Genomic DNA, 57671 nt, shown 5'->3' with positions numbered 1-57671 from the left:
TACCGATACGTGCCAGGAAGTTAGAGGGTTTGGACAAAGATTTACCGGTAACGGTAATAACGCGTTCAAACAGCGGCTTATTCTTCTGCACAGCCTGATATACGGCAAATGCGGTACCTACATTCTGCACCACAGCACCCGTAGAGATAGGCAATGCGCCGGCAGCAACCTGACGGCTGATAACAGCGTCAATCAACTGTTTTTCACCGCCTTGCGGATATTGCACTTTCAAAGGCACAACCTCGATACCGGCATAACCGGCGGCTACTTTCGTCATCAGCTGGATAGCATCGGGTTTATTGTTCTCGATACCGATAAATGCCTTGTTTACTTTAACGGCTTTCATCAAAATAGAAACACCTACCATTATCTCTTCGGCATGCTCCAGCATTAACTGATGGTCGGCGGTCAGATACGGTTCGCACTCTACGGCATTGATAATGACACATTCCGCCTTAAATGCAGGCGGCGGACACAATTTTACTTGTGTCGGGAAACAAGCGCCGCCCAAACCTACGATACCGGCGTCCGCAATCTTCTTCACGATTTCCTCGGCTGTGAGGTTACACTCTTTTACCAACGTATCGGTACGGTCGATGGATTCTTCCCACTCATCTCCCTCTACATCAATGAAGATAGCCGGTTTAGCGTATCCGCTGGCATCGACAACTGTGTCAATTTTAGCGACCTTTCCGCTGACAGACGAATGGATGGCTGCCGATACGAAGCCGCCGGGTTCGGCAATCTTTGTACCTACTTTCACAACATCACCTTTAGCTACGATAGGCTTTGCAGGAGCACCGATATGCTGGCTCAATAAGATAACGGCTTTTGCCGGAATCTCTGCCTTCACGATAGGCTGATGTGCTGAAAGTTTATTTTCGTGTGGATGAACTCCACCAATTGAAAATGTCTTCAACATACAATTCTGTATTTTTAGTCGTTTAATTTCTTTTAATATTATGCCTCTGCTTTCGGCGCTTCTGTTGCCTTAGGAGCCGCAACCGGAGTTTCCCCCTCTGCCTTTGGCTTACGCGGCGGGAAGTTCAGTGCTATAATTGTGCCCTGCGGACAAACTTCTTCGCACTTACGGCAAGATTTACACTTATTCGGGTCGATATAGGCCAGATTATTTTCCAATGTAATTGCTTCGAACGGACATACTTTCACACACTTGCCGCAACCGATACAAGCTACGGTACAAGCCTTACGTGCCACAGCACCCTTATCCTTGTTTACACATTGTACATACACCCGGCGGGATTTCTTACCTTGCGGGCGGATTTCAATAATGTTTCTCGGACAAGCCTTAGCGCATGCGCCACAAGCAGTACATTTCGCTTCATCCACCTCCGGAAGTCCGGTTTCGGGATTCATGTGAATAGCATCGAACTGACAGGAAACCACACAGTCGCCACAGCCCAAGCAGCCAAAGCTGCAACCGGTTTCACCACCGTAAAGAGAAGATGCGATAGCACAACTCTTTGCGCCGTCATATTGATTGACGCGAGGACGGTTAGCGCATGTTCCGTTACATCTAACCACTGCAACCATCGGTTCGGCGGCGGCAGCATCCAATCCCAGGATTTCAGCAACCTTAGTCATAACGGGTTGTCCACCCACCGGACAAAGTTTACCTTCAAGCGAACCGGCCTTCACGCAAGCATCGGCAAATCCGCTACAACCCGGGTAACCACATCCACCGCAATTTGCTTGGGGAAGCACTTCTGCCACCTGTGCAATTCGCGGATCTTCATACACGGCAAATTTCTTGGAAGCTACATAAAGAATAGCCGCTGACACCAGCGCTATCGCTCCCAATGAAATTACTGCAATCAGAATTACATTCATAAATTAGTTGTTTATTAATTATTTGTTTTATGTATTAGTTAGTTCATGGGGCTTATTGAGAAAGAGAACTTCTTTCCCAACCGCGACTTGTTCAGCCACAATATATAGTAATAAGGTATAAGGAGAGCCAACGAGCAAAGCGCCGAACCCAACTCGTCATTCCATATAGCCATAAAGATAAAAAGGGAAAAGATTAAAACAAAAAAAGGTAGTATAAAGGCTAACAGAACCGCCATCACTCCCATCGATAATTCGCCGATAACCCATACACGGTCACCCGGCTGATAGGAAGATACGTTATCGTCTGTAACATCGATGAGCTTCTCTTTCGTATCGGCGGAACTGCAATGTCCTTTGATACTGCATGAAGCGCATGCCGAAGTTTGAATAATTCTCACTTGAAGATGAGAACCGTTTATGTTTTCCACAATACCCTGATGTTTTATAGTATTCGCCATTTTGCAAAGTGTGCATTACAAATCGCGGCAAATTTACGCATTATTTGCGAACTGCAAGGGATTAGATAACTTTTTCTGTGTGCGTAAACGTTCTTTTTCCTGATTTTAGTGATTTTTCTTGATTTTTTCTACCGGAAAAAGAAAAAGAGCGCTCCGTTGTCATCCAACGGAGCGCTCTTTTCAGCCGTTAACAATATATATGGTTACCATTTGTAATTGATACCAAAACTCAACAATTCCTTTACTTGGAAATAGCTGTCTCCTTCGGTCGGCTTGGCGCTATCATCAAAACGGGCATGAACATAGAGCTTGGTGGAAAGATAACGGTTCAACACAAAATTAACCGTATTTTCCCACTCGATACGCGTCCATTCATAACTGGTCTGGAAATCCAGCCGTGAGTCCAAAACAATGGAAGGAATGATAGTCCATGACAAAGTCGGCTGTATTTGAGAACCGAAATTGTGCTTGACGCATGTGCCCTCATCCAAACCAAACTTCACTTCATCCACATCTTTATTGCCTACATAGCGCAGCATATAAGTCAACGGAGCTATGAAAACAGATAAGTTGAACTTTTTCTTTTTCAATTTATAATCCATACCGATACTGGATGACCAATCCGCCGGAGCGAAGAATGCAGAAACCAGTTCCTCACTGTTTGCTTTATAACCATGGCAGAACTGCGTTTTAAATTCCGTAGAAACGGTATAGTACCATTTGGATGCAGCCTGAATACCCAATTTACTATAAATACGAAGTTGGTCGGTACTTACCAAATAATCGTGAAATTCATCGGAAGGCGCGGAGCTGAAACCTAATTTAGCGTCCAGCATATTCTCCCATTGAACCTTCTCTTTATCATTGTAATTGGCAAACAACTGCAAGTTGGCAAGCAAAGCGTTGGTACTTTCACCACCTTTGTACCAGTTATCGGAAATATAGTTTTGCGTAATCTGCAACGAACCGTTTCCGCCGGTCACCCACCAGTTAGGCTTCTGTATCACAACTTCAGCTTCTTCCTTCACTCCCACCATTTTCTCTTGGGCAAAAAGCTTTGCTACGGAAGGTTTGGAAGAAACTTCCTTTTCTATATTATCTTTGAACAATTTCTTCTTTTTAATCTCCTTTTCAGTCATTACCACTAAATCCGGGCGATTGATATACGTACTCATCATCACACGATCCACAACCTTATTGGCATTCTCTTTCGACAAGAAGCTCAATGTATCGAAAGGCAAAAGCTCTTTTGTCAGGGCAGGTACCGTATCAGGTTTCTGAAAAGTCCAGTTGACCTGCGACATACGTTCCATCGGAGCATAATAATAAGTAGTGGGAACGAACATGCGGTAGTAATTCGGATTGTACGCGATGTAGCGTTCGGGAGTAGCCGGATCATTCAAATAATTCAGTACCCCGAAATACTTCTCATACAACACAGAGACCGTATCCAACCGATATCCATCATTGTAAGGTTTCAGCTTCAATATCCAGTTTTGACTCCAAATACCCGACAATGTATCCGCATTCTCCGTTACAGCCTGTTTCTTTATATTCTTTGCAGAATTCTGAGCTATCACCGGAAATGAAAGTAGTGCGGCAACCAATCCTATTAAAACGCGTCTATTCCTCATACTTTTTTCTTAAAATCTATATTTGAACGCAAAATTAAATCAAAATGTTCAGATAACAAAAGGTAGGAAGTGAAAGTTTATCAGAACCTTATTATGCGCACATATTCCACTTTTTATAATTGTTTTCACTAAACTGTTATGTACTTCCTCTTTTTTTTCATAATTTTGCGCTTTAATTTTTAGAGAAAACATTTAAAAACAGTATAGCTGTGGGAGAAACAAAGTATATTTTCGTCACCGGTGGCGTTGCCTCTTCATTAGGTAAAGGTATTATTTCGTCATCCATCGGTAAATTATTGCAAGCAAGAGGTTATAAAGTAACGATTCAAAAGTTCGACCCGTATATCAATATCGACCCGGGCACACTGAACCCTTATGAACACGGAGAATGCTACGTAACGGTAGACGGTCACGAAGCTGACCTTGACTTGGGACACTATGAACGCTTCCTGGGCATCCAGACTACCAAAGCTAACAACATTACAACCGGACGTATCTATAAGAGCGTTATCGACAAAGAGCGTCGCGGCGATTATCTGGGAAAGACCATTCAGGTGATTCCTCATATCACAGATGAAATCAAGCGTAACGTAAAGCTGTTGGGCAACAAATACAAGTTCGATTTTGTTATTACTGAAATCGGCGGTACGGTAGGTGACATCGAGTCTCTTCCGTATTTGGAGAGTATCCGCCAGCTGAAATGGGAACTGGGTAAAGACGCGTTATGCGTACACCTTACTTATGTGCCCTACCTCGCCGCTGCCGGTGAATTGAAAACAAAACCCACCCAGCATTCCGTAAAAGAATTGCAAAGCGCCGGAATTCAGCCCGACGTGCTTGTGCTCCGTACGGAACACGAATTGAGCACCAATTTACGCAAGAAGGTAGCCCTTTTCTGTAACGTGGATGAAAATGCCGTTGTACAGAGCATTGATGCGCCGACTATCTATGAAGTGCCTATCTTGATGCAAGCTCAGGGATTGGATGAAACCATTTTGAAAAAAATGGGACTTCCTGTGGGCGACACTCCGGGACTGGGCCCCTGGCGCGCTTTCCTCGAACGTCGTCATAAGGCAGAAACAACAGAACCGGTACACATTGCGCTGGTGGGTAAATACGACTTGCAGGATGCTTACAAATCCATCCGCGAAGCCCTTTCACAAGCCGGAACATATAATGACCGCAAGGTATCCGTAGATTTTGTAAACAGCGAAAAGCTGACAGACGAAAATGTAGCGGAAGCATTAAAAGGTATGTCGGGTGTTCTCATCGGACCGGGCTTCGGCGAACGCGGCATCGCAGGTAAATTTGTAGCTATCAAATATGCGCGTACGCACGATATTCCGACATTCGGTATTTGCTTGGGCATGCAGTGCATCGCCATCGAATTCGCCCGCAATGTCTTGGGATACGCAGACGCCAATTCACGCGAAATGGATGAAAAGACTCCTCACAACGTTATCGACATCATGGAGGAACAAAAATCCATTACCAATATGGGTGGTACCATGCGCTTGGGCGCCTATGAGTGCGTATTGCAAGAAGGCAGCAAAGCATACGAAGCCTACGGAACAGAGCACATACAGGAGCGTCATCGCCACCGTTACGAGTTTAATTCCGCCTATAAAACGGAATATGAGGCAGCAGGCATGAAATGCGTAGGTATCAATCCGGAATCCGATTTAGTGGAAATCGTGGAAATTCCTGCATTGAAATGGTTTGTAGGAACCCAGTTCCACCCGGAATACAGCAGTACAGTATTACACCCGCACCCGTTGTTCGTAGCCTTTGTGAAAGCTGCGATTGAAAATGAAAAGAAGTAATCATTACTAATTAATAATAGATAATTCATATTTGACTAAATGGATAAAAATACCATCACAGGCCTTGTCCTAATAGCCGTTTTGTTAGTCGGATTCAGTTTCCTAAGCCGTCCGAGCAAGGAGCAGCTGGCCGCACAGCAACGTTATTATGACTCCATAGCCCAAGTACAACAACGCGAAGCTGACCTGAAAGCAAAGGCGGAAGCCGCCCTGGCTAATGACAAAGAAGCTCAAACGGCAGATTCCACCGCCCTATTCTTTAATGCGCTTCAAGGAACCGACTCACAGGTTACAATACAAAACAACCTGGCGGAACTGACGGTAGCCACTAAAGGCGGACGTATTTCATCAGCTACGTTGAAAGAGTATATGGGACAGGACAAGAAGACTCCTGTTACTTTATTCAGCGGCGACGACGCTTCCATGAACTTCCTTTTCTACAACAAAAAGGAAACGATACAGACGGAAGATTACTACTTTACAGTGGTAAACCGTACGGACAGTACCGTAACCATGCGTTTGTCGGCAGATAGCGCCAGCTATATCGACTTTAATTATGCCATGCATAATGACACCTATCTGGTAGACTTTACGATTGACGCAACAGGCATGGCAAACAAACTGGCAAGTACCGACTATGTGGATATCGAGTGGTCGCAACGTGCACGCCAGATAGAAAAGGGATATACGTACGAAAACCGTTTGTCGGAACTGACTTATAAAATTACCGGAGACGGAACCGACTATCTATCCGCCGGTAAGAATGATGAAAAAGAAGTCGCAGAACGTTTGGACTGGATTGCTTTCAAGAATCAGTTCTTCTCTTCTGTATTCCTGGCCGATGCAGACTTTGAAAAGACCAAGTTAAACTCAAAAATGGAAGCGCAGGGCAGCGGATATATCAAGGATTATTCCGCTGAAATGAGTACGGCTTTCGATCCGACGGGTAAAACTCCTACTCAACTGTTCTTCTACTTCGGTCCGAACCACTACAAAACACTGACTGCGCTCGATAAGGGACGTGAGGATAAGTGGGAACTCAACCGCTTGGTATACTTGGGCTGGCCGTTAATCCGCTGGATAAACAAATGGTTCACCATCAACATCTTCGACTGGTTATCCAGCTGGGGATTGAGCATGGGTATCGTTTTGTTGCTGATGACACTGATTGTAAAAGCAGTGGTATTCCCCGCAACCTGGAAAACGTATATTTCTTCTGCTAAAATGCGCGTCCTGAAACCTAAAATCGACGAAATCGGCAAGAAATATCCCAAGCAGGAAGATGCCATGAAGAAACAGCAGGAAGTAATGGGATTGTATAGCCAGTACGGTGTCAGCCCGATGGGCGGATGTTTGCCTATGCTGATTCAGTTCCCCATCTTAATGGCCTTGTTTATGTTCGTACCGAGTGCTATCGAGCTTCGCCAGCAAAGTTTCTTGTGGGCCGATGACTTGTCTACATACGACGCATTCATCAACTTCCCGTTCCATATTCCGTTCCTGGGCAGTCACCTCAGTTTATTCTGTTTGTTGATGACCGTAACAAATATTCTGAACACCAGGTTTATGATGCAGCAGCAGGATACCGGCGCCAATCCGCAAATGGCGGCTATGAAATGGATGTCATACCTGATGCCTGTTATGTTCCTGTTCATATTGAACGATTATCCTTCGGGACTGAACTATTACTACTTCATTTCCACGCTTATCAGCGTAGTGACTACGCTCATCATGCGTAAGATGACTAATGAGGAAGCTCTTCTTGCACAACTGGAAGCGAAGAAGAAAGACCCGAAGAAAATGAAGAAAACCGGCTTTGCCGCCCGTCTTGAAGCCATGCAAAAGCAGCAAGAACAGATTATGAAAGAAAAACAGAACAGGAAATAAAACTTCCGTTCAAGATATTTTTTCAGAAGGGAGCCGGACAATTCGCATTGCCCGGCTTTCTTTTCCTTTTTCAAGTACATCAAAAAGGGTTATCAAGTATATCAAATGATTTTTTCAAGTATATCAAAAAAACTATCTATCGAATATGCAAACTAAGTACACCTACAAAGAAATTTGGCTTATAGCCTACCCTATCCTAATCAGTTTGCTCATGGAGCAGATGATCGGTATGACAGACACCGCCTTTCTGGGACGTGTAGGCGAAATAGAATTAGGAGCATCTGCCATTGCGGGTATCTTCTATATAGTAATGTTCATGGTGGCCTTCGGTTTCAGTATCGGAGCGCAAATTCTGATTGCACGGCGTAACGGTGAGCAGCAATATAAAGAAATAGGCAACTTGTTCTATCAAGGCATCTATTTTCAATTAGGAATGGCAGCGGTTATGTTTGTCGTCTGTTATAGCTTTGCTCCGGTGATATTGAAGCGGCTTGTCTCTTCCGAGCATATTTACGATGCGGCAATGAGTTATCTCAACTGGCGTGTCTTCGGTTTCTTCTTCTCCTTTACGGCGGTAATGTTCCGTGCGTTTTTCCTGGGAACGACACAAACCAAAACACTGACATTGAACTCAATCGTCATGGTATTGAGCAACGTCGTCTTCAACTATATCCTGATATTCGGCAAGTTCGGCTTCCCTGTCCTCGGCATTGCCGGAGCGGCCATCGGCTCGTCATTGGCGGAATTGGTTTCATTGATATTCTTCATCATCTATACCCGCAACCGCATTGATATCCGCAAATATGGGCTGGACAAGATACCGGGCATCCGTTGGAACATACTCAAGCGTATGCTCAACGTTTCTTTTTGGACAATGGTACAGAATTTCCTGTCACTCTCTACTTGGTTCCTGCTGTTCCTCTACGTAGAACATTTGGGAGAACGTTCGCTGGCCATCACAAATATCATCCGTAACGTATCGGGAATCATGTTTATGGTGATGATGGCATTCGCGTCGACCTGTGGCTCATTGGTCAGCAACCTTATCGGAGCGGGAAACATCAGCTGCGTACCCGGAACAATACGGCAACATATACGTATCGCGTACGCTTTCGTATTGCCGTTTGCCGTATTCTTCGCCCTGTTCCCCAAATTGATATTGGGCGTGTATACGGATATGCCGGAATTGCAAGAGGCGGCTATCCCCTCGCTGTGGGTGCTTTGCTCCGCTTACTTGTTTCTCGTACCGGCCAATGTATATTTTCAGTCCGTATCGGGAACGGGTAACACACGTACCGCCTTGGCCTTGGAGCTGATAACGCTGGTAATTTACACCTGCTATATCACATACATTGTGGCCTATCTGAAGTTAGACGTGGCATTTGCATGGACATCGGAAATAGTTTATTCCGTAGGTATTTTAGTGCTTTGTTACTTCTATATGAAGAAAGGAAAATGGAGTCTGAAGAAAATTTAAATTAATTCCCTATCTTCGCTACCAAAATAAATCTTCAAACATATATGAAACAATCAAACCTATTATTTATGTCGGCAGCAATGATGTTGGCATCCTGCGGCGGAACCAAAGAAGCAGGACAAAACGGAGCGCTTATCGAGAGATCGGATATAAAAATCGAAGGTCAGCGTATGACGCCTGAAGCGCTTTGGGCAATGGGACGTATCGGCAGCGTAGCCGTATCGCCCGACGAGAAACAGATTGCTTATTCGGTAGCTTATTACAGCGTGCCCGAGAATAAGAGCAATAATGAACTGTTTGTTATGAATGCCGACGGCAGCAATAACAAGCAAATTACTCGTGACAATTGGCAGGAAAGCCAGCCTGCCTGGATTAAGGACGGCAAGAAAATCGCTTTCCTGTGCAATGAAAGCGGTAGTAGCCAAGTATGGGAAATGAATCCGGACGGTACGGAACGCAAACAACTCACTCAGTATGACGGAGATATCGAAGGATTTGCTTTCTCGCCCGATGGTAAGAAATTACTTTTCATCGCTCAAGTAAAGACCGTGCAGAGCACCGCCGACAAGCATCCCGATTTGCCCAAGGCAACCGGCATCATCGTTACCGATTTGATGTACAAACATTGGGATGAATGGGTAACGACCGCTCCGCATCCTTTCGTTGCCGAATTCGACGGCAATGGCATCAGTAATGTGAAAGACATCCTTGAAGGACTTCCCTATGAAAGTCCGATGAAGCCTTTCGGCGGCATCGAGCAACTGGCGTGGAGCCCCGCATCGGATAAAGTGGCTTTCACCTGCCGTATGAAAACGGGACTGGCATATGCTATTTCTACCGACTCGGATATCTATGAATACGATGTACAGAAAGGCGGCTTCGTCAACCTTTGCAAACAGGATGCGAAAGCTTCCGACGGTCAAACCGAAATGGCGGGCTACGACACCAATCCGCAATATTCTCCGGACGGCAAATACATCGCATGGCAGAGTATGGAGCGCGACGGCTATGAGGCAGACCTCAACCGCCTGTGTGTAATGGACCGTGCTACCGGAGAGAAACGTTTCGTCAGCCAAGGATTCCAATCCAATGTAGACGCTTTCTTGTGGAATAAAGACTCGCGAAGCATCTTCTTCCTGGGTGTATGGCAGGGCAGAACCCAAATCTACAACACCGGTTTGGAAGATGACAAACATATATACCAACTGACCAACGGCATGTACGACTATGCTTCGATGGCCTTATGCGGTAACAGTATGATTGCCAAACGCCACTCCATGTCCATGGGCGACGAAATTTTCTCCATCGGTCAGTTGGACAGCAAACCTTTCCCTGTCTGCATGTTCGGTACCGATACGTACAACAATGCCGATAGCAATACTCCGGTAGAGGAGATTTATCCCGTAACGCAACTCACCTTCGAGAACAAACAAATCTACGACCAACTGAAAATGGGTAAGGTAGAGGGACGCTGGATGAAAACCACTGACGGCAAGCAGATGTTGACCTGGGTTATCTATCCGCCGCACTTCGACCCGAACAAGAAGTATCCTACCCTGCTCTTCTGCGAAGGCGGTCCTCAAAGTCCTGTCAGCCAGTTCTGGAGTTATCGTTGGAATTTCCAGATTATGGCGGCCAACGATTATATCATCGTAGCTCCCAACCGTCGCGGTCTTCCGGGATTCGGCGTAGAATGGAATGAGGCTATCAGCGGCGATTACGGCGGTCAGTGCATGAAGGATTATTTCACCGCCATTGATGAAATAGCGAAAGAGCCGTTTGTCGATAAAGACCGTTTGGGTTGTGTAGGCGCCAGCTTCGGCGGTTTCTCCGTTTACTGGCTTGCAGGACATCACGACAAACGTTTCAAAGCATTTATCGCCCATGACGGCATCTTCAATATGGAAATGCAATACCTGGAAACCGAAGAAAAATGGTTTGCCAACTGGGATATGGGCGGCGCATACTGGGAAAAGAACAATGCCACAGCCCAACGTACGTTTGCCAACTCCCCTCACCTCTTTGTAGACAAATGGGACACTCCTATTCTCTGTATCCACGGTGAAAAGGATTTCCGTATTCTCGCCAACCAAGCTATGGCCGCTTTTGATGCAGCCGTCATGCGCGGCGTGCCTGCCGAATTGCTCATCTATCCCGATGAAAACCATTGGGTACTGAAACCGCAAAACGGTATTCTGTGGCAGCGTACATTCTTTGAATGGCTGGATAAATGGCTGAAACCGGCTAAACAATAAAGAAAGCAGATAAAAAAGGATATGAAAAAAGGAAGTTAACATCGTTGGTACGATGATGTTAACTTCCTTTCTTTATGATATTAACTTGCTATAAATATTCTATTAACTTCTTATTTACCAATGCATCAATAGGATATTATTCTATTAATCACACCAGAATGCCCAATATCGGGAAGGTTGCTCCCTGCATAGCGAAGCAGATACCAAAGACGGCTGCACTCACAATCCAAAGAATAACCAAAGTCCATTTCAAGCCGGAAGCCATCGGCTGCCACTTAAATATCTGGCTGAATATTGCCCAAACAAGACTTACCAATGGAATGCCCACCAACAAAATACCCGCAATGTACATTACAATAGCCGATAACGGAGAAGTAGGCAATATCACATCAAAAGTGGGGAACATCGAGATAAGCGCAGCTCCGCCACCAATAGCCACCATTACGGCCGCAAAAAGCAACGCGACAAATACTACTCCGAACACAAACAATAGCGGGCTGCAAATAATGGCAAATATCACCAGACAGATTTTGAAAAACCAACCGGCCACCATCACCAAAGCATCACCCAGCTTCTGCAAGAAAGTACGGGGTTTATCGGATTTCATGTAATCATTCACACCGTTGGCAACCTTTTCAAAACCATCGGTCACGGTCTTCCCTATATTTTCTACCGTAACGGCTTCACCGCGCATACTCAGTTTCTCGGCGGCTGTACGCGCTTCGGGAATAACCAACCAACAAACGATATAAACCGGAATCAATGTTCCTACTCCACAAATCAATACAACCAGCAACAACAGACGGAGCAGAGTCACATCCCATCCCAAATACGCAGCCATACCGCTGATAACACCTCCCAGTAACTTATCATCCGGATTACGGTAAAGACGGCGGTGTATCGTAGTACGGGTTGCATTGCCAACCGACGGCTCACTATCGTTTTCCGCTTCCATATCTTCCGGTTTTCCCATACGGGCAATAACCTCTTCCACATCAGTAATGGTAATCACTTGCGAACCCGCAGTAAGTTTCTCCGCAAAGAGCTCGGAAATACGGCGCTCAATATCATCAATAATCTCGTCTGCACCGGCTTCCTTACGGAAATGTATCTTCAGATTACTTAAATAATTATCCAAAAGACGGTAGGCGTCTTCATCAATATGAAAAACAGTTCCGCCTAAGTTTACCGTTAATGTCTTTTTCATTGTTATATGTTTTTTATTTATTATTTTATTATCTAATATGTATAATTGCCAACCGCTAATTATTCGCTATATGATTGACCGTATCACTTAATTCCCGCCAAGATACTTCCAGCTCACCTAAAAACAGCTCCCCTTTCTCTGTCAGCTTATAGTATTTGCGTGGCGGCCCTTGCGTGGACTCTATCCATTCGTAACTCAATAAATCATCATTCTTCAAACGGGTAAGTAACGGATACAGCGTTCCTTCCACCACAATCAACCGGGCTTCTTTCAGTTTTTGTATAATATCCGAAGCGTAAGCCGGTTCTTTATGGAGCAATAGCATGATGCAATATTCAAGCATGCCTTTACGCATTTGCGACTTTACATTATTAACATCCATAATCTATTCATTATTAATTTGCTTTATTAATTACAACAAAGATGCCCTACCGGCATTCTTTGTATGGCACAAATATATGTATTATATTAGTACTATGTATTGCAAAGTACTTTATATTTATATTAATTAACAATAATCCCGGATTTTACACCGCCAATACCTAAAGTTTATGCCTTTTATTCCTAAGGTTTGCAACACATATACCTTGACGCTAAGCTCTGATGCACCGGATTATAATTTCGGCCGATTAAGATACACCGTTTCATAAAGCATGCTATATTTGTATCCGATTAACAATATAAACGCCACAAATATGTTTACTATCAGAAAAGCGACAAGCGCCGATTGTGAATTGATTCACAAACTTGCCTGGCAGATATTTCCCGAAACCTACAAGGAAATACTTTCAAAGGAACAAACCGAATATATGATGGAGTGGATGTACTCTTTGGAGAATATCCGTAAGCAAATGGAAGAAGAAGGACATGTGTACCTCATAGCCTACGAAGAGTGTGAAGCAGCAGGATATGTATCCGTACAACCGGAAGGCGACAACCTGTTTCATCTGCAAAAGATTTATGTACTCCCCTATTATCAAGGGGCGCACTGTGGAAGTTTCCTGTTTCGTGAAGCCATAAAATACATCAAGGAAGTGCATCCGGAACCATGTATGCTGGAATTAAACGTAAACCGTAATAATAAGGCAATACACTTTTATGAGCGTATGGGAATGAAGAAATTAAGAGAAGGAGATTTCCCGATAGGAAACGGGTATTATATGAATGATTATATAATGGGAAAGGAAATTTAAATTTAAATGAAGAATGAAGAATGAAGAATAAAAAATGAGAAATTCTTCATTCTTCATTCTTCATTCTTCATTTAACTGGGTTTTCATTTATTTTGCCACTCTCTCCAGCCACTTAACCATTGAGAGCATTACAATCATAGAAGCGCCCGTCGCACCTACAAAGACTAACCAACAAGCCCAGATTGGAACGGTAGTATAAAGAATACCGCCAATGAAAAGCAACGAGTTACCTACTGCGGTCGCAGCCAACCAACAGCCCTGCATCAAACCTTGCAAATGAGGAGGAGCCACCTTCGAGACGAAAGACAATCCCAGCGGCGAGATAAACAATTCGGCAACCGTAAGGATGAAGTACAAACCGATCATAATCCACGGAGTTACACGGATGGCATTAATTTCAGCCGCACTCATTGTACTCAGCGCATCTTTGGCGGGCAGCGTGAACGAGAATACCATAAGGAAAATATAAGCCAATGCCGCGATACCCATACCGATGGCAATCTTCATCGGTGTGGAAGGTTCTTTCTCCTTCTTCTTCAGCGCGCCGAAGAACCACATGATAAACGGAGTAAGGAATACCACAAAGAACGGATTTACACACTGGAATATTTCAGCACCCTTGATACGGGTAAAGCCGAGGTCGATATCGATTACGCTCAAGTCTACATAGTCGCGCGCAAAGTAAGTCAGCGAATAACCATTTTGGTGGAACGACAACCAAAAGAAAATCACTACACCGAATACAGCGAACAAAGCGTAAATACGCTGTTTGATTTCGGCCGCACTCATCTTGATTTCTTCCTTGCTTACAGTAGCGTTCTGCTCTTTGGCAGCTACCACTTTCTTTGCAGGATCGGGGAAACGGTTCTTATTGGCCAAATAGATTACCAATGAAATCAACATGGCAACAATGGCAGCCATGAAAGCATATTGGAAACCACGGTTAAACACATCCAGGTAGTTATTGACAAATGTACCCATATCAGCCACGTGGCTGCCGTCGAGCGTAACCTTATCGGCCAACGATGCAAGATTCTCCATTGCCTGAGGAGCCATTTTATCACCTTCTTTAAGGAATTGGTGACAAAGCTCGGGTAAAGTGGCATCATAATCGAAGTTATTGACCTTCAACCACCAGTTACGTACACCGATAGCAATCCACGGAGCAAAGAAACCGCCGATATTGATAAACATATAAAAAATCTGGAAACCGGAGTCACGCAGACTCGAGTATTTGGGATCATCGTACATCTGACCTACCAATGCCTGAAGATTACCTTTGAACAAACCGTTACCGAAAGCGATAACCAAAAGTCCGAGACAAGTCAATCCCAGGTAAAGTCCCATGCTGGGAACCGGCGTAGGAGTAGGAATGGCAATAATCAAATAGCCGACAGCCATCATCACCAAACCGGCAAGAATAGTACCTTTAAAGTTTTTAGTCTTGTCAGCTATGATACCGCCCGCCAATGCCAGAATATAGATGGATGCATAGAATGCGGAATAGATATATCCGGTAGTCGTTTCAGACAGCCCGAACTTGGCCGAGATAAACAGTGTAAGGATTGCCATCATGATATAGAAGCCGAAACGTTCTCCCATATTAGCCAAAGCGGCAGCAATCAAACCATTAGGGTGTTTGCTAAACATAAAAATAAGTTTTTGTAAATTAGTAATTAGTATTAGTTTATTTATATTTTTTGCAAATATATACTTTTCATCGAGATTTTCGGTAAGAAAACAGAATATCTCTTGTCCGAACCAAGCTTTTACGGTTCAAAAAGAGTGCAAACCTCGGCGCGTACTTCCTTTATCAAATCTTTCGGAGCCAGTTTAAGCTGTAGTCCGCGTTGCCCGGCACTGATATAAATATAGGAGAATTGCAGGCATGTCTCGTGAATATAAGTGGGAAAAGGCTTTTTCATACCGATAGGCGAGCAGCCGCCGCGAATATACCCTGTCAGCGGAAGCAGTTCCTTCATGGGGATAAGGTCGCACTTCTTGTTTCCGGAAACCTTGGCCGCCAATTTCAGGTCGACTTCATGCTCTCCGGGAATGACGCACACGAAATAACCGGTCTTGTCACCATGCAATATCAATGTTTTAAAGACTTGTTCTATATCCTCTCCCAGGCTGGCGGCAACGTGTATGGCACTCAAATCTTTTTCATCCACTTCGTACGGGATGAGTTCATAGGCAATCTTCGCCTTATCGAGCAGCCGTGCTGCATTCGTTTTATTAATTTTGGGTTCTTTCATCACAAGATAATCATTTTTCATCACAGGATAATTGTCTTTCGCCGTAGGATATTCAAAGATGAAGTTCTTCTTTCAGAAACTTCGGAGTATATCCTTTCGTACTCTTCGCCACTTCTTCGGGTGTGCCGCAAGAGAGAAGCTCTCCCCCGCCCTTACCGCCTTCGGGGCCCATATCGATAATATAGTCCGCCATTTTGATAACGTCGAGATTATGCTCGATAACAATAACCGTATTACCCTTATCGACTAATTTATTCAGTACATTCATCAAAACGCGAATATCTTCAAAATGCAGTCCGGTAGTGGGTTCGTCAAGAATATAGAGCGTCTTGCCCGTATCCCGCTTGGAAAGTTCGGTAGCCAATTTCACACGCTGGCTCTCACCACCGGAAAGCGTGGTGGAAGATTGCCCCAACTTGATATACCCCAAGCCGACCTCTTGAATTACTTTAATCTTATTCAATATCTGAGGCACGTTCTCGAAGAATTCCACCGCGCGGTTTATCGTCATATCCAGCACATCGGCAATGGACTTCCCTTTAAAGCGCACTTCCAACGTTTCGCGGTTGTAACGCTTGCCATGGCAAACCTCACAAGGGACGTAGACATCGGGCAGGAAGTTCATTTCAATGGTTTTGTAACCATTACCCTGACAGGCTTCACAACGTCCGCCACTGACATTGAACGAAAAACGTCCCGCTTTGTAACCGCGGATTTTAGCCTCAGGCAAGCCTACAAACAAGTTACGGATATCGGAGAAGACTCCCGTATAGGTGGCAGGATTGGAACGAGGGGTTCGTCCCAACGGCGACTGGTCTACATTCACCACCTTATCTATATACTCCAGTCCTTCGATACTGCCGTATTCCAAAGGGTCTTGAAGGGAACGGTAAAACTTCTGTGAAAGAATAGGCTGAAGCGTTTCATTAATCAACGTAGACTTTCCGCTACCCGACACACCTGTAACGCAAATCAGCTTGCCAAGCGGAAACTCCACATCCACATTCTTCAGATTATTACCCTTTGCGCCACGCAGCCAAAGACTATGACCGTTGCCCTTCCGCCGTTCGGCAGGAATTTCGATGGCACGCTCACCGTTCAAATATTGGGAAGTCAGCGTATGCGTCTGCAACATCTTCTGCGGAGTACCGGCAAATACGACTTCACCACCCAATCTGCCCGCTTTTGGACCCATATCGATGACATAATCGGCTGCGAGCATCATGTCTTTATCATGTTCCACCACGATAACGGAATTACCCATGTCGCGCAGTTCTTTCAGCGAATGGATAAGCCGCTGGTTATCCCGCTGGTGCAATCCGATGCTCGGCTCGTCCAGGATGTAGAGCACATTTACCAACTGCGAACCTATCTGCGTAGCCAGTCGAATGCGCTGGCTTTCACCACCGGAAAGGCTGACAGCGCTGCGGTCTAACGACAAATAGTCCAATCCCACATCCAGCAAGAACTTCAGACGGGTGCGGATTTCTTTCAGAATTTCCACGGCAATCTGTTGCTGCTTATTGCTAAGATACCGGTCTACATTCATCAGCCAGTCATACAACTCGTTGATATCCATTGTAGAGAGTTCGTAAATATTTTTATCATGAATGCGGAATGACAAGGCTTCCTTGTTCAACTTCGCCCCATGGCACTCGGGACAGACGGCCGTCTTGGCAAATTGCTCCGCCCACTTCTGTGCCGTGGCAGACGCATCCTTTTCCTGTAACATCTGGATGTATTTCACTACTCCCTCAAAAGTTACAAAGTAGTCGGAAGATGTACCGATAAGCGAGCTCTTTATCTTTATACGCTCGTCCGAACCGTACAATATCTCCTCGATGGCATCGTCCGGAAGCTCCTTAACAGGGGTTTTCAGCGTGGCTTCGTATTTCTCCAACAATGCGGTAATCTGCCAGAATATCATGCTGTTCTTGGATTTTCCCAAAGGTATGATGGCTCCCTCTCCGATAGACAGTTCGCGGTCGGGGATAATCTTGTCTATATCAATCTGGCTCACCACACCCAGCCCTTTACACTTCGGGCAAGCCCCTTGCGGAGAGTTGAAAGAGAAATTGTGGGGAGCAGGTTCGCGATAGGACAATCCGGTCACAGGACACATCAAACGTTTGCTATAATGACGTACGCTCTCACTTTGGGCATCAAGAATCATCAGCAACCCGTCACCCTGGCGCATGGCGGTGGCAACGCTGTTCTTCAAGCGGGTATCATCCTTATCCGCTACCACCAGTTTGTCAACGACCACCTCGACATCATGGTTCTTGTAGCGGTCCAGTTTCATGCCGGGCAACGCTTCGCGCACTTCACCGTCCACGCGGACGTAAAGATAGCCTTTTTTGCGAATTTGCTCGAACAACTCCTTATAATGTCCCTTACGGCTACGTACCAGCGGAGCAAGAATGTAAATGCGTTTCCCTTTGTAATCATTCAGAATAACCTCAAGAATCTGCTCTTCGGTATATTTCACCATTTTTTCACCGGAAAGATAAGAATAAGCTTCACCGGCGCGGGCATACAACAGACGAAGATAATCGTATATCTCCGTTGTCGTACCTACGGTAGAACGTGGGTTTTTATTGGTTGTCTTTTGCTCAATGGAAATCACCGGGCTCAATCCTGTAATCTTATCTACATCGGGACGTTCCAGATTGCCCAAGAAGTTACGGGCATAAGCGGAAAATGTTTCAATATAACGGCGCTGGCCTTCGGCGAATATCGTATCGAACGCGAGAGATGACTTGCCGCTTCCGCTCAATCCTGTAATCACCGTCAGACTGTTACGGGGGATTTCCGCATCGATATCTTTCAAATTATGTACACGCGCTCCGTATACATTGATATATTCTGTTTCTTCTTGCATACTTTAATTAATGAATTTGTGCAAAAATAACGGTTTCCGACCGAATATCAGCCGAAAAGAAGTATTTTTCAGTTTTGAAATGCACAATATTATTTCTTAACTCAATCCTTTGGTTAAAATAGGACAATATTGTTAACTTTGCGGCTACTTTGGGAAATTGTAAACATAAACCAACGATTACTGAATGAAAACAATCAACCGTATTTTTTGCTCCCTACTGCTTGCCGGCGCATGTGGCCTCGGAGTAAATGCACAAGAAAATCAGTCATATTTTCTGCATACAATAGAAAAAGGCCAAAGCTTATACTCCATTGCCAGTATGTACAATATCAGTCAGGCGGATATAGTAAAACTGAATCCCGGCAGCGATGACAAGATATATGTGGGACGCGTTCTACGCATTCCACGCACGGACGCCAATACGCAAAAAGAAACCTTTCACACCATAGCGCCCGGTGAGACCCTTTACCGCCTGACCGTGAAATATAACGTATCCGCCAAAGCAATATGCGACGCCAACCCCGGACTGAGCGCCGAGAACTTCCGCATCGGACAGGTAATCCAAATTCCCTCTGCTACGGACGAGACAACCGTCACCGCAACCACACCGGAACTATCCGGTATATCTACGGGCAATTCGTCCGTTCAAGCTCCGGTACAGTCGCGTTGCCGCGATATGCATAAGGTAAAACGCAAAGAAACGGTATTCAGCATCAGCCGCGAATACGGCATTACAGAAGCCGAACTCATTGCCGCCAATCCGGAGTTACGGGGGGAGAATAAAATAAAGAAAGGCTCATTCCTTTGCATTCCCTACCCCTCTGCCCAAACTCAGCAAAGCACACATCCCCAAACCGTGCCGAGCGACAGCGAACTATTCAGTGAAAACAAAAAGAGTAACGAGCGCATCAATGTCATCAAGGCAGCCGTTATCCTTCCCTTCCTATCCGACGGAGCAAGCAAAAGCGAATCTGCAAAAATGGTGGAATACTACGAAGGTTTCCTCATGGCGGTAGACAGTTTGAAACGTACAGGAACTTCCATAGACCTTTATACTTACACTACCGGTTCCGCCACATCATCTCTGAACTCCATACTGGGCAAAAGCGAAATGAAGGATATGGATATTATTTTCGGTCCGTTGCACCAGCAACACATCAAGCCGCTGGCCGATTTTGCCGACAAGCATGACATACGTCTGGTCATACCGTTTACATCGAAAGATAACACCGTATTCCGCAATCCGTCGGTGTACCAAATCAACACTCCCCAATCCTATCTCTATTCGGAAGTGTACGACCACTTTGTCCGCCAATTCCCCAACGCCAATGTAATCTTCATCGAAGCCAGCCAAGACACAAGAGACAAGGCGGACTTCATTAAAGGATTGAAAGAGGAACTGCGTAACCGTTCCATACCAACGAAATCATTGAAAGAAGATGCCACCGTAGAGTCATTGAAAGCCGTACTGCGTAACGACCGCGAAAATATCTTCATCCCGACTTCCGGAAGCAACATCACCCTGATTAAGATACTTCCGCAATTGACGTTATTGGTACGCGAAAAGCCAGACAGCCGTATACACTTGTTCGGTTATCCGGAATGGCAGACTTATACAAAAGACCATCTTGAGGCCTTCTTTGAACTCGATACATATTTCTATTCATCTTTCTATACGAACAACTTGCTTCCGGCGGCCATTAACTTCACCAAGAGTTACCGTAAGTGGTATGGAAAAGACATGGATGAACGTTATCCCAAATTCGGAATGTTAGGTTTCGATACAGGCTATTTCTTCCTCAAAGGACTGTCCCGATACGGTTCAGGTTTTGAAAAGAACCTGAACGAAATGAACCTCGTTCCTATTCAGACAGGATTCAAGTTCCAGCGTGTCAATAACTGGGGCGGATTTATCAACCGGAAAGTATTCTTTGTGCATTTCACCAAAAATTTTGAGCTGATAAAGCTTGATTTTGATTAAAGACGACTGACAGCCATTTGGCGTTATAGCAATTCGCAATTGAAGAAAATGAAACTAAAAACAATCATAGGAACAGCTCTTTTAGCAGGTACATGCGCTTTGCCGGCAAGCGCGCAGATAGGCGAACAACGCCATAACCTTTCTGTGGGTATCAACGGCGGTATCAACCTGAACAGCGTAAGCTTCTCTCCCAGAGTTCGCCAAAGCAATCTGATGGGTATCAACGGCGGACTGACAGCCCGTTATATTTCCGAAAAGTATTTCAGTATGATATGCGGTGCACAAATTGAACTTAACTTCTCCCAACATGGTTGGGATGAATTTTATCAGGACTATCCCGAATTACAATATACGCGAAAGATGAACTATATAGAGATTCCTTTCCTTGCGCACCTGGCGTTCGGAAAAGAAAGAGGCCTGCAATTCTTTGTACATGCCGGTCCGCAGATAGGTTTCTTTCTCGGAGACAGTTATACAATAAGCGGTGACTGGGACAATTATACGGGAATAACCGTTGAGCAGCATGATAAAGCTGTCGACAATAAGTTCGACTATGGTATTACGGGCGGAGCCGGTGTAGAGCTACGTACTAAAGCAGGCAACTTTCTGGTAGAAGGCAGGTATTATTATGCCTTGTCCGACTTTTACAGCAGTACTAAGAAAGATTATTTCTCCCGCTCGGCGCATGGAGTTATCACGGCTAAAATCACCTATTTATTCGATTTAAGAAAATAACGATACAAGTCCGATAAATAAAAAAGCGGGGCACATGTTGAAGTAACATATGCCCCGCTTTTTATTATTTAAATATCCTTTTCTTATCGAAACCGGTTTATTATCTCAATCTATCCGCAGCTTTCACCATCAGTTCGTCACGATAGATGGCACGAAAAGCCAAATAATTCAGTATGATACATACAGCAGGCAGACATAAAGCCCAACCTAACTGAAAACTCATCGCATTCAAATCACCTTTCAAAATAAACATGAATACAAAGAAAGCAATGTAATAGCCTATCAGTAAAAGACTGCCGAATATCGTCATACGAACTTGCAGCATACGGTTACGGAACAGGAATATAGTACATAGCGCAATAATTGCACTCAGTAAAAGAATACCGAACAAACCCCATGTAGACTGAAAACTTCCGTCAGCCAAAGTTACGCCCAACGGCTTGAAAACATGAGTCGCTATTCCATCCGAACCTATGAACTGTCCTACCGGCAAGCAGATAGCCACAACCAGCAGAATAGTCACTAATAATAAATAAACGGATTGAATACGCTGTATCATTACTGCAATTTTTCTTTTTCCTTAGAAGGATTACGATAATATACCTTGCCTTCAAGATATTCCTGAGTGGCAATCAATGTCGGTTTCGGCAATTTCTCATAGTAACGGGAAATCTCAATCTGTTCGCGATTCTCGAATACTTCTTCAAGATTATCATTGTAAGAAGCGAACTCTGCCAACTTCTTAGAAAGATCATTCTTGATTTCAACACTGATCTGATTGGCACGCTTACCAATGATCGCTACTGTTTCGTATACATTACCGGTATCCTCACACAACTCCATCATATCACGGGTCACCGTAGTAACAGGAGCATTTGTCTTTCTGTAATCCATAAATTTCTATCTAAATTAATTTTATTCTATAACAATAATAACCTCTCTTTTATCAATCTTTCAAAATCTTCTGCGCCTCCTTAAAAATGCGATCGGCATCTTTCATGTATTTGCTTTCCGGAAATTCATTCTTAAAAGCGTAATATTCATCTACCGTCTCACGATAACGTTCGGCTCTCTTATCCTCCACACTATACACCGCCATTTCATATTTGGCACGCAAGATAAGGATAGACAAATCTTCACGCATATTGGTATAAGGATAATCCTTCAATGCGTTCTGTGCAGTAATAACGCAAGACTCGTAGTTATTTCCCAAATAATTTCCCAAATTATAATAGAGCTTGGCAGAAAGATATTCTTTCATAACCAACTTATCCTGCAAAGTAAATATCATACTTTGAGCTTCATCTTTCTTCGCGCTGTTAGGGAAATATTCAAGAAACATTTGTAACTGCTGAATCGCGCTATATGTACCGGATTGGTCCAAACGGGGTTCCGGAGTATCCAAATATAACGCCTTTCCCGCATGGAAACGTGCCAGTTCAGTAAACGTACCACGCGGGTACACATTATAATATTGGGTAAATGTCTGCGCGGCGGTCTGATAATCTTTCTGGTTATAATAGCTCATACCCAGCATATAAAGTGATTCTTCCGCTTTATCAGTACCTTTAAGAATAGCAATCAACTCATTCAGCAAAGTCGCAGCACGATTATACTGACCTTTCGCGAAGTAATTCTTTGCCGCTTCATACTTGTATTCGTAGTCTGTGCTTTTCAGCAACTTGTTGTATTCTCCGCATGAGGAGAGCAGCAGTGCTGCAAGCAAAGTTATAAGGATGTTCTTCTTCATTACTCTTATTCAAATAATGTGCAAAGATAGAGGTTCGCATCGAATTAAACAACGATACGCACCTTAATTTTTCAAAAACAAAGACTAAGGGCGCAAGATAATCGATGGATAGGGAAGAAAAAAGATAATAGAGTGGCAGAAGGGTAAAGTGGTACAAGATAATAAGATGACAGAGCAACAGAGTGATGAGGTACTGAGACTATACCCTATCACTCTGTTGTTTTTCATCCTTTTTACAGTTTATATAAGTCGCTTGCAGCGAGTAAATCCACCTTTTTCTCCGTCAATACCCGGATACAGTTTTCCATATCATTGGGACGGATAATAACGTTGGCGGTCTGTCCGTTGGCAAAGGAGTACATATATTCAATAAATACGCCTTCATCAGACAGGCAACGGAGCACTTTTGCCAATGAACCCGGAATATTGGGACAACTGATACCCACCACATCAGTTACGTTCACGGCAAAATGATTATCCTTTAAGGCCTTATATGCTTTATCAGGTTCGGAGACAATACCGCGAAGAATACCAAAATCGGCATTCTCGGCTATGCAGAGAGCAGAAAGATTAACACCTTCTTTGGCAAGAACTTCCGTCACCTCCGTAAGACGACCGGACTTATTTTCCAAAAAAATAGAAAGTTGTTTTGCTACCATAAGTTTTACTATTTGACGATTTACAATTTACGATTATCAATTACGCGTTTCGCTTTACCTACACTGCGCTCAATGCTGCGAGGCTCTACCAGACGGACATCTACGCCCAAGCCCAATACGCTTTGCAAACGCGCGGTAAGCTTCTTCTTCAAAGCCAGCATCTTATTAATCTCATCGGAGTAATATTCCGGACGGACTTCTACTTGTAGTTCCATGGTATCCGTATTATTCTTACGGTCGACAAGCAGCAGATAATGCGGCTCGAATTCAGGCATTTCAAGAATAACGGATTCAATCTGTGTGGGGAATACATTCACGCCGCGTATAATGAGCATATCGTCACTACGTCCGAGAATGCGGTCCATACGCACCAATGTACGTCCGCAAGAACATTTGTCATAGTGCAAAGCCGTAAGGTCTTTAGTGCGATAACGCAGCAACGGCATGCCTTCTTTAGTAAGGTGGGTAAATACCAGCTCTCCCGTTTCACCCGGCGCAACAGGTTCAAGTGTTTTCGGGTCTACTATCTCCGGAAAATAATGATCTTCGTTAAGATGCGTACCATTCTGGCATTCACATTCATACCCTACACCCGGACCCGCTATTTCACTCAATCCATAAATGTCATAAGCCTTTATTCCCAATTTCGTTTCAATATCGCGACGCATATTCTCCGTCCACGGCTCTGCACCGAATGCACCGACTTTCAGTTTGAACTCCTCACGCGGAAAACCCGAATCCTTAATGGCGTCCGCCAGATACAACGCATAAGAAGGCGTACAACAGAGTACTGTCGAACCGAAATCATGCATCAATGTAATTTGCTTTTCCGTATTACCGCTGGACATCGGAATAACAGAAGCACCGATATTCTCGGCGCCTGCGTGCGCCCCCAATCCGCCGGTAAACAATCCGTATCCGTAAGATACTTGAAAAATATCCGAACTGCCTGCGCCATACGCCGTAAAAGCACGTGACAGGCATTCCGACCAAGCCGAAAGGTCCTTGCGCGTATATCCCACTACGGTAGGTTTTCCGGTTGTACCGGAAGACGCGTGGATACGAACAATCTGGCTCATAGGAACAGCACAAAGTCCGAAAGGGTAATTGTCCCGCAAATCATATTTTGTAGTAAAAGGAAGCTTTACAATGTCGTCGATGCTGTTGATGTCATCGGGAGTAATTCCCAGTTCCTGCATTTTCTTGCGATAGAAAGGAGTGTCATGATATACGCGCTCCACCGTTTTTTTAAGACGAATGCTCTGAATTTTACGAAGGCTTTCGCGATCCATGCATTCGATACTTTCGTTCCAAATCATGTTTTTGTTGTATTACATTAATGGTTATTATTAATTTGATATCGCAAAGATATGTTTTACTTACGAATTCACAAATTTTCGATGTAACTTTCCTATCTTTGCCCGATAATTCTGATGAAATGAATAAATTTGAGTTAACATCCGCCTATCGTCCCACCGGAGACCAGCCGGAAGCAATTGCACAACTCACCGAAGGTGTACGTGAAGGAATTCCCGCACAAACTTTGCTGGGTGTGACAGGTTCCGGAAAAACATTTACCATTGCCAATGTCATAGCCAACATTAACAAGCCTACGCTCATATTGAGCCATAACAAGACACTGGCTGCACAGCTATACAGCGAGTTCAAGGGATTCTTCCCGAACAACGCGGTAGAATACTATGTATCCTATTATGATTACTATCAGCCCGAAGCCTATCTTCCTTCTTCGGACACATATATAGAGAAAGACCTCGCCATCAACGACGAAATCGACAAGCTCAGGCTTGCCGCCACTTCCGCCCTGCTTTCCGGACGCAAGGATGTGGTAGTGGTATCTTCCGTATCGTGCATCTACGGCATGGGAAATCCGGCCGATTTCTATAATAATGTCATCGACGTGCAACAAGGAAAAAATTACAGTCGCAATGTGTTCCTGCGCCGGCTTGTAGACAGTCTTTACGTCCGTAACGACATTGATTTGAACCGGGGTAATTTTCGCGTGAAAGGCGACACCGTAGACATTTACCTTGCTTATGCCGACAATCTGCTGCGCATAGTTTTTTGGGGAGATGAGGTAGACAGCATCGAAGAAGTAGACCCTATAAGCGGAGTTACCATTGCCCGGTTCGATGCTTACAAAATATATCCCGCCAACCTCTTTATGACGACCAAGGAAGCCACTCTGCGGGCTATCCATGAGATAGAGGACGACTTGCGCAAACAAGTGCAATGGTTTGAAAACGAAGGACGTCCTTTTGAAGCCAAACGCTTGCAGGAACGGGTCACCTACGATATGGAGATGCTGCGCGAATTGGGGCACTGTTCGGGAATCGAGAACTATTCGCGCTATTTTGACGGACGTGAGGCGGGTACACGCCCTTACTGTTTACTGGATTTCTTCCCCGATGATTTCCTTATCGTCATTGACGAGAGCCACGTCAGTGTTCCGCAGATACGAGCCATGTATGGCGGCGACCGTGCCCGAAAAACCAATCTTGTAGAATATGGTTTCCGGCTTCCCGCTGCCATGGATAATCGCCCATTGAAGTTTGAGGAATTTGAATCTATGGCCAAACAGGTAATATACGTCAGCGCCACCCCCGCCGACTATGAGTTGATGCAATCCGAAGGTATTGTCGTAGAACAGGTGATTCGTCCCACAGGTTTGCTGGACCCTATCATCGAAGTACGCCCCAGCCATAACCAGATAGACGACCTGATGGAAGAAATTCAATTGCGCATAGAGCGCAATGAGCGTACACTCGTCACCACTCTGACCAAACGTATGGCGGAAGAGCTGACGGAGTACCTTCTCAATAACAGCGTAAAATGCAACTATATCCATAGTGACGTAGACACGCTGGAACGTGTAAAGATTATGAGCGATTTACGTGAAGGCGAATATGATGTGCTTGTAGGTGTCAACCTTCTGCGTGAAGGACTGGACTTACCGGAAGTCTCTCTTGTGGCCATTCTGGATGCGGACAAGGAAGGATTTCTCCGCTCTCACCGTTCATTGACGCAGACAGCGGGACGTGCCGCCCGTAATGTCAACGGTATGGTTATCATGTATGCTGATAGAATTACGGAAAGTATGCAGCTTACCATTGACGAAACCAACCGCCGTCGCGAAAAGCAATTGAAGTATAACGAAGAACATGGCATTACTCCCCGGCAAATCAAGAAAGCAAAGAACCTCAACGTATTTGCCGGTACGGAAGGGTTTGCCGAAAGCGGAGCCGGCAAAGAAAAATCTTCCGCAACCACTCCACGTCCCTATGTGGAACAAGACAGTACCGCTACGCTTGCCGCAGACCCGATTGTTCAGTACATGAACCGCGCCCAGCTTGAAAAGAGCATCGAGCGTACCAAGAAACTGATGCAGGAAGCCGCCAAGAAACTCGACTTCATCGAAGCCGCTCAATACCGTGATGAAGTACTGAAAATGGAAGACCTTCTAAAAGAAAAAACAGAATAGAACCTAAAAAGTCTGTTTGTATCAAACTGTTTGATGCTGCATTTGTTACTCTTTGTATATAAATCACTTAACTCATAAGATTATGAATACAAAAAGAGGAACGGTAGCATTAACAGCCTTAGCTGCCCTGTTTTCATTAGGCATACAACAAGCGGACGCATGTACGCGCGCCACTTACATCGGACCGGATAATATGGTTATCACAGGCCGGACAATGGACTGGAAAGAGGATATCATGAGTAATATCTACGTATTCCCGCGGGGAATGGAAAGAGCCGGATACAATAAAGGCGAAACAGTGAAATGGACATCAAAGTACGGCAGTGTCATTGCAACAGGTTATGACATAGGTACATGTGACGGTATGAATGAGAAAGGTCTGGTGGCCGGCCTGCTATTCCTGCCGGAGTCCGTATATGACCGTCCCGGAGATACCCGCCCCGTAATGGGCATCAGTATTTGGACGCAATACGTACTTGACAACTTCGCTACCGTACGCGAAGCCGTAGACGAGCTGAAAAAAGAGACCTTCCGCATTGATGCCCCCCAAATGCCGAACGGCTCGGCTTCCACTCTTCATTTGGCTATTACAGACGAAACGGGAAATACCGCTATCCTGGAATATCTAGACGGAAAGCTGAGCATCCACGAAGGCAAAGAATATCAGGTAATGACCAACTCGCCCAAATATGAGGACCAATTAGCCATAAACGACTACTGGAAAGAAGTCGGCGGATTGCAAATGCTGCCCGGAACCAATCGTTCCAGCGACCGTTTTGTACGTGCATCATTCTACATCCATGCCATTCCTCAGACGGCAGACGCAAAGATTGCAGTGCCCAGTGTGTTGAGCGTGATGCGTACCGTATCCGTCCCGTTTGGAATCACTACACCGGATAAGCCCCATATCTCTTCCACCCGTTGGCGTTCGGTCTCCAACCAAAAGGATAAAGTCTATTATTTTGAATCAACCCTCACTCCTAACCTGTTCTGGCTTGATTTGAAGAAAATAGATTTCAGCCCTAAAGCCGCAGTAAAGAAACTTGCGCTGACCAACGGAGAAATCTACGCGGGAGATGCCGTAAAAGATTTGAAAGACAGTTCCTCTTTCACATTCCTGTTCCAGACACCCGTTCTTTGATAAGAGCGTATAAATCTTTATTAAAGATACATATAAAGGACTGTACCATACGGACAAAAGGGTACAGTCCTTTTTTGCATACCTGTTTTTCACGTTAGCCTTAAGCCTTTCTCATGATTTTTATGTATGTTTGTAGTCAAACTTCAAAGCCGCATATCTACATGGAACTATTAGTATATAAAGCCTCGGCCGGTTCGGGAAAGACCTTCACACTGGCTGTGGAATACATCAAGCTTCTGATTCTCAATCCCCGCGCCTATCGGCAGATTCTTGCCGTAACTTTTACCAACAAGGCTACGGCGGAGATGAAAGAGCGTATTTTAACGCAACTTTACGGCATTTGGAAGGCAGACCCTGCATCAGACGCTTACCTGAAACGTATCAAAGAGGATTTGAATTCCTCTTCCCTTTCCGACAAAGAACTGCGCCAACGTGCAGGGATGGCCTTGCAATATATGCTGCACGATTACAGTCGCTTCCGCGTGGAGACAATCGACTCGTTTTTCCAGTCCGTCATGCGCAACCTTGCCCGTGAGCTGGAACTCAGCCCCAATCTGAACATCGAACTGAATAACGCCGATGTGCTGAGCGACGCCGTCGACAGTATGATTGAAAAACTGACTCCCTCTTCACCCGTATTGGCTTGGCTATTGGATTACATCAACGAACGCATTGCCGATGACAAACGCTGGAATGTCTCCAATGAAGTCAAGAGTTTCGGACGGAACATCTTCGATGAAAGTTATATAGAACGCGGCGAAGGACTGCGTCTCAAACTTCGTTCGCCCGAAACAATCAAACTTTATCGTGACGTGCTGCGCGAAATGGAGACTGATGCGCTGGAACAGATGAAAGGTTTCTACGACCAGTTCGAAGGAGAGCTGGACGGTCATGCCCTCGTACCCGAGGACTTGAAAGGCGGTGCACGCGGCATAGGCAGCTATTTCCGCAAATTGCGTGACGGGCGGCTGACAGACAAAGACGTACTGAATGCCACCTTACAAAACAGTCTGGCAGATGCCAAAAACTGGACTACAAAAACATCTTCCCGTAAGGATGAGATTATCCGTCTTGCGGAAACCAGTCTGATACCTCTGCTTCAGGATGCAGAGAGGCTGCGCCCGCAGAAAAGCCGTACGATAAACAGTTGCCGCCTCTCGTTGCAACATCTCAACAAATTACAGTTGCTCAACCATATCGATGAAGAAGTACGCACACTGAACCGAGAGCATAACCGGTTTCTGTTGTCAGACACCAACGCCCTGTTACATAAATTAGTGCACGAGGGCGATTCTTCCTTCGTATTCGAGAAAATAGGCGCCAACATCCGCAATGTAATGATAGACGAGTTTCAGGATACAAGCCGCATGCAATGGGATAATTTTCGGTTACTGTTGCTCGAAGGGCTTTCACAAGGAGCTGACAGTCTGATTGTGGGTGATGTGAAACAGTCCATCTATCGTTGGCGCAACGGTGATTGGGGAATATTGAACAGCCTGGGAAGCAGTCAATCCCAACCTCAACTCTACAACAACAGTTCCCAACTCTCTTTTCCTTTCCCGGTACGTGTGGAAACATTGAAGGTAAACCGCCGGAGTGAAACGAATGTCATCAATTTCAATAACCGCTTGTTTACCGCTGCGGTAGATTATCTGAATTCCTTGCATTTGGAAGAACTGAAAGAAGAATGCTTTCCGCTGAAACGAGCCTATGCCGATGTGGCCCAGGAATCTCCTAAAACAGACAGTAAGGGCTATGTCAAAGTTTCTTTCATAGAGCCTGACGAAGAACGGAACTATACCGAAAAAACTTTATCCGCTTTGGGAGAAGAAGTACAAAGACTGCTCTCGGAAGGTGTGAAATTGAATGACATCACCATTCTTGTACGCAAGAATAAGAACATACCGCCTATCGCGGATTATTTCGACAAAGAACTGCATCTTCCCGTCGTATCGGATGAAGCGTTCCGTTTGGATGCGTCTCTTGCCATCTGCATGTTGATAGATGCTCTGCGCTATCTGTCGAATCCGGAAGAAAAGATAGCGAAAGCTTCGCTAATCATGAATTACAAATTACAGATTACGGATGAAAAACAAGCGAAAGCCGATAAGGCAGGAGCAAATGAGAATAAGCTCCGAGAAAACGGAAATATTGCAGGAGCAAACGAAGACAAGCGGGAGGCGAGCTCTGCAGAACCGGCAGATTGGCACAATATCTTAACGGCTGATGCAAGAACGGCGCTTCCCGCAGAGTTCGTTTCCCGTATGAACGAACTACGCCTGATGCCGCTATACGAACTATTGGAAGAGCTTTTTACACTGTTCAATATGGGCAGCATCGAAAAGCAGGACGCTTACCTGTTCTCTTTCTTCGATGCGGTGACGGAGTATCTGCAAAGTAATTCTTCCGACCTCGACGGCTTTATCCGTTACTGGGACGAAACACTTTGCGCCAAGACAATCCCCAGCGGAGAAATGGACGGCATACGTATCTTCTCCATTCATAAATCCAAAGGACTGGAGTTCCATACCGTCCTCATTCCCTTCTGCGACTGGAAACTGGAGAACGAAACATACAACCAGCTCGTATGGTGCACCGCTCCCGAGTCACCTTATAATGCAATAGACCTTGTTCCCGTCAACTACTCTTCCACAATGGCGGAGTCTGTTTACCGTCAAGACTATCTTGACGAGCGCTTGCAACTGTGGGTGGACAATCTGAACCTGCTTTATGTAGCGTTTACCCGCGCCGGGAAGAACCTGATATTATGGAGCAAGAAAGACCAGAAGGGAACGATGGCGGAACTTCTTTCCGCCGCCCTGCCTCAAGTTGCCCAAACGGGTGAAGGCAGTTGGGATGAAGAGGAAAGTGTCTATGAAAGCGGAGAGATATATCCGTCGGGAGAAGAGATTCTTCACTGCGTTCAGAATGAAAAAAACAAAGATACGGATAAGCCGAATGACAAAAGCAAAGTCCTGAACAAGCTTGCACAGAAACCCGTCAAGCTTCCGGTGCACATGGAGAGCATGCGCCACGACATCGAATTCCGCCAGTCCAACCGTTCCGCCGACTTCATAGCCGGAGTGGACGAAGCCGAATCCAGCCGGCGTTTCATCAATCGGGGACGTTTGTTGCACACATTATTCTCTGCCATCGAAACCGAAGCGGATATTGACGATGCCATCAGCCGCCTGGTATTCGAGGGTATTATAGGACGTACCGAAACAGAAGAGGAAATACGGGAACTGACCCGCAAGGCGTTCTCTCAACCGCAAATCAAGGATTGGTATTCGGGCGCATGGCAGTTATTCAACGAATGCGACATCATTTGGCAGGAGAACGGCGCACTCCGCAACCGCCGCCCCGACCGCGTGATGATGCGTGACGGTGTAATCGTGGTTGTAGACTTCAAGTTCGGCAAACCTAACAAGAAATATAACAAGCAGGTGCAAGGATACATCGAATTACTTGTCCGCATGGGGTATGATGTAAATACTATCAACGGGTATCTGTGGTATGTAGAAGAAGAAATAATAGAGAAAGTATAAACGCCAATTAAATTATGAACATACAAGTTCCCGTTATAGGCATCTGCCGCCATCGTCTATATACTGACGGCGAAGGCGTAAGCACATTGGTGGCATTTCATGGTTGCCCGCTACGATGCCGTTACTGCCTTAATTCGCAAGTGTTGGAGCACGAGGAAGATAGTCAGTACTATGATTGCACCTCGCTCTACGACCAGGTAAAGATGGACGAGCTTTACTTCCTCGCCACCGGTGGCGGCATCACTTTCGGCGGCGGAGAACCTTGCCTGCAAAGCCAGTTCATCGCCGGATTCCGGGAAGCCTGCGGAGACAAATGGCTGCTCACGGTAGAGACATCATTGAATGTTCCGCAACTGCACATCAAACGCCTGCTTCCGATAGTAGACCGCTATATCGTGGATATCAAGGATATGAATCCGGACATCTATCGCCACTATACGGGAAAAGGGAATGGAGCGGTAATCCGTAACCTGCGTCTGCTTGCCGACAACGGAAGAGCACAAGATGTTATCGTACGCATTCCCCTCATTCCCCGCTACAACACTAAAGAGGACCAAGCAAATAGTATCGAAGAATTGAAAGCAATGGGGTTCGCCCACTTCGATGTTTTCACATACAAAACCTTTAGCACACAACTGTCATGAAACGAGGAAAGCAAACTTGCCGTATCCTGAAAGAGATACGCCGACAAATAGCTGAAGCAAATGACATCGAATTCATCACATCCGAATGTCAATACAAAGAAGACTGTCTCGGTACCTGCCCTAAGTGCGAGGCGGAAGTGCGTTATTTGGAACAAGAGTTGGAACACAGACGGATGACAGGAAAACTCGTCACGCTTGCGGGCATATCAGCGGGGATGCTGACTATGAATACCTATGCCCAATCCGGCGGAAGCGGAAACACAATTACCTCATCGTCGAAAATAGAACTTCAAGACTCACTGAAACCAAGTAAAGAGGCTATAATAATAGGATATATTCCGGTTCAGCAATATGACGAGACAGACAGGTGTACCGTTCCTGTGAAGCAAACCAAAATAAGCAAAATCGAAATAGCGGGAAGCGTAAAGGATGAGTGCGGCAACGTCCTTTTAGGAGCCTCAATCCGCGAGAAAGGAACTAACAACGGTACCCGTAGCCAAACGGACGGAACATTCTCCTTGCAGGTATCAGGTAAGTATCCGGTTATCGTCTCTTGTATAGGGTACTCACCTATAAAGATACCCGTAAAGTTGTTAAGTGATTCTTTGCAGATAATTCTTGAAGAACTGTGGGAAGGAGAAGTAATGCCTATGACAGAATATAACGGTAATTCAAAGAGGAAAAACATTATCAAACAAGACAGCCTGTCCCACCGGACGGAAGCAGAATTTCCCGGAGGAATGCAAGCATTATTGGAGTACCTGAAAATAAATATAGAATATCCCCTATTACCTGAAGAGCATGGGATAAACGGAGGTGTCGTCGTAAAATTCATAATCGATAAAGATGGAAAAATAAAATATCCCCGAATAAGCCGTAGTGTAGACCCGGTATTAGACAGAATGGCATTAGAACGCATCTGGCAAATGCCCCAATGGAAACCTGCTACAGAAAACGGAAGTTCCATTCCTTATGAGTATGTCGTATCAGTACGCTTCATCACACACTACATACCCTACGAGGAATTTAAAGTTAAAGAAGAGTACAATCTTAAAGCCCAACAAAGTACTCCGGTCTATGGACGAACAAAAAATAATCAGCCTGATACTTTCCCCAGATATCCGGGTGGCCTCGAAAAACTAATAGCAGATTTTAGAATATACGTTGAAAAGATGCGGGAACAAACGAATGATTCGAAATGGAATGATATGCCCAGCCGGACAACTGTAGGATTTATCATCGAAAAAGACGGAAGCGTTTCCAACATCAAAGTCTCGAAAATGCTGAATTCGGTACTGAATAAAAAAGTGATACACTTCATCAAGCAGATGCCTCGTTGGACACCCGGTACCAAAGACGGGAAAATAGTCCGTTCCTTTTATACAGTTCCACTATTTTTCTAAAATCTTTAAATATAAGCAGCCCAACTTCAATCATACATATATGAAAACATTCCTTCAATTAGTAGCCCAAGACCTATATTCCAAAATAGGAAACGACCTGTCACGCACAGCCATCGTATTTCCCAATAAACGCGCCGGCCTGTTCTTTAATGAACATCTGGCAGCCCAAAGCGACCGCCCGTTATGGTCGCCCGCATACGTCAACATCAGCGAACTGTTTCGCCAACTTTCACCCCTGAAACCGGGTGACCCTATCCGGTTGGTGTGCGAGTTGTATAAAGTATTCCGGGAAGAAACGCATAGCGAAGAACCGTTGGATGACTTCTATTTTTGGGGAGAACTGCTTATCAGCGACTTCGATGACGTAGATAAGAACCTTGTAGATGCCGGCAAACTGTTCAGCAACTTACAGGACTTGAAGAACATCATGGACAGCTACGATTTTCTTGATAAAGAACAGGAAGAAGCCATACAACAGTTTTTTCAAAACTTCTCCATTGACAAGCGCACGCAGCTCAAAGAGAAGTTTATCTCCCTTTGGGACAGGCTGGGAGACATTTATAGAAACTACCGGAAGAATCTCTCCGAACTGGGCATCGCTTATGAAGGCATGATGTACCGCCACGTCATAGAACAGCTCGATACAGACCGCCTGCGCTATGACCGCTACGTATTCGTCGGCTTCAACGTGCTGAATAAGGTGGAAACCCGCTTCTTCCAACTTCTGCAGGATGCGGGAAAAGCCATGTTCTACTGGGATTACGATGTGTTCTACACCCGTCTGCCCCACGAACAACAACCACCGTACATCCACGAGGCTGGTGAATTTATCCTGCGCAACTTAAAGCTGTTTCCCAATCAACTGCCCGAAACAGCCTTTGACGTCCTGCGGCATCCCAAGAAAGTCCGTTTCATATCCGCTCCGACAGAAAATGCGCAAGCCCGCTACCTGCCCGAATGGGTGCGTACGGTTATGAAAAATGATACCGAAACAAGCAAGGAGAAAGAAAACGCCATCGTATTATGCAATGAATCGCTGTTACTGCCCGTACTGCACTCCATTCCCCCGGAAGTGGAGAACGTCAACATAACTATGGGATTTCCATTGGCGCAGACACCCGTATACAGTTACATCAACGCCCTTATGGAATTGCAGACTACGGGGTACCGCAGAGATACGGGACGCTATACGTACGAAACGGTACTTGCCGTATTGAAACACCCCTATACCCGGCAGCTGTCTGCCGCCTCCGAAGACTTGGAGAAGCAACTCACCAAAGACAACCGTTTCTACCCTCTTCCGTCGGAGCTTAAAAAAGACGCTTTTCTTGAACGGATATTCACTCCGCAGAACGGAATCTCTTCCATCTGCCGTTATCTCACCGAACTGCTGCGCGAAGTAGCCGTTGTTTACCGTCAGGAAAAGGACGAAGAAGATATTTTCAACCAGCTTTACCGGGAATCACTATTCAAGAGTTATACGCTTGTCAACCGTTTACTCAGCTTGATAGAGAGCGACGGACTGAGCCTGCAGACAGACACCCTGAAACGTTTGATGAATCGTCTGCTCACCTCAACCAACATCCCGTTTCATGGCGAACCGGCTATCGGCATGCAAGTAATGGGAGTGCTGGAAACGCGTAATCTTGACTTCCGTAATCTTATTATGCTGTCCCTCAATGAAGGCCAGCTCCCAAAAGCCGGCGGTGACTCGTCCTTCATTCCTTATAACCTGCGCAAAGCATTCGGCATGACCACCATCGAGCACAAGAACTCGGTATATGCCTATTACTTCTACCGCCTTATACAGCGTGCGGAAAATATCACCTTATTATACAATACGGCATCCGACGGTTTGAACCGAGGTGAAATGTCACGTTTCATGCTCCAATTCCTCGTAGAGTCTCCACACGATATCTCACGCGAATATCTGGAAGCGGGACAATCTCCCCAACACAGCCGTGAGATAGAAATACATAAGACGGATGAGGTACTATCACGAATGTACAACACATACGACATCCGGCGACATCCGAATGCGCTCTTTTCGCCTTCGGCACTCAATACCTACCTCGATTGCCGGCTAAAGTTCTACTACCGCTACGTTGCCGGACTGAAAGCCCCCGATGAGGTCAGTGCAGAGATTGACTCCGCCTTGTTCGGAACCATCTTCCACCGTTCTGCCGAACTGGTATATCAAGACCTTACCGCCAATGGAAAAGAGATACGCAAAGAAGATTTGGAACAACTGCTCCGTAATGACGTTAAACTGCAAACTTACGTAGACACCGCCTTCAAAGAAGAACTTTTTCATGTACCGGCCGACGAGCGTCCCGAGTATAACGGCACACAGCTCGTTCACTCCAAAGTCATTGCTTCCTATTTGCGGCAACTGCTCCGTAATGACTTGCAGTATGCTCCTTTCCACATGGAAGCCATGGAACAAAAAGTAACGGAAACCATAGAAGTAAATACTCCCTTGGGAACTCTGCCTTTAAATATTGGTGGAACGATAGACCGGATGGATAGTAAAAACGATACCCTGCGTATTGTGGACTATAAGACAGGCGGTACTCCCAAAACTCCTGAGAACATAGAACAACTGTTTACTCCAGCCGATAACCGTCCGAGTTATATCTTCCAGACTTTCCTGTATGCCGCCATCATGTGCCGCAAACAAACCTTGAAAGTAGCCCCCTCCCTGCTATACATTCATCGTGCCGCGTCCGAAAGCTACTCGCCCGTCATCGAAATGGGTGCACCGCGTCAGCCTAAAATACCGGTTTATAATTTTGCATTTTATGAAGATGATTTTCGGGAGCGGCTATCGGCGCTTCTGCAAGAGATATACAATCCCGGGGAGCCCTTCACTCAAACAAAAGATACGAAGAAATGTGAATACTGCGACTTTAAAAGGTTATGTAACAAATAAGGAGGTTGTGTCAATACAAAAAAACGTTTACTATTTGTTTTTTGTATTGACACGACCTCCTTATTTATTTCTTCAACGGGATAGAGAAATAGAATGTCGATCCTTCTCCCTGCTTGGATGTAAACCACAGCTTACCGCCATTCTTCACGACAAAATCCTGACACAACAGCAATCCTAATCCGGAACCTTCTTCATTATTAGTACCGAAGGTACTGAAATGCGTATCGGTATGCAGTAATTTTTTCTGCCCTTCTTCGTCAATTCCGCAACCGTTATCTTTTACGCTGACCACCACCATATCTCCCTGTTCTTCCATTTTCACCAACACTTCGGAGTTTTCATTACTGAATTTGATGGCATTGCTCAACAGGTTGCGAATAACGGTTTTAAGCATATCAATATCGGCACAGACAGGTAACTTCTCCGGCTTTTCTTCACGAATGGTAATCTTCTTCAAGCCGGCTATCATATTGAATACATCAATCACGCTGTCCATCACTTCCACTGCATCAATATCCTGATAGACTACATTCAGATTACCGATTTGGCTCTTTGTCCATTTCAGCAGGTTATCCAATAATGAGAAAACATCTTCTGTTGTCCGGTTTGCCATTGTCAGCAGCTCGTGCATCTCGGTGCCAATCTTCTCAACAGGCAGGTTAAGAATCAGCATATTCAGCACCATTTTGATAGAGCCCATCGGAGAACGCAAATCGTGGGCAATCACAGAATACAGCTTGTCACGTCCGGCAATGGTACGCTGCAACTCTTCCGTTTTCTTCAAAATAATACGTTTGGCCGCCACCAATGAAATCTGATGAGTGACGCGAATTATCAGTTCTTCCTTATTGAAAGGCTTGGATATAAAATCATTGGCCCCTACCTGGAAGCCTTTCACAATATCCGTCGTACTGTTCAATGCAGTCAAAAAGATGATTGGAATATCTGCCGTATCGGGGTTTGACTTGAGACGCTGCGCAACTTCAAATCCGCTTAAATCCGGCATCATCACATCCAGCAACACTAAGTCCGGATGTTCTTTTTCCACCTGTTCCAAAGCCTGCTGTCCGTTGTTTGCCGTAGCAATCGCAAACTTCTCATTTGTCAAGAGTACTTTCAACAACAATACGTTGGACATCACATCATCTACGATGAGAATCTTGTACTCGGAAGGATTTATTTCCATGTTCATCTTTGTATTATATTTTTTCCCGTTATCGATATTATATTTATTCAAGAACGATACTTTCCGAAATATTCAATCATGCGGCGCAAGCCTTCCTCCAGCCCGATTGCAGGTTGCCAGTCCAGTTTGCTTTTAGCCAACGTAATGTCGGGTTTTCGTTGTCTCGGATCATCGTGCGGCAACGGTTTGAATATCAGCTTTGATTGGGAGCCTGTCAGCTCAATGACTTTCTCCGCCAGCTCAAGAATGGAGAATTCGCAGGGATTACCCAAATTTATCGGACCGATAAACTCATCTTCCGTATTCATCATCCGCACCATTCCTTCTATCAAGTCGTCCACATACTGAAAACTACGAGTTTGAGCGCCTGAGCCGTAAATCGTAATATCCTCGTTCCGCAATGCCTGAACCACAAAATTAGAAACCACCCGCCCGTCATCAGGCAACATACGCGGACCATATGTATTGAAAATACGTATAATCTTTATGCGTATCCCGTTCTGACGATGATAATCCATAAAAAGCGTTTCGGCGCAACGTTTGCCTTCATCATAACAAGAACGGATTCCGATCGGGTTTACATTTCCCCAATAACTTTCCACTTGGGGATGTATGATAGGATCACCATAGATTTCGCTGGTAGACGCCTGCATGATTTTCGCATTTGTCTTTTTTGCCAGTCCCAACATATTAATAGCTCCCAATACCGAAGTTTTAATAGTTTTTATGGCATCGTGCTGATAATGTATCGGGGATGCGGGACAAGCCAGATTATAAATTTCATCGACCTCCGCCTCATAAGGGAATTCCACATCGTGAAGCACAAATTCAAAATGAGGATTCCCCTTCAGGTGGGCTATATTCTCTTCCGAACCGGTGAAAAGATTATCCAAGCATATTACTTTGTGTCCGTCTTTAATCAACCGGGTACACAGATGAGAGCCTATAAAGCCGGCACCACCGCTAACCAATATTTTTTTCATGCAGCACTATATTTCTATATGTCCGAAGACCATACAATCTGTTTGTTTTGCTTATGTGCTGACAAATGTAGGCGATTTGGTTAAAATATGCAAGTTTGTAAAAGGATTATTTCAATTGTCAGGGAATATATTCCGGCTTGTTATCGGGGATACTGAAATCTTTATTGGCAAACAAGTCTGCCAAACCCGAAATTTGCTTTAAACGAAGCAGCTCGTCACGGTCCATTCCTATATTCTTCATGATCCACTGGTCGGACATGCCGGCATGATCCAGTTCGGCGACAATATTACACATCAGCTCGATGTTATGTGTTCCACGCGCACGGTTATGGCGGATTGTGGATGCCATACGGTTGGACAATTCCTTATCAATCACAACGACCGGCAACAAACCGTTCTCGCGTTGATAAATCCGTTTGGAAGTTTTCAACACCTGATAGCGGTGGTATCCGTCTACCAAAATATAGTTGTCTTTCTCCCGGTCGTAATAGCAGACGCAGGGCATTGTAAAACCATCTTCCCAGATGGACAGTTCCAACAGTTTCATTTCGGGCGGCGCCACTACATTCGGATTATAATCATTGGCTTGTATCTTTTCTATGGGAACCGCTTTTACATTGTATACCGGACTTTTATCTACACTCATAGCATCATATTTTTGAATTGTTCCATTATTTTGTCTCGCTTGTATATCTCTTCTTTGGTCAGGGCAAATCCCATGTATTTACACGCATGGTCATTCTTCAAAATACAAATGCACATACGTTTATAAGTAGGTATCTCCCTGAATTCCGTAATATCGATATCATCCAGATAATCCATGCGGACAGGTTTCTTGTTTGTTTTGTAATTGGTATAGTTCACCACTTCGATGGGGATACCCGCATTCTGTAATTTTTTTATGGTATTCTCGCTAAGACATCCTCCTTTGGTTCGCCAGAACTCGATGCTGACGGTCAATTTCTTCAAATAGTTGCGCCGGGTTTCTTCGGGCAAGGTAGAAAGCAGAAACTGCATAAAGCCTTTCCACGTATAGCCTTTCGGAATGCGTACGCTCTGCCAGCCCATAGCGTGAGTACCGCCATAAATACCTGTAAAGTTCACTCCATTGACACGTCCTATCATTTTTCCCCAAGTATTAGGGTCTATCACTTTATACAACGCAAGGCTCTCCTGCGCCTCGCACAGAAACGGGCTGGCCACACGCTGGCGTTCTATATTGACACCTGCCTTATAATACAAGTCGTACAAATGGTTATAATCGAAGCCGAACTTTCCATTGGCAGTCCAGATATCCGTCGTTTTCCAGTCGTAGATGGGATAAGCGTTGAATATGTCGTTGCCTATTTTGGAAGTCCACCTGTAATTATGATACATCTGATATTTGCGGTTCAGATGAATACTGCGCCAGCGGTTGAAGCTCTCCTGCGTGCGAATACCTATAAGGAAACAGGTACGCACCGCATCTTTTCGCAGATGCAGCCATTTGGCAAAATGCATCTGATACTCATAATCCCACATATTCTCCGTATAGAACGGAAAAGCCTCTTTCGTATAAGAGCCCGGAGGCATCTGACGCACCCAAAGTTCTTTCATGCTCTCATCCCAAGGACGCCAATAACTCTGATACATGGATGTGCAAGTAGTAACTTTGAAAGGGACACATACCCGATAGACTTCCAGAATATCCTTATTGGCTTCCAATATACGGTCTACATAATCTATGGTTACGGTATATTGTATCTCATAATCCATATGAAACACACATAACTTTCGCTTTAAATTATTGCGCCGGATGTAATCTATGCATAAGTTCAGCAATACGCCACTGTCTTTCCCGCCGGAAAACGACACGCATATTGTATCGAACTCTCTAAAAATCAGTTCTAAACGTTCCTGCGCAAGTTCGTATACATTTTTAGATGCGGCCATACTTATTTATCTTTTTTCATTTTCACGTAGCGAGTCCAGACCTTTTCCTCCGAAAAGCCTAATTCCTTAAAAAGAGAACAGTGCTCCATGAAAGTAACCGAAGTCAGTTCCTTACTCGCAGTCGTCTCCGATATAACTTTCTCTAATAATAATTTCAGTGTACTTTCATTATTACCTTCTATATAATAATTATTAATGATACACTCTTTCTTCTTTTCTTCTACCGGTATAAAACCTATGACTTTCTTTTTGTCTACTGCCACAAACCAAACAAAATCTTCCGATGTACGGAAGGGGTAGTTATAATTCTGCTTTAAGATATCAGGATTCATCACCAATGGTGCTACAAGCTCATATAGCCGCTTGTCCGTTCCTTGTAGTTGTATAATCTGTATCATCCTGTATTGGCGGTTTAATATTTTCGAATGTTCAAAGATAAATATTAAACTTTACGACTTAAGCACTTTTTAAGCAGTTTTAAGAATAAAGATTTTACATGCCATGATTTATGTTTCCTACATAAAACCATAGTACACTGATAAACAAAAAATATAAAAGTTACACTATCTCAGTATCGGCTTTAACTCCCAAGCCCGCCACCTGCGGACTGATAACTTCTCTAACTCCTTTCACTCCTGATTCGCATATCTCAGTACAATCCGTTTCTTTGTTTAAGAGGTTGGGCTACTAACGCTTATTCGTTCCACCATGGAAAAGTTTTCGTTCCACCGTGGAGAAACTTTTGTTCCATCATGGGGAAGTTTCTGTTCCACCATGGTGGAACGAATAAATATTGGCAATGTCTCTTCTTATTAAAGACATGAACGATTTTCAGCGTAACGATTTTGTCCCTAAAGCAAATAAGCAACCTTATTTCACTTACCAACTTATTTTTTAACGGCTTATCAGCTATTAATTAAATAAAATTCATACATTTGCGCAGATTTTAGAAGATAGCCTGAAATACCTTTTATCTGTTCTATTTTTCCATATATTGAATATAAATAAACAACAAAACAATTATAAACAATAAAATTATGATTCTAAACGCAAAGAAAAGACCGCTTATAGCCGTGGCCTTATTATTAACATCGTTAGGAATAACTACATCGTGTATCGATAACAGTTATGACTTGAACAAGGATATCGACATGACAATCAGTGCCGGTGGCGAACATTTGGCGATTCCTGTGGGATATACGGAGAAGATTACACTGGATAAAATCATTGAGATTGAAGAAGGAGATGATTTACAGGTATTAGAGAATGGAGAATACCATTTATTGAAATCGGATAATATTGATGAGACAAATACATCGGTAAATTTAGTCACGGTTAATGACTCCGAGAATCCGATTAATTTGATTGAAGTAATCAGTAATGCAAACTACCCCTCAAAAATAGACGTTTCGGTATCCGATAAGGAATCCGAAGGTAAAATTGAAACTGAAGCTCATGAAATTGATAATGCTGTTATAGAAATTGGTGCTTTAACGGCCAATACGCCAACAAAATTAACACTAAATTTTAAAATTGAAACAACCGGTAATATATCCTACAGCGATGTCACTATTGAGAATATGACAATTATATTTCCTGACTTTATACAGTTTAAAGAAGGGCAAAACGGGCTAAATGGTCAAACACTTACTATTAGTGGTGAAGTTATTCCTCACGGCTCAAATTTCACAAAAGACTTGTATATCACCAAATATGTATTTGGGAATAAATATGGTGAAGGAAATAAAGTTCAAGAAGAAAATGGTGACAGAATTATCAGAATAGAAAATCAAAAGATAACAGTAAAGACAAATGTAATTGTACATGAGGCTCAAGGAAGTGGTTCTTTAAATATCAGCCCTACAGCTATTCTTGCAGCAATGACTGTTAATAATGTTCTCGGAACTATCAAGCCAGAAATGAATGTGGAGCCTACCAATGTAGAATTAACCAATCTTCCTGACTTCCTGCAAGATGATGAGGTAAAATTAGATATTACCAATCCTATCTTCTCATTCAAAGCCAACAACCCGTTGCAAACGAATATTGAGATGGATGGAGTTATGACCGGATACAAAAACGGCCAAGTAACCAAAGTCGTAAAGATAGGTAGTGGTAATGGTGGCAATCCTATAATTTTAAAACCAAGTGGAGATAACCAACAAACAATTTCTTTAACACGTGTTGCAACCGCAATTGAAGGAGCTACCAATGTTGTTGTACCCAATTTGAATGACATAATCGAAACCATACCCGACTACATAACAGTGGATTTGGAACCGACTGTAAAATCTGACGATTATTACAATGTGGAATTAGGACAAAAATACATTTTAAATAGCAGTTATGATATTGATGTTCCCCTCAACTTCGGCAGCAACCTGAAAATCGTATATGATGAAACCATCGACAATTTCGACCTCGACCTTGAAGATGTAGACATCAAGAAAGCCATTCTCTCTATCAACGCTGTCAACACCATTCCTTTGGCAATGGAAATCAAAAACGAAAATGTAAGCGCACTGGATGCCAATGGAAACGTAATAAAAGACATTGACGTGACCGTAGAAGGAACCATCACGGAAAGCAAAGACGGTAAAGCCGAAGTTTCAAGTACGCTCAATATCAACTTGAACGAAACTGCAGAAGGCGCTATCAGCAAGTTGGACGGTCTGAAGCTGAAAGTTACAGCCGTACCGGGACAAGCAACCGACGTTCAGTTATTAAGTACACAATGGTTACAGCTTACAGACATGAAACTCAAAATACCTAACGGTATCAAAGTTGATTTGAACTAATAGAAATATATTTCATGCGATACAAACAAAAGATTCAACAATCATATATAACGAAACGAATGAAAACAAATGTTTTAGCGATTATACTGTCCGGAGCAGTAGCGACACTTGCAATCAGTGACGCAATGGCACAGACACAGAACAGCCGTTCAACCTATTTTCTGGAAGGAAGCACCTACCGTCACGAACTAAATCCCGCCTTCATGGGCGAACGTGGCTATGTCAGCCTTCCCGGCTTGGGAAATCTTACCATCGGAGCGCAATCCACAGGTGGTGTAGGTGACTTTATCTTCAAGAAAGCCAACGGTGACCTCACTACATTTATGAACGAAGAAGTCAGTAGCGCCGAATTCCTGAAAGGGCTGCCCAAAAGACTGAAAGTAGGCGTCAATGTAGACGAATCAATCCTTTCCTTAGGTTTTCATGCCTGGGGCGGTTTCAATACGCTCGGTATTTCCGTTAAGTCAAACACTAACTTCTTCATGCCCGATGAACTCTTTAAGTTCATGAAAAACGGAGTAGCCAGCGAAACAGGAAGCAGCTACAATGTGAAGAACCTGAATATCGTATCTACCAACTATGCGGAAATCGCTTTCGGCCACGCACGCGAAATCAACGAACGCCTGACAGTAGGCGCCAAAGTAAAGGCACTCGTGGGATTGGCGAAAGCAACCATGCACATCGACGAGCTGAACATCCTTGCCTCTCAGGACAAATGGACCATCACTCCGAAGAATGCCGAACTATATATGTCTGCCAAAGGTCTTATTGTACCCACCAAAGGCGAAACCGGCAACTATCAGGAAGACGACTATATCTTGGATGCCAACGGAGACAGAACACAAACTTTGAAAGAAGGTACCGACGGACAGATTTCTTACGATGATTTGGATTTCGATACAGACAACCTCGGTCCCACAGGCTTCGGTATGGCTATCGATTTGGGAGCGACTTACAAGTTGAACGATGAATGGACATTCTCCGCTTCCTTGCTCGACCTCGGTTTCATATCATGGAAGAATACCACCAAAGGCACAATGAGCAAAGACTTTACGTTCGACGGCTTTAGCGAAATCTCCGTAAAAGACGATGGAAGCAACAATAACAAAAAACTGGATACCCAAGTAGACGAACTGGTAGACGACCTGGCGGACTTGGCAAAGTTCGATAAAGTGGGCGAAGGAATGAAGCGTACCACCGCCCTTGCGGCTACCCTGCACCTGGGCGCTCAATACACTCTGCCCGCTTACGACCGTCTGAACTTCGGTTTCCTCTCCACCACCCGCATGCAAGGTAAGCACTCGTGGACAGAAGCACGCGTTTCTGCCAATGTCGCTCCCCTTTCTTGGTTTGAAGCATCGGTAAACTACGCTCTGTCCAACTTCGGTTCCGACGCCGGCATCATGTTGAATTTCCACCCGCGCGGTTTCAACTTCTTCATCGGCGCAGATGTTCCCATGTGTAAATACGAACCGGCCTACTACGCTCCTATCAGCCGTGCTGCCGTCAACGTAAATCTGGGTATCAACTTCACTTTCGGACCGAAGTACAAGCGTAAATACAAAACGGTAGAAACCCAATCACTCTAAATTCATCAACTAAAACAAGAAGAATATGAAAAAAATATATTGCCTGCTGTTTGCCATGCTGCCATTGGCCGCGATGGCAGGTGAAGTAAAAGTCACCAAACCGGCATTGACCTTGGAAAACGATACGCTGACATTGGACTTTAAGTTTAATATGGAAGCTGTAAAAGTGAACAGTACCCAATCTTACGCTTTTACTCCGGTATTGTTTGCCGGAAAGAACTACAAGACCTTGCCGCCCGTTGTTGTGACCGGAAAGAGCAAGTTCAAGATGCGTCACAAAGACCGTAAGCTTGCCAAGAAAGGATATTACAACGCGCCTTATACCGTCATCAAAGGTAAGTCTGCCGACCGCCGGAACCTGGTGGACTATACCGTACGCATTCCCTACGAAGAATGGATGAGCCAAGCGGATATGTGGATATTGCAGGAAGGAAGAAAGAAATACGGCTGTCTGCTGGATTTACCCGAGATTCAGGTAATAGAGCCGGTGGTTGTAGTGGAAGAAGAACCGTTGCCACAAAAAGGTTCCATCTGCGAGCCTTGCATGAGCATGGTATCCTACCTTACTCCGACAGAAGAACCTCTGAAAGTGCGTTCGGAACAAAATACCCTGTATATAGAATATGCAGTAGGCGGTACGGAATTCAAAGCCGACTTCAAAAACAACTCCGCCGAGCTCCAAAAGCTGAAAGAAACGCTGAATCCGCTGACTGAAGGCGATTTGGTAACTTTCAAAGCCATCAACGTATGCGGATACGCTTCACCCGACGGCTCTGCCAAGACCAACGACCGTGTGGCAACAAAACGCGCCGACTCTTTTGCTCTTTACCTGAGAGGAAGCTATCACTTCCCGGACAGCATACTGAACGTGACCTCTGCCGGTGAAGATTGGGAGAGCCTTGTTAAGATGCTCGAAGAAGACAAGCCCGTATATGCAGAAAAAGCATTGGAAATCATCAATAAATATACCAACCCCGACGTGCGTGAGGCCAGACTGAAATCGGGACTGGGCGCCGCTTCTTACCGTGCCATGATGAATGAATATTATCCTCGTCTGCGTCGTCTGTCCATCGCTATCGACTATGAAATACGCGAAGTACGTAACTCCGAAGCCGCAACGTTGATTTATACCAATCCCAAAATGCTGAACTTGCAGGAAATGTACGGTGTAGCCAAAAATTTCCAACCGGGAACAAAAGAATATAAAGAAGTCTACGAAATAGCCGCTACCAACTATCCGGCAGATATTATAGCCAATATCAACGCTGCTTCCGCCAACATCGTTTATGGTGACTTTGACCGTGCGGAACAATACATGGAAAGAGTAAAAGACGATCCCCGTGCATGGAATAACCTGGGCGTATTGGCATGGCTGTCGGGAGATACCGAGATAGCAAAGGAATGGTTCACCAAAGCCTTGACTATAGAACCGGACAAAGCACAGGAGAACCTTAATAAGATGAAGTAATTCCATCTTTACATAAGACATGAAAGAGTTGCAATAACGGGATTTTTTCCCTATATTGCAACTCTTTTAGTATAGATACAAGAAAGAAAATGAAGTACCTGATTCTATTCCTTACATTTGCCAAAATCGGTATGTTTACCATTGGTGGCGGCTATGCCATGATACCCCTTATTGAACGGGAAATTGTAAATAAAAAATGGATGACTAAAGATGATTTCATGGAGATGTTCGCACTAACCCAATCGCTACCGGGAGTATTTGCGGTAAACATATCCATCTTTGTAGGCTACAAACTGCATAAGGTAAAAGGCAGTCTGGTATGCGCCCTGGCTACCATACTTCCGTCTTTCGTCATTATGATGCTGATAGCCATGTTCTTTGCGCACTTTCAGGATAATCAGACTATGATACGCATCTTCAATGGCATCCGCCCGGCGGTGGTCGCTTTAATCGTATTTCCCTGTATTTCCGCCGCACGCGCCTTGAAACTGAAATACCGGCAACTGGTACTTCCCGCCATCGCCACATTGCTTATTTGGCAATGCGGTCTGTCACCCGTATATATCGTACTGGCAGGAATTGCAGGCGGACTGATTTACACATTATGGTTAAAAGATAAACTGACAAAACTACAAGCATGATTTACTGGCAATTAATTTTAGTATATCTGAAAATCGGAATGTTCGGATTCGGAGGCGGCTATGCCATGCTTTCCTTAATTCAATATGAAGTAGTAGACCATTATCACTGGCTCACGCTCCAGCAATTTACCGATGTTGTGGCCATCTCACAAATGACCCCGGGACCTATCGGCATCAACAGCGCCACTTATGTAGGCTACACCGTTACTCAAAGCATATGGGGAGCTATCGCGGCTACGGTGGCAGTCTGTCTGCCCTCGTTCATACTGGTACTGCTCATCTCTTATTTCTTCGTAAAATGCAGGGATAACAAATACATCAAAGCAGCCATGTCGGGACTGTTACCGATGTCTGTCTCACTGATTGCCGCTGCCGCCTTGTTACTGATGAACAAGGAAAATTTCATAGATTACAAGAGCATCCTAATCTTCGCGGCCGCTTTCGGAGTAACCTGGAAGTGGAATATGCATCCTATCCTGCTGATAATACTTGCAGGAGTAGCCGGATATATCTTATATTGACAAGCTCTTTATCGTACCTTTCCTGCCACGGACAACATCTTGCGCGCATAGCACCATACTACGCAATAAGCCGCCAAAGGTACGGTAAATGCCATTACCATTGTTGTGTAATCTGCTACAAGTCCCATTAACAAAGGCCCCACTACCCCGCCTACCGGAGACATCATCAGGAAAGAAGAAGCGCGCTTGGTATGGTTACCCAGCCCTCTCAGAGAAAGGGCAAAAATCGTGGGGAACATAATAGCCTCGAAGGCATATCCGCAGAGCAACGCTATCAATGACACCATACCGACATCAAGCAATACCACCAAAGTAGTCACCACCGTTCCCGTAGCGCAGACCAGCAACATTTTCTCCGCACGTACACGCCCCATAATCCAACTGCCCGCAAAACGTCCCAGCATAAATAAGCCCAGCCCGCCGAATGAGAGTACCAATGAAGCTTCACGGGCATTCATCCAGCCTTGTTCCACTACATAATTGATAAAAAAGCTATTAATGGAAATTTCACCTATCTCATAAGCAAACAGAGCCAATAAGCCAAAGATAAAGAGTTTATGCGACCATAACCCTATTTTGTGCCCGGTCTCATCCACCTCTACACCATGCTCTATTTCGGGCAGCTTAATTTTCGAGAAAACCAGCGCCACCAGCAACACCACTATCCCCATGCCGACATAAGGTAGCGCCACATTGCCCGCACTGCCGCTCCCGTCTTCCGAAAACAAAAGCAATCCTGCCAGTACAGGGGCGCAAATACATCCCAATCCATTGAACGACTGAGCAAAGTTCAAACGACTGGCAGCCGTTTCTTTTGCCCCCAATTCCGTAGCATAAGGATTGGCGGCCGTTTCAAGAAATGTCAGTCCGCAACCGATGACAAAAAGGGCAAACAGAAACATATTGAACGAAAGATAATATTGTCCGGGAATAAACAGCAACGACCCGATACCATATAGCAGTAATCCGAAGACTACTCCCCTGCGATATCCGAAACGGCTTATAAACAATCCCGCAGGAATAGCCATTACGAAATAACCCATATACATCATCGCTTGAATAAAAGCCGAATGTGCCTTTGTAATATCCAGCAACTCCTGAAAATGCTTATTCAGCACGTCCAGAATGGCATGTGCAAATCCCCACAGGAAAAAGAGAGAAGTTATCAATATAAAAGGAACAAGATATTGTTCTCCTACCAACGGTATTCGTTTCTGTTTCATAATATAATAATCTCAGACAATCTGTATCAATCAATAAATGCGGCTGCAAAGATAAGCAATAAAAAGAACTGCATAATAAATAATACCGTATCTTTGCGCTCAAAATCTTACAACATAAGTCTTCCCCAATAAATTTATCTCTCAAATTACTTTCCGACAAAAAAATATCCTACATTTGTAAGACACTGATTAGAGGTACCCGCATTAATACTTCCGACAACAACAAATATGCGCTTTAAATTTATATATTATGGATAAGAACTATTGGAAAGAAGCCTATAAAGAATACTGGGAAATATCCAGCAAGAAAGAGATATTCGTGAAAGAACTGATAGAAAGCAAAACAGGCTTTAAAACGCTGGAAGTAGGCCTCGGAGCCGGAAGCGAAGATTTTCTATCGGGGAGCGCATCAGACTATGGTTTAACAAAAGGAGACGCCGATTTATATGTAATCGTCCCCGATACGTATGTAGAAGTTACAGGTCCTAATATAAGCGTCAAGCCGGAAGACACACTATGGATCAGACCGGATAAAGTCAAAAACTCTTTCAACAAACAAAAAGCAGGCAAAGGCAAGTTGCACGTCATTGTTCATATTGCAAAAATCAAACCGAATGGAAATATAGCCATAAGAGTTATCATGTTAAACAAAACATTCTTTGAAGCCTGTCGTAAGAAAGAATTTCCACTGATTCAGCGAAACATACGAGGACTGCAAGAAACCTATTTAGAGTTACCCCCAAAACATGAAACCATCATATCATTCGAGGAGTTTATAGCACTGCTCAAACAGAATAAATAATTAGAGTTCGTGGTAACAACCGCTTTCAAAATACAAAAATAAGGTAGCTTCTCTGTTCAGTCGGGAGATAAATAACAGATTATACTACCTTATTTACTGGTGCTTTAGCGACCTACCTGACGTTGTTGCTCGGCATTATAACGGTCTCCGACAACGGGAATCGCCGCTACGGTATCTTCCAGTTCTTTCCATTCTCCGGAAGTCATGTTGAAATCGAGTGTACGCAGGTTCTCCTCCAGATGCGACAGTTTTGTCGTTCCCGGAATAGCCACAATCCACGGCGCTTTCTGAAGCAACCACCCAAGTGCCACTTGTGCCGAAGTCATGCCTCGCGTGCGACCGAAAGCTTGCAGCACATTCACGATGCGGATATTCGCACGCATGGCTTCGGGTTGGAAGCGCGGCAAGGTCTGGCGGTTATCATTGTTTACATCAAAAACCGTGTATTCGTTAATACATCCACCCAAAAAGCCACGATTCAGGGGGCTGTACGGAACAAAACCGATACCCAGCTCCCGACATACATCCAGCACTCCGTTATCTTCTACCAAGCGATGCATTAAATGATACTCGCTTTGGATGGCCGTCAGCGGACAAATAGCGTGAGCTTTACGGATAGTCTCGGCACTAACTTCACACATACCCCAGCGTTGTACTTTTCCCTCCTTGATCAGGTCGGCAATGGTAGCCGCTACTTCCTCGGCCGGAGTATTCGGGTCGGCACGATGCTGATAGAACATCGGCAGCGAATCAAGCCGCAAACGGCGGAGTGACTCCTCGCAATAGCGGCGGATAGTCTCCGGTCGGCTGTCCTGGCGTCCCGTAGCCTTGCCGTCAATGACTTCATGCCCGAATTTGGTCGTTACGTTAATCCGCCCTTTGAATTCGGATAAAGCTTCTCCGGCTAAATTCTCGTTGGTCAGCGGTCCGTAAACAATGGCTGTATCAAAGAGCGTTATCCCGCGCTCCACAGCTTCATGTAACAGCCGGATACATTGTTTTTTGTCCGGATGTTGGCTGCGGTTGTAGGTCATGCCCATTATGCCGAAACCAAGTGCGGAAACCTCCAATGCCGCCTTACCCGTACCCAATACACGATGTCCCTTGATACGTGCTACATCGGTATTAATATCGGATGTTTCCACTTGTTCAGTCTCTGAAGCAAAAACTTCACTGAACCCCGAAGGTACGGCCAATGCCGCACTCACTAACGCCGCTCTTTTCAGAAATCCGCGCCGGCTGATTCTTTTTTGATTTTTTTCTTTCATAGTGTTTTTATTTTTTATAGACAGCTTATTATCGAACTGCTTCAGGAAGCAGCTATCTGATTTTACCATGAGGGAGCAGCCTCATATGCTTCCTTATATATTTTAGAATACGTTCCAATCCGTCAGCAAGTAATATCCGGGGACAAGCGATATTCAGGCGTATGAATCCCTCTCCGCCGGGTCCGTACATCGTACCGGAATTAACCAGCAGTTTTTGTTCCTTTTGCAACCGCAGAGTTATGGCATCCGAACCGATACCGGATGCCCGGCAGTCTATCCAAACCAGATAAGTCCCTTCAAGCGGTAGCACAGAATATTGCGGCAAGTGCTCCTCGAAAAAGTGGCAGAGATATTCGTAATTCTCCCACAGGTATTTCCGCAAAGCATCGAGCCAATGACCACTATCGTTATAAGCCGCTATCGTAGCGATAATGCCGAACGGATTGACATCGCACACTTCGTTGATATTGATGGCGCGGTCGATACGACGGCGTACCTCCTTGTCAGCCGCAATGATATTGGCGATTTGCAGTCCGGCAAGATTGAACGCCTTACTCGGTGAAACACAGGTTACAGAGTTTTGCAGAAAGCACTCGGACAGGGAGGCAAAAGGCGTGTAATCATGTCCCTCATAGGTCAATTCGCAATGGATCTCATCCGCCACAACAAACACCCCGTTGCGCAAACAGATATCACCGATACGCCGCAGTTCTTCCGGCGTCCAGACCCGTCCGACCGGATTGTGGGGATTGCACAATAGCAGGATTTTCGCCTTCGGATCGGCCGCTTTCGCTTCAAGATCTTTGAAGTCCATTGCATAGCGACCATCTTGGTAAATGAGGTTATTGACCGACAATTCGCATCCGTTATTGCGAATCGACGAATAAAAACAGTTGTATGCCGGGGTCTGGACGATTACTTTGTCGCCCGGTACGGTCAGGGCTTTGATAACAGCCGACAGAGCCGGTACTACGCCGCTCGTATAGATTATCCATTGAGGATTAATCCGCCAGCGGTGACGGCTCTCGAACCATCTGACGACCGCATCATAATAGGTTTCGGGCACTTTGGCATAGCCGAAAATACCATGTTCCACCCGTTTTTGCAGTGCTTCAATAATAGCCGGTGCTGTACGGAAATCCATATCCGCCACCCACATAGGCAGCACATTCTCCTCTTCAGGAGTATCCCACTTATAAGAGCCTGTCCCACGACGTGGGACAATCATGTCGAAATCGTATGTCATAACTTATCTTTTTAAGTGATTTGCAAAAGTGTCAATCGGTAAAGCAGGTCTTCTCGTCCCAAAGTCTCAGCTTGCAGTCGGCGGGAGCCTTGATATGCTCGTCGAGAATAATCTCCCCATAGCTCTCGGCAGTGATACAACCCGTTCGCGGATTCTTCACTCCGCCTATTGCGCCTTTGATGGTCGCCTGCACCGAACTATACTCGAAAGCCCGGTCGCAGTCGGGACCGAAAGTACAGTTCTCCAACACAAGGTCGTGGGCATAGCAGAGCGGTTGCTCGCCGGTAATGTGGCAATTCACCAACCGAAGGTTATGCGAATGCCAACCCAAGTATTCACCATTGAGTTCGGAATCGTAAATCGTCACATTTTCCACCTCCCAGAAAGCGTCTTTCGTGGTGATTTTGGCATTACGCAACTCCACATTCTTCACATACTGGAAAACGTATTTGCTGTTACTTTCCAATCCGTCGATGCGGATATTACTGCTGAACATGAACGGATAAGTACCGCCATGTAATTTCAGATTTTTGATGTCCAGATTCTTGCAACGCCAGAACACTTCGTCGGCATCCGTCATCTCTACGTTCTCGATTTCAATGTCGTGCATTTCACGGAACATTTTTGGGGCGTCGATACGTGTGTTCGTCATTTTCAGATGATCGGAGTACCACAATGCCGAACGTCCGCCCACATCGAAAAAACAACGGTCGATAACGAAACCATGCACGTGCCAAAAAGGATAATTTCCCTCGAACCGGCAATCGACGGCCTCGATGTTACTACACTCCTTAATAGCCGACTCCCCGGCACGGATAACGACGTTCTCCAATCGGAGGTCATGCGATTCAAATAAAGGCCTTTCCCCACCAAATTCAGTATTCGATATTACTTTCATTATTTTTCTTAGTTTTCAATTTTATGATTAAGACTTACGCTTTTTTGCATATTCTTTGAATTTATCCGTTTTTGTCTCTTATCTCCTTTCTATTTTCACGGATATATCCCCGGCTACACTTAACACTTCAATACCATTTCCGTCGATACGACCAATCTTAATCAAATCACGACTATGTGACCAACTCTTACAGAAAATCGCTACATTGCCCCACGGTGCATAGATAGTTATATCACCGGGCGCAGGAGTACAGCCCCATGTGACACCTTCGGTCGTCAGAGCCGGATCGGGATAGAAAATCTTTTCCGTCGTATTGTTATAATCGTTCAGCGTTATCTCAAGGGGCAGGCGTGAGAGAAAATCCCGTGCAGCGGCATTGTCTTCCATTGTAGCAGTGATAGTGCGGTTACCGGTTGTAATGTTTACATTCAATGAAGATGTATCGGGAGTTTCGGGTTCTTCCCGTTCGGCTCCAATCCCATTGAGCCATTCTGTAATACGATTTTCCATTTGAGAGAGAGTTGAAGAGGTTAATAATAAAGTCCGGTCAATTATGGTTGCATCCGGACAAAGGCTGCGGGCTTCGCTAACCGAAGTCGAGATTCCGCTACTACCGCTAGTGGCAAACAAAGCAATCCGTTTGCCGGCGAGTTTCGCAGCGTGTTCGTGCAGGAATGTCTGCATCGGTGTCGCCATACTGCCGTACCAAATAGGATAACCAATGAAGACTATGTCGTAATTATCAAAGTTTTCCAACATTGTTTTAATAGTAGGATAATTACCTTGTCGGATAGCGGCCAACTCTTCCTGTGAACGTTCCAACATGGCGTTGTAGTCATCCTCGTAAGGTACTTGCGGCTCGACTGCCAATATATCGCAGTCAAGTGTCGTCTGAATCCGTCGTGCCACCCGTTCCGTATTGTTCGTACGTGAAGCATACAGTACCAAATAGTGGCCGTTACCACCGGATATCGGCGTATTGGGCGTATTCTCATTTCCTTCCGGTTGTTCGGAGGTTTCCGGTTGTTCGGGACTAAACGGTTCATGGTCGGAGCCGCCGCAGGCTGCCATTGACAGGGCAGTTAGCAGCAACAGTGAAATTAATAATAACTTTTTCATATTCATTTTATTGCATGAAATTATTGAGTTTGTTAGCTGGATTGAGTGGTGTCTGGTCGGACAAAACTAACGATTTGACCATATGTAGCGTTCCCTGCTTGTACTTCTGAAAATGTTTTGAAGCGATATGCTTCTCGTATGCCTCACGGCTCGCATAGGTTTCGAGGATCGTTATCTTACAGAGATTCTCCGTTTCACCGACTGCATACATCGTCAGTACGCCCGGTTCGGTACGTAAGGAGATTTCGCCTACCTCGGTCGCATATTTCATATATTCGTCGAGATACTGCGGATATACCTCAATTTTCGACAACCTTACGATACCATCGACATTCATCGGCTCTTTAGCGCACATTCCCGGTTGTTTATCCAGATTCAGACATTTGCCGATAATCTCTCCCGTAGCAAGATAGGAGTAAGTAGGAAATTCAAACAATACGGGTTTCAGCTTCGTATAGTCAAGCTTACCGTTACTGTCGAGCACATCGGAAGCAGCGTATGTATTGACTATCGCACAAATGAAATTGTCGAAACCTTCAGTTTCATAGATGTCTACCACCTCACACTCCATTGTGAGGGGTGACGTATCTATAACGGGGGTACCATGCGCACCGATATGGTAAGCAAACACCTCTGATTTATCTACCGTCACACCGCTTACGCTCCCGACATAGTCGGCCTCCGGCAACATCTCACGGCTCACAAGATTAACGGAGAATCTCTTGGACTTCTTTATGCCCTGATTCGTATAATGACTTTTACTCATGCTGACCAGTATCCGGTCATGACCGATGACTCCCGTGTGTCCTACCACGAGCCAGTTTACTTTCCCTTCGACCTCCGCCCCGACAACCGTCATCGGTTTGGGATAAAGTGCCAGCAGATTTCCGAGATTTTTTTTGTTTGTTTCCATTATATTAGGTTGTATAGTGTTCTCTTTCACGGTAGTACTGCACGATAACATGACAAGCAGTGACAGAACACCCAAAATTGTTTTTACCATGATGATTTCTTTATTTATCTATTTGACTTTCGGTGAACGGATCAGCACGATGCCCCATCAAGTCAATTTGGGCATACTCCTTATCGAACTCCTCCATTTCCCAAGCAGAGAGACGGACGGTTCCCGCACCGAGCAGGTCATTCAAGTGTACCGGATTGGTCGTACCGGGTATCGGAGCGATCCACGATTTGCGAGATAACATCCATATCAAAGCAAATTGTGCAGGTGTAACTCCCTTGCGCTCGGCCCATTTACGGACTAAAGCTACAAGCGGCATATTGTGCTTCAAAGCTTCGGGGGTGAATTGCGGCAGGTTCCAACGGCGGTCACCCTCATAGAAACGGCTGTTCTCGCCGATTACCCCCGTGAGGAACGCACGCCCCAGCGGACAATAAGGTACGAAGCCGATACCAAGCTCTTCCAATGTCGGAAAGATCTTGGTTTCAGGCTCCCGCCACCAGATGGCATACTCGCTCTGCACGGCCGAAAGCGGACAGACGGCATGCGCCCGACGAATGGAACGGGCACTCGCTTCCGACAGTCCCCAATGCAGAACTTTTCCCTCCCGCATCAAATCTTTGACCGTTCCGGCCACATCTTCCATCGGTACTTTCGGATCGACACGGTGCTGATACAAGAGGTCAATATGGTCGGTACGTAGGCGTTTCAAAGAACCTTCCACCGCCCGGCGGATATGGTCGGGACGACTGTTGATAGCGGTCGGTTGTTTCTCCTCGACACCGAAACCGAACTTCGTTCCGATTTTCACTTTATTGCGAAACGGGGCAAGTGCCTCGCCGACCCACTCTTCACTGGTATAAGGGCCATAAACCTCCGCCGTATCGAAAAAGGTGACACCTTTATCGTATGCCTGGCGAATCAGAGTAATCATATCCTTTTTATCGTACTTTCCGCCGTAATAACCCACCATCGGCAGGCAACCCAGACCGATAGCCGATACATCCAATCCTCCGAGCGTGCGATACTCCATCGCATTGTTCGTATTCGGTGTGTTTTCATCAGACGAATTTCTCGTCCAAGAAGATGAAGGTTCAGCAAACACACGGGAAACACCCGTTGTAGCTCCGGCTGCGAGTAGTGCAAAACTCGATGCTGTCCTTAAAAAAATTCTGCGATCCATAATCTTCTATGTTTTTCATTGTTCATTTTCTGATTGCAAATTTACCGCGATTGAATAAGCCGGCTTGTATACGATTTACGGATATTTATACCAGAATCCTTGATTCTGAGATAGGACCGTATATAATTCAAATCAAATGAATTACTTTTGCTCGGAAGAAGTTAAATGAGATAGTGGAATTAATATACAAGAAAAGTGGTTTCATCACCATTACTTATTATATGTGTGCTTTCCCCAAGCTATACAAAGATAACAATTGGGAATGGTTTGGGGTGTTTTTAATCCCTTTTTGAGAACCGTTTAAATGGTATTGGAAAATAAATAAAAAATCACAATTTGTTTTGTGTCAACAAGTACAAAACACTCACAAAGCGATTTGAAAAAGAATCACAAAACGTTTTGCGGTTTATAGATATGCAGTCCGCATCAGCGGCGGAGACGAACGGGAGAACTTAAATAAACAAAAACACCCAGTTTTACATTAGTGGGGTGTAAAACTGGGTGTTTTCTTTGTAAACTATTGATTTTCAATGTTTATTGCGGTGCGTACGGGACTCGAACCCGTGACCCCATGCGTGACAGGCATGTATTCTAACCAACTGAACTAACGCACCAGAATTTCATTTTATCATTGCTA

The 57671-nt window shown here is 44.9% G+C and carries 45 protein-coding genes, 1 tRNA gene and 1 pseudogene (1 of these 47 running past the window's edge); 20 read left to right on the top strand and 27 right to left on the bottom strand.

The features are described 5' to 3' along the window. From rsxC to BHV73_RS08315, 4 genes are all read right to left on the bottom strand, one after another. On the bottom strand, window positions 1-922 hold the 5' portion of the coding sequence (gene rsxC, locus BHV73_RS08330; RefSeq protein WP_087411892.1) for an electron transport complex subunit RsxC. It extends 416 nt beyond the left edge of the window; 922 of the gene's 1338 nt are visible here — the first part of the coding sequence; its start codon is at window positions 920-922; its stop codon lies beyond the left edge, outside the window. Between the two features lie 38 nt (window positions 923-960). Beyond that, window positions 961-1851 (bottom strand): Fe-S cluster domain-containing protein, encoded by an 891-nt coding sequence (locus BHV73_RS08325; protein WP_286737886.1) that lies wholly within the window; start codon window positions 1849-1851, stop codon window positions 961-963. A gap of 38 nt (window positions 1852-1889) precedes the next feature. Further along, complete coding sequence (locus tag BHV73_RS08320) at window positions 1890-2309, bottom strand: SoxR reducing system RseC family protein (RefSeq protein ID WP_278423334.1); 420 nt, start codon at window positions 2307-2309, stop codon at window positions 1890-1892. Between the two features lie 203 nt (window positions 2310-2512). Then, window positions 2513-3943 carry a DUF3078 domain-containing protein gene (locus BHV73_RS08315; protein WP_009121041.1) on the bottom strand — a complete coding sequence of 477 codons (1431 nt, stop codon included), beginning with the start codon at window positions 3941-3943 and terminating at the stop codon, window positions 2513-2515. 209 nt (window positions 3944-4152) lie between these two features. On the opposite strand from BHV73_RS08315, the gene pyrG reads away from it, so the two are divergent. From pyrG to dpp5, 4 genes are all read left to right on the top strand, one after another. Next, window positions 4153-5766 (top strand): CTP synthase, encoded by a 1614-nt coding sequence (gene pyrG, locus BHV73_RS08310; protein ID WP_009121043.1) that lies wholly within the window; start codon window positions 4153-4155, stop codon window positions 5764-5766. A 39-nt stretch (window positions 5767-5805) separates the two neighbouring features. Next, window positions 5806-7653 carry a membrane protein insertase YidC gene (gene yidC / locus BHV73_RS08305; RefSeq protein WP_286737885.1) on the top strand — a complete coding sequence of 616 codons (1848 nt, stop codon included), beginning with the start codon at window positions 5806-5808 and terminating at the stop codon, window positions 7651-7653. Window positions 7654-7798: 145 nt separating this feature from the next. Next, entirely contained in the window at window positions 7799-9130 is a 1332-nt protein-coding gene (locus BHV73_RS08300) for an MATE family efflux transporter (RefSeq protein WP_009121045.1), read from the top strand. Between the two features lie 44 nt (window positions 9131-9174). Beyond that, window positions 9175-11385, top strand: a complete 2211-nt coding sequence (dpp5, locus tag BHV73_RS08295) for a dipeptidyl-peptidase Dpp5 (protein ID WP_286737881.1) — start codon at window positions 9175-9177, stop codon at window positions 11383-11385. A 148-nt stretch (window positions 11386-11533) separates the two neighbouring features. Here dpp5 and BHV73_RS08290 read toward each other — a convergent pair whose 3' ends face one another. Beyond that, window positions 11534-12592, bottom strand: a complete 1059-nt coding sequence (locus tag BHV73_RS08290) for a PspC domain-containing protein (RefSeq protein ID WP_087411888.1) — start codon at window positions 12590-12592, stop codon at window positions 11534-11536. A gap of 55 nt (window positions 12593-12647) precedes the next feature. Then, complete coding sequence (locus tag BHV73_RS08285) at window positions 12648-12974, bottom strand: PadR family transcriptional regulator (protein WP_009121048.1); 327 nt, start codon at window positions 12972-12974, stop codon at window positions 12648-12650. Between the two features lie 313 nt (window positions 12975-13287). Between BHV73_RS08285 and BHV73_RS08280 the strand changes: the two genes are divergently transcribed. After that, on the top strand, window positions 13288-13785 hold the full coding sequence (locus BHV73_RS08280) for a GNAT family N-acetyltransferase (protein ID WP_022218814.1): 498 nt from the start codon (window positions 13288-13290) through the stop codon (window positions 13783-13785). A gap of 87 nt (window positions 13786-13872) precedes the next feature. On the opposite strand, the gene BHV73_RS08275 is transcribed toward BHV73_RS08280, so the two are convergent. From BHV73_RS08275 to uvrA, 3 genes are all read right to left on the bottom strand, one after another. Further along, window positions 13873-15435 carry a peptide MFS transporter gene (locus BHV73_RS08275; RefSeq protein ID WP_009121050.1) on the bottom strand — a complete coding sequence of 521 codons (1563 nt, stop codon included), beginning with the start codon at window positions 15433-15435 and terminating at the stop codon, window positions 13873-13875. 119 nt (window positions 15436-15554) lie between these two features. Beyond that, entirely contained in the window at window positions 15555-16043 is a 489-nt protein-coding gene (gene ybaK / locus BHV73_RS08270) for a Cys-tRNA(Pro) deacylase (RefSeq protein ID WP_022218813.1), read from the bottom strand. A gap of 52 nt (window positions 16044-16095) precedes the next feature. Continuing rightward, window positions 16096-18924, bottom strand: coding sequence for an excinuclease ABC subunit UvrA (uvrA, locus tag BHV73_RS08265; RefSeq protein ID WP_286737876.1), 2829 nt, complete (start codon window positions 18922-18924; stop codon window positions 16096-16098). Between the two features lie 184 nt (window positions 18925-19108). Here uvrA and BHV73_RS08260 point away from each other — a divergent pair, with 184 nt between their 5' ends. Both BHV73_RS08260 and BHV73_RS08255 read left to right on the top strand, forming a co-directional pair. After that, window positions 19109-20905, top strand: a complete 1797-nt coding sequence (locus tag BHV73_RS08260) for a muramidase family protein (RefSeq protein WP_286737875.1) — start codon at window positions 19109-19111, stop codon at window positions 20903-20905. Window positions 20906-20953: 48 nt separating this feature from the next. After that, complete coding sequence (locus BHV73_RS08255; protein ID WP_087411886.1) at window positions 20954-21640, top strand: porin family protein; 687 nt, start codon at window positions 20954-20956, stop codon at window positions 21638-21640. Between the two features lie 100 nt (window positions 21641-21740). On the opposite strand, the gene BHV73_RS08250 is transcribed toward BHV73_RS08255, so the two are convergent. From BHV73_RS08250 to BHV73_RS08230, 5 genes are all read right to left on the bottom strand, one after another. After that, complete coding sequence (locus BHV73_RS08250) at window positions 21741-22199, bottom strand: DUF4293 domain-containing protein (protein WP_009121056.1); 459 nt, start codon at window positions 22197-22199, stop codon at window positions 21741-21743. After that, entirely contained in the window at window positions 22199-22534 is a 336-nt protein-coding gene (locus BHV73_RS08245) for a DNA-directed RNA polymerase subunit omega (protein WP_009121057.1), read from the bottom strand. The genes BHV73_RS08250 and BHV73_RS08245 overlap by 1 nt, the downstream gene beginning before the upstream one ends. Window positions 22535-22586: 52 nt before the next feature. Beyond that, entirely contained in the window at window positions 22587-23390 is an 804-nt protein-coding gene (locus BHV73_RS08240; RefSeq protein WP_009121058.1) for an outer membrane protein assembly factor BamD, read from the bottom strand. Between the two features lie 233 nt (window positions 23391-23623). Beyond that, complete coding sequence (locus BHV73_RS08235; protein ID WP_004290856.1) at window positions 23624-24049, bottom strand: ACT domain-containing protein; 426 nt, start codon at window positions 24047-24049, stop codon at window positions 23624-23626. 20 nt (window positions 24050-24069) lie between these two features. Further along, a complete protein-coding gene (locus tag BHV73_RS08230) occupies window positions 24070-25368 on the bottom strand; it encodes a phenylacetate--CoA ligase family protein (protein WP_009121059.1) in 1299 nt (432 codons plus the stop codon). A gap of 119 nt (window positions 25369-25487) precedes the next feature. Between BHV73_RS08230 and uvrB the strand changes: the two genes are divergently transcribed. The 7 genes and pseudogenes from uvrB (at window position 25488) to BHV73_RS08195 (ending at window position 37216) form a co-directional block, all read left to right on the top strand. Beyond that, window positions 25488-27548, top strand: a complete 2061-nt coding sequence (uvrB, locus tag BHV73_RS08225) for an excinuclease ABC subunit UvrB (RefSeq protein WP_087411885.1) — start codon at window positions 25488-25490, stop codon at window positions 27546-27548. 82 nt (window positions 27549-27630) lie between these two features. Next, a complete protein-coding gene (locus BHV73_RS08220) occupies window positions 27631-28689 on the top strand; it encodes a linear amide C-N hydrolase (RefSeq protein ID WP_009121061.1) in 1059 nt (352 codons plus the stop codon). A gap of 161 nt (window positions 28690-28850) precedes the next feature. Further along, on the top strand, window positions 28851-32237 hold the full coding sequence (locus BHV73_RS08215) for a UvrD-helicase domain-containing protein (RefSeq protein WP_087411884.1): 3387 nt from the start codon (window positions 28851-28853) through the stop codon (window positions 32235-32237). Between the two features lie 14 nt (window positions 32238-32251). Beyond that, window positions 32252-32881, top strand: coding sequence for a radical SAM protein (locus BHV73_RS08210; RefSeq protein ID WP_087411883.1), 630 nt, complete (start codon window positions 32252-32254; stop codon window positions 32879-32881). Beyond that, a pseudogene (locus tag BHV73_RS08205) lies at window positions 32878-33141 on the top strand (energy transducer TonB); the annotation flags it as partial. The gene BHV73_RS08210 and the pseudogene BHV73_RS08205, both read left to right, overlap by 4 nt. Window positions 33142-33261: 120 nt before the next feature. Further along, window positions 33262-34284, top strand: coding sequence for a TonB family protein (locus tag BHV73_RS08200; protein WP_425592832.1), 1023 nt, complete (start codon window positions 33262-33264; stop codon window positions 34282-34284). 40 nt (window positions 34285-34324) lie between these two features. After that, window positions 34325-37216 carry a PD-(D/E)XK nuclease family protein gene (locus BHV73_RS08195; protein WP_087411881.1) on the top strand — a complete coding sequence of 964 codons (2892 nt, stop codon included), beginning with the start codon at window positions 34325-34327 and terminating at the stop codon, window positions 37214-37216. A 64-nt stretch (window positions 37217-37280) separates the two neighbouring features. On the opposite strand, the gene BHV73_RS08190 is transcribed toward BHV73_RS08195, so the two are convergent. From BHV73_RS08190 to BHV73_RS08170, 5 genes are all read right to left on the bottom strand, one after another. After that, window positions 37281-38408, bottom strand: a complete 1128-nt coding sequence (locus BHV73_RS08190; RefSeq protein ID WP_087411880.1) for an ATP-binding response regulator — start codon at window positions 38406-38408, stop codon at window positions 37281-37283. Window positions 38409-38449: 41 nt separating this feature from the next. After that, window positions 38450-39385, bottom strand: a complete 936-nt coding sequence (locus BHV73_RS08185; protein WP_087411879.1) for a UDP-glucuronic acid decarboxylase family protein — start codon at window positions 39383-39385, stop codon at window positions 38450-38452. Between the two features lie 118 nt (window positions 39386-39503). Further along, window positions 39504-40031 carry an IbrB-like domain-containing protein gene (locus BHV73_RS08180; protein ID WP_009121066.1) on the bottom strand — a complete coding sequence of 176 codons (528 nt, stop codon included), beginning with the start codon at window positions 40029-40031 and terminating at the stop codon, window positions 39504-39506. Beyond that, window positions 40028-41317, bottom strand: a complete 1290-nt coding sequence (locus BHV73_RS08175; RefSeq protein ID WP_087411878.1) for a DUF3440 domain-containing protein — start codon at window positions 41315-41317, stop codon at window positions 40028-40030. The genes BHV73_RS08180 and BHV73_RS08175 overlap by 4 nt, the downstream gene beginning before the upstream one ends. A gap of 2 nt (window positions 41318-41319) precedes the next feature. After that, window positions 41320-41715 (bottom strand): hypothetical protein, encoded by a 396-nt coding sequence (locus tag BHV73_RS08170; RefSeq protein ID WP_009121068.1) that lies wholly within the window; start codon window positions 41713-41715, stop codon window positions 41320-41322. A 639-nt stretch (window positions 41716-42354) separates the two neighbouring features. On the opposite strand from BHV73_RS08170, the gene BHV73_RS08165 reads away from it, so the two are divergent. From BHV73_RS08165 to BHV73_RS08145, 5 genes are all read left to right on the top strand, one after another. Then, window positions 42355-44115, top strand: a complete 1761-nt coding sequence (locus BHV73_RS08165) for a hypothetical protein (protein WP_195621176.1) — start codon at window positions 42355-42357, stop codon at window positions 44113-44115. 14 nt (window positions 44116-44129) lie between these two features. Beyond that, window positions 44130-45704, top strand: coding sequence for a DUF5723 family protein (locus BHV73_RS08160; RefSeq protein ID WP_009121071.1), 1575 nt, complete (start codon window positions 44130-44132; stop codon window positions 45702-45704). A gap of 25 nt (window positions 45705-45729) precedes the next feature. Further along, window positions 45730-47172: a DUF3868 domain-containing protein gene (locus tag BHV73_RS08155; RefSeq protein WP_087411877.1), complete on the top strand. Its 1443-nt coding sequence runs from the start codon at window positions 45730-45732 to the stop codon at window positions 47170-47172. 89 nt (window positions 47173-47261) lie between these two features. Further along, on the top strand, window positions 47262-47813 hold the full coding sequence (locus BHV73_RS08150; RefSeq protein WP_009121073.1) for a chromate transporter: 552 nt from the start codon (window positions 47262-47264) through the stop codon (window positions 47811-47813). Continuing rightward, window positions 47810-48334 carry a chromate transporter gene (locus BHV73_RS08145; protein WP_009121074.1) on the top strand — a complete coding sequence of 175 codons (525 nt, stop codon included), beginning with the start codon at window positions 47810-47812 and terminating at the stop codon, window positions 48332-48334. The genes BHV73_RS08150 and BHV73_RS08145 overlap by 4 nt, the downstream gene beginning before the upstream one ends. Window positions 48335-48342: 8 nt before the next feature. Here BHV73_RS08145 and BHV73_RS08140 read toward each other — a convergent pair whose 3' ends face one another. Further along, window positions 48343-49557 carry a sugar MFS transporter gene (locus tag BHV73_RS08140; protein WP_087411876.1) on the bottom strand — a complete coding sequence of 405 codons (1215 nt, stop codon included), beginning with the start codon at window positions 49555-49557 and terminating at the stop codon, window positions 48343-48345. Window positions 49558-49807: 250 nt separating this feature from the next. Between BHV73_RS08140 and BHV73_RS08135 the strand changes: the two genes are divergently transcribed. Then, window positions 49808-50359 (top strand): hypothetical protein, encoded by a 552-nt coding sequence (locus BHV73_RS08135; RefSeq protein ID WP_022218801.1) that lies wholly within the window; start codon window positions 49808-49810, stop codon window positions 50357-50359. A 104-nt stretch (window positions 50360-50463) separates the two neighbouring features. Here the strand turns inward: BHV73_RS08135 and BHV73_RS08130 are convergent, their stop codons facing one another. The 7 genes from BHV73_RS08130 to BHV73_RS08100 all read right to left on the bottom strand — a co-directional run bounded on the left by BHV73_RS08130 (window position 50464) and on the right by BHV73_RS08100 (window position 57648). Further along, a complete protein-coding gene (locus BHV73_RS08130) occupies window positions 50464-51627 on the bottom strand; it encodes an aldo/keto reductase (RefSeq protein ID WP_087412037.1) in 1164 nt (387 codons plus the stop codon). A gap of 52 nt (window positions 51628-51679) precedes the next feature. Further along, window positions 51680-52873, bottom strand: coding sequence for a MalY/PatB family protein (locus BHV73_RS08125; protein WP_087411875.1), 1194 nt, complete (start codon window positions 52871-52873; stop codon window positions 51680-51682). A gap of 31 nt (window positions 52874-52904) precedes the next feature. Next, window positions 52905-53771: a DUF3737 family protein gene (locus tag BHV73_RS08120; RefSeq protein WP_087411874.1), complete on the bottom strand. Its 867-nt coding sequence runs from the start codon at window positions 53769-53771 to the stop codon at window positions 52905-52907. Window positions 53772-53849: 78 nt separating this feature from the next. Then, complete coding sequence (locus BHV73_RS08115) at window positions 53850-54890, bottom strand: cyclophilin-like fold protein (protein ID WP_087412036.1); 1041 nt, start codon at window positions 54888-54890, stop codon at window positions 53850-53852. 7 nt (window positions 54891-54897) lie between these two features. Then, window positions 54898-55893: a flavin reductase gene (locus tag BHV73_RS08110; protein WP_087411873.1), complete on the bottom strand. Its 996-nt coding sequence runs from the start codon at window positions 55891-55893 to the stop codon at window positions 54898-54900. A 10-nt stretch (window positions 55894-55903) separates the two neighbouring features. Then, window positions 55904-57034, bottom strand: a complete 1131-nt coding sequence (locus BHV73_RS08105; RefSeq protein ID WP_087411872.1) for an aldo/keto reductase — start codon at window positions 57032-57034, stop codon at window positions 55904-55906. Window positions 57035-57574: 540 nt separating this feature from the next. Next, window positions 57575-57648: transfer RNA gene (locus BHV73_RS08100), tRNA-Asp, on the bottom strand. Window positions 57649-57671: the final 23 nt, after the last annotated feature.

The organism is Bacteroides sp. 44_46, assembly GCF_001915465.1.
In the GTDB taxonomy this organism is placed as follows: domain Bacteria; phylum Bacteroidota; class Bacteroidia; order Bacteroidales; family Bacteroidaceae; genus Bacteroides; species Bacteroides clarus.
Note: the sequence above shows the minus strand (reverse complement) of the source record. Positions and strands in the feature narration are given on the sequence as shown.

Excerpts from the sequence above, each read along its gene's own strand:
- BHV73_RS08325 (WP_286737886.1), bottom strand. The coding sequence starts at position 1,851 with ATGAATGTAATTCTGATTGCAGTAATTTCATTGGGAGCGATAGCGCTG.
- BHV73_RS08320 (WP_278423334.1), bottom strand. The coding sequence starts at position 2,309 with ATGGCGAATACTATAAAACATCAGGGTATTGTGGAAAACATAAACGGT.
- BHV73_RS08315 (WP_009121041.1), bottom strand. The coding sequence starts at position 3,943 with ATGAGGAATAGACGCGTTTTAATAGGATTGGTTGCCGCACTACTTTCA.
- yidC (WP_286737885.1), top strand. The coding sequence starts at position 5,806 with ATGGATAAAAATACCATCACAGGCCTTGTCCTAATAGCCGTTTTGTTA.
- BHV73_RS08300 (WP_009121045.1), top strand. The coding sequence starts at position 7,799 with ATGCAAACTAAGTACACCTACAAAGAAATTTGGCTTATAGCCTACCCT.
- dpp5 (WP_286737881.1), top strand. The coding sequence starts at position 9,175 with ATGAAACAATCAAACCTATTATTTATGTCGGCAGCAATGATGTTGGCA.
- BHV73_RS08290 (WP_087411888.1), bottom strand. The coding sequence starts at position 12,592 with ATGAAAAAGACATTAACGGTAAACTTAGGCGGAACTGTTTTTCATATT.
- BHV73_RS08285 (WP_009121048.1), bottom strand. The coding sequence starts at position 12,974 with ATGGATGTTAATAATGTAAAGTCGCAAATGCGTAAAGGCATGCTTGAA.
- BHV73_RS08280 (WP_022218814.1), top strand. The coding sequence starts at position 13,288 with ATGTTTACTATCAGAAAAGCGACAAGCGCCGATTGTGAATTGATTCAC.
- BHV73_RS08275 (WP_009121050.1), bottom strand. The coding sequence starts at position 15,435 with ATGTTTAGCAAACACCCTAATGGTTTGATTGCTGCCGCTTTGGCTAAT.
- ybaK (WP_022218813.1), bottom strand. The coding sequence starts at position 16,043 with ATGAAAGAACCCAAAATTAATAAAACGAATGCAGCACGGCTGCTCGAT.
- uvrA (WP_286737876.1), bottom strand. The coding sequence starts at position 18,924 with ATGCAAGAAGAAACAGAATATATCAATGTATACGGAGCGCGTGTACAT.
- BHV73_RS08260 (WP_286737875.1), top strand. The coding sequence starts at position 19,109 with ATGAAAACAATCAACCGTATTTTTTGCTCCCTACTGCTTGCCGGCGCA.
- BHV73_RS08255 (WP_087411886.1), top strand. The coding sequence starts at position 20,954 with ATGAAACTAAAAACAATCATAGGAACAGCTCTTTTAGCAGGTACATGC.
- BHV73_RS08250 (WP_009121056.1), bottom strand. The coding sequence starts at position 22,199 with ATGATACAGCGTATTCAATCCGTTTATTTATTATTAGTGACTATTCTG.
- BHV73_RS08245 (WP_009121057.1), bottom strand. The coding sequence starts at position 22,534 with ATGGATTACAGAAAGACAAATGCTCCTGTTACTACGGTGACCCGTGAT.
- BHV73_RS08240 (WP_009121058.1), bottom strand. The coding sequence starts at position 23,390 with ATGAAGAAGAACATCCTTATAACTTTGCTTGCAGCACTGCTGCTCTCC.
- BHV73_RS08235 (WP_004290856.1), bottom strand. The coding sequence starts at position 24,049 with ATGGTAGCAAAACAACTTTCTATTTTTTTGGAAAATAAGTCCGGTCGT.
- BHV73_RS08230 (WP_009121059.1), bottom strand. The coding sequence starts at position 25,368 with ATGATTTGGAACGAAAGTATCGAATGCATGGATCGCGAAAGCCTTCGT.
- uvrB (WP_087411885.1), top strand. The coding sequence starts at position 25,488 with ATGAATAAATTTGAGTTAACATCCGCCTATCGTCCCACCGGAGACCAG.
- BHV73_RS08220 (WP_009121061.1), top strand. The coding sequence starts at position 27,631 with ATGAATACAAAAAGAGGAACGGTAGCATTAACAGCCTTAGCTGCCCTG.
- BHV73_RS08215 (WP_087411884.1), top strand. The coding sequence starts at position 28,851 with ATGGAACTATTAGTATATAAAGCCTCGGCCGGTTCGGGAAAGACCTTC.
- BHV73_RS08210 (WP_087411883.1), top strand. The coding sequence starts at position 32,252 with ATGAACATACAAGTTCCCGTTATAGGCATCTGCCGCCATCGTCTATAT.
- BHV73_RS08195 (WP_087411881.1), top strand. The coding sequence starts at position 34,325 with ATGAAAACATTCCTTCAATTAGTAGCCCAAGACCTATATTCCAAAATA.
- BHV73_RS08190 (WP_087411880.1), bottom strand. The coding sequence starts at position 38,408 with ATGAACATGGAAATAAATCCTTCCGAGTACAAGATTCTCATCGTAGAT.
- BHV73_RS08185 (WP_087411879.1), bottom strand. The coding sequence starts at position 39,385 with ATGAAAAAAATATTGGTTAGCGGTGGTGCCGGCTTTATAGGCTCTCAT.
- BHV73_RS08180 (WP_009121066.1), bottom strand. The coding sequence starts at position 40,031 with ATGAGTGTAGATAAAAGTCCGGTATACAATGTAAAAGCGGTTCCCATA.
- BHV73_RS08175 (WP_087411878.1), bottom strand. The coding sequence starts at position 41,317 with ATGGCCGCATCTAAAAATGTATACGAACTTGCGCAGGAACGTTTAGAA.
- BHV73_RS08170 (WP_009121068.1), bottom strand. The coding sequence starts at position 41,715 with ATGATACAGATTATACAACTACAAGGAACGGACAAGCGGCTATATGAG.
- BHV73_RS08165 (WP_195621176.1), top strand. The coding sequence starts at position 42,355 with ATGATTCTAAACGCAAAGAAAAGACCGCTTATAGCCGTGGCCTTATTA.
- BHV73_RS08160 (WP_009121071.1), top strand. The coding sequence starts at position 44,130 with ATGCGATACAAACAAAAGATTCAACAATCATATATAACGAAACGAATG.
- BHV73_RS08155 (WP_087411877.1), top strand. The coding sequence starts at position 45,730 with ATGAAAAAAATATATTGCCTGCTGTTTGCCATGCTGCCATTGGCCGCG.
- BHV73_RS08150 (WP_009121073.1), top strand. The coding sequence starts at position 47,262 with ATGAAGTACCTGATTCTATTCCTTACATTTGCCAAAATCGGTATGTTT.
- BHV73_RS08145 (WP_009121074.1), top strand. The coding sequence starts at position 47,810 with ATGATTTACTGGCAATTAATTTTAGTATATCTGAAAATCGGAATGTTC.
- BHV73_RS08140 (WP_087411876.1), bottom strand. The coding sequence starts at position 49,557 with ATGAAACAGAAACGAATACCGTTGGTAGGAGAACAATATCTTGTTCCT.
- BHV73_RS08135 (WP_022218801.1), top strand. The coding sequence starts at position 49,808 with ATGGATAAGAACTATTGGAAAGAAGCCTATAAAGAATACTGGGAAATA.
- BHV73_RS08130 (WP_087412037.1), bottom strand. The coding sequence starts at position 51,627 with ATGAAAGAAAAAAATCAAAAAAGAATCAGCCGGCGCGGATTTCTGAAA.
- BHV73_RS08125 (WP_087411875.1), bottom strand. The coding sequence starts at position 52,873 with ATGACATACGATTTCGACATGATTGTCCCACGTCGTGGGACAGGCTCT.
- BHV73_RS08120 (WP_087411874.1), bottom strand. The coding sequence starts at position 53,771 with ATGAAAGTAATATCGAATACTGAATTTGGTGGGGAAAGGCCTTTATTT.
- BHV73_RS08115 (WP_087412036.1), bottom strand. The coding sequence starts at position 54,890 with ATGAAAAAGTTATTATTAATTTCACTGTTGCTGCTAACTGCCCTGTCA.
- BHV73_RS08110 (WP_087411873.1), bottom strand. The coding sequence starts at position 55,893 with ATGGTAAAAACAATTTTGGGTGTTCTGTCACTGCTTGTCATGTTATCG.
- BHV73_RS08105 (WP_087411872.1), bottom strand. The coding sequence starts at position 57,034 with ATGGATCGCAGAATTTTTTTAAGGACAGCATCGAGTTTTGCACTACTC.